Below are 56,497 nucleotides of genomic sequence, written 5' to 3' on the forward strand. Positions count from 1 at the left end.
GAGCAACCGGCTGTTAACCGGTAGGTCGTAGGTTCAAATCCTACTTGCGGAGCCATTTATTACTTCTTCACCACGTACAATGGAGAGCTGTCCGAGTGGCCGAAGGAGCACGATTGGAAATCGTGTAGGCGTCAAAAGCGTCTCAAGGGTTCGAATCCCTTGCTCTCCGCCATCATCACTTTCAATTCATAATGGCCCGTTGGTCAAGCGGTTAAGACACCGCCCTTTCACGGCGGTAACACGGGTTCGAATCCCGTACGGGTCACCATTTATAGCGTCGCGGGGTGGAGCAGTCTGGTAGCTCGTTGGGCTCATAACCCAAAGGTCGTCGGTTCAAATCCGGCCCCCGCAATTACATACGGTCCTGTGGTGTAGCGGTTAACATGCCTGCCTGTCACGCAGGAGATCGCGGGTTCGAATCCCGTCAGGACCGCCATTGTTAAGGCTTTGTAGCTCAGTTGGTAGAGCAAAGGACTGAAAATCCTTGTGTCGGCGGTTCGATTCCGTCCAAAGCCACCATCTTTAAAAATAACATGAATTTCCCATTTGTGGGGGGGTAGCGAAGTGGCTAAACGCGGCGGACTGTAAATCCGCTCCCTCGGGTTCGGCGGTTCGAATCCGCCCCCCCCCACCACCATAGGGGCATAGTTTAGCGGTAGAACTACGGTCTCCAAAACCGTCAGCGCGGGTTCGATTCCTGCTGCCCCTGTTTACCATGGCGATTGTGGCGAAGTGGTTAACGCACCGGATTGTGATTCCGGCATTCGTGGGTTCAATTCCCATCAGTCGCCCTCTTATTATTGGGCTGTAGCCAAGTGGTAAGGCACTGGATTTTGATTCCAGCACGCGAAGGTTCGATCCCTTCCAGCCCAGCTTTTCAAGCGGAAGTAGTTCAGTGGTAGAATACGACCTTGCCAAGGTCGGGGTCGCGGGTTCGAATCCCGTCTTCCGCTCCAATGAGTGGCGCCATAGCCAAGTGGTAAGGCAGAGGACTGCAACTCCTTTATCGTCAGTTCGATTCTGACTGGCGCCTCCAACTATTTCTCAATTAAATAGTTTTGCAAGAGATTGTGCCGGTGTGGCGGAACTGGTAGACGCGCACGACTCAAAATCGTGTTCCTTTGGAGTGTCGGTTCGATTCCGACCACCGGTATCTTGCGGGTGTAGTTTAATGGTAAAACCTCAGCCTTCCAAGCTGATGACGAGGGTTCGATTCCCTTCACCCGCTTTATACTTTTTACACAATCTGATGATTCACCTGATTATGCGGGTGTAGTTTAATGGTAAAACCTCAGCCTTCCAAGCTGATGACGAGGGTTCGATTCCCTTCACCCGCTTTATACTTTTTACACAATCTGATGATCCACCGGATCTTGCGGGTGTAGTTTAATGGTAAAACCTCAGCCTTCCAAGCTGATGACGAGGGTTCGATTCCCTTCACCCGCTTTATACTTTTTACACAATCTGATGATTCACCTGATTATGCGGGTGTAGTTTAATGGTAAAACCTCAGCCTTCCAAGCTGATGACGAGGGTTCGATTCCCTTCACCCGCTTACCAAAAAAGAGCAATGTGTCGTTTTCGCTGACACCTTGCTCTTTTTGTTTAGGAATGGAATCTTAATGAGGAAAGGAGTGGATCGTGATGGATGGTGTACAATTGAAATTGGCTTTACAAGAGTATGCAGCAGATATTGGAATCGATGAGTTGAAGGTGACGACGGCTGATCCGTTTCTTGTCTTGAAGCGTCGCTTGCAAGCGCAACAAGAAAAAGGATTCGCTTCTGGTTTTGAAGAGCCCAATCTCGATCTTCGAACAACACCATCTTTACTCGTAGAAGATGCTGCTTCAATCATTGCCATTGCGGTCGCCTATCCAAGTACACTCAAAAATGCTCCACGCGGCAAAGAAGGAGAGCGGCGCGGTATCTTTTGCCGATCGTCCTGGGGACTTGATTATCACCAGGCACTACGACAACGTTTGACGTTGCTTGAAGAAAAAATTCAAGAATTGAGTCCAGGTGCACGAACACGCTCGATGGTCGATACAGGAGAACTCGTCGACCGTGCAGTAGCAGAACGAGCAGGTATCGGGTTCAGTGGGAAAAACTGTTCCATCATCAGTGAGGAGCACGGATCGTATCTCTATCTCGGTGAGTTGATTACGGATCTCGTGTTGCCGCCCGATCAACCGGTCGAAGAATTATGTGGAACGTGCAATAAATGTATTGATGCTTGCCCGACCGATGCACTAGTTGAACCAGGTGTCATTGATGCAAAACGCTGTATTTCGTTTTTAACACAGACGAAAACGTTACTGCCAGAACCATTCCGAATGGCGCTTGGTAACCGACTGTACGGTTGTGATACGTGTCAGCAAGTGTGTCCGTATAACCGGAAGAAGAACGCCACACATCATGCTGAACTACAACCGGATCCAGAACAAGTCAAACCGCTCTTAGTTCCACTTTTATCGATGAGTAACCGTGAGTTCAAGAGTCGGTTTGGGACGTTATCTGGCGCATGGCGTGGTAAGAAGCCAATTCAGCGTAATGCGATTTGTGCGCTTGTCCATTATCGAGATAAGAGTGCGATGGATGCGCTACGATTGATGACAGAAAGCGATGCCCGTGAAGATATGCGTGCCCTTGCACTCTGGGCAGTTGGTCGAATTGGTGGAATTGAAGAAAAGTCATATATTGAATCACGTCTTGCAACAGACATTGCAGTAGATGTACAAACAGAAGGTCAGCGATTACTCGAAGAGTGGGGGGAAGCAGATGCCATTTCAGCAGCTCACTTATGAGTTCGGTACATTGCTTGTCGCTTGGGAGAGAGAACAGATCGTTTACCTCGACTTTGGACTAAATGTAGAGCGAGCTCGGACATATTTAGCGGAAGAGACAGATGAAGGTATGTTACCGAAAGATTGGCAAATAGCGTTTGATCGTTACGCAGAAGGTGATCGACAGGCTCTCGATCTGCTACCTTGTCAGTTACGTGTTACACCTTTCGCAGAGCAAGTGTTGCTCGCTTTACGACAAGTTCCGTTTGGTCAGACAATCAGTTATGGTGAACTTGCTCACATGATTGGAAAACCAAAAGCAGCACGCGCTGTTGGTGGTGCTTTGAATCGTAATCCGATTGCATTGATTTATCCGTGTCACCGAGTTATTGGGGCTACCGGTAAAATGACCGGGTTTGCAAGCGGAATTGCCCATAAAGAAGCGCTTTTAGCGCATGAGATAGGAGAGAATTGAACCATGGCTATTCATGTCGTTATGTATCAACCAGAGATTCCTCAAAATACAGGAAATATTTCACGAACATGTGCGGCGACACATTCCGTTCTTCATTTGATTCGACCACTCGGTTTTTCGACAGACGATAAACATTTAAAACGTGCAGGTCTTGATTACTGGGAATTCGTAGACGTCCGTTATCATGATTCTTTGGAAGAGTTGTGGGAGAAGCACCCGGAAGGTATTTTCTACTATATTACGAAATACGGAGAGCAGTATCCGAGTCAAATCGACTTATCGGACGTTGACCAAGACTACTTCTTCGTCTTTGGTCGGGAAACGAAAGGGTTACCGCTTGAAGTCATCGACGCGAATGCAGAACGTTGTATTCGTCTACCCCAATCGAATCTGGTTCGTTCATTGAACGTCTCAAACACAGCAGCAATCATTGTCTATGAAGCATTGCGTCAGCAAGGTTACGCAGGACTTCTCTGAGTCTAAGATAAGCAAAAGCTCCATCCTGATTCAGGACGGAGCTTTTATGAATTATTCGTTACCTTCAGGTTTTTTGTTGTAGCCTGCAGTGAAGATTGCTGTCAAAAACGCAAGACTTACGCCGACCATTAAGATAAATGCCATTTTTGTTTCCCCCTTCAGTCTCTTGAACCGATATAATCTATTATAGTATACCTGTAAGTGAAATTGTGTGCTACATATGAATTTTCTATGAATGGAGACTCCACATGCGTACGAATGTTTACCTATTAAGTTATGCCCCGCTAATTAGCATTTTGTTATTTAGTACGTCCCTTGCGATTGCAACGACCGAACTCGCATTGCACTGGCTCGATCAAGTCGGTGTGTACGATGAGTTACTTCAACTTCTGACAGCACGCGATACAAAACTTGTTGTTTGGATGGGCTTTCTAATCGTCTATTTTATGATCTTTAGTTCGCTTAAACTATTATCAGATACGATTAATCAGCTCGGTTTCGCCTTTTTCATCAAGGAACAAGAGGGAACGACACTCAGCATGTTACGCCCGGGAAGTATTCTCCTGCTCGTTGGAGGATGTGTCAGCTTCGCCTTTATGACGTCCTTTTTACACGTAGGTATCGTGTTGTTTGTATCCTTCTTTATCTATTTTATCTTTTACACGGTACAAATCAGTAAAATGACGACTGCAGCAGGAGCGATCGGGTTAATCATCTTTTCCTTTTTGGCCTGGGGTGTTCTGCTTGCCGGTCTATCCTGGGTCGGTCTGACCTTATTCAATTCCTTCGGGGAAGCAATTTTATTTCCAAGTTGAATCAAGGGCGTAAAATCGTCGCCCACGTCTTGACCTGTAACGTTGCATTGGCTTCGACAGGAAACGGGCGCGGGCGGTCAGCGCCTAACCAAATACCGCCGATGTGTTGATTCTTGATACCAACGAACCACATATCCTTATTATCATTCGTTGTTCCTGTTTTTCCTCCAATGTAGCTAGCAGAAGGATCGTATCCTTTGCGCCCCGTTCCATACGTCATGACATTTTTTAAACCGGCACGTAGTTCTCGGTTCGTTTGACTTGACCAAATCCGTTGTTCCTTTTCTTCTGGTCGTTCGACCTTACCATCCTTGAGCGTAATACTTTTAATCATCGATGCCGGTCGATAAATACCATCATTAACGAATACAGTATAAGCATTTGTCAGTTCATACGGGCTGATACCGTATTGTACCCCCCCCAGAGCACTCGTAAAAGCATCATCCTCCCGTGTCCATTGACTGAACTGGAACGGACGAATCGATTTCAAACCTTCTCGAAACGAGACAGCGAATGCCCGAATCGCTGGGGTGTTATAAGAATAGGCGATTGCATCAGCGATTGTCACTTGTCCAAGTATGCGATTCCCACTATTCGATGGACAGTAGCCATCGATACAAACCGGACTACCGTCTAACGTGCTCGACAAACGAGCTTTTGTTTTCTCGAGATATGGACCATAGACAAGTAACGGCTTAATGGCTGAGCCGGGCTGTCGGTAAGACTGAACAGCTCGATTAAACTGCCCCGTTAAATTGGATTTATAGCCGACAAGAGCCGTGACACCGTGCGTTTGTCCGTCAATGCCAACATAAGCGCCCTCAATCGCGTTTGGTAGATTACGAAGGGCCTCTTTAGCTCGCCGTTGCTCTGTTGAGTCGAGATACGTCGAGATGACTGCTCCTTGTTGATGCAGATATTCTAAAGCGTATTTGTTACTCCAACCGTGTTTTTGAGCCGTCATCCGAACAGCAGCTTGAACGGTTGCATCGATATAGTCTGGATAAGGAACGCTTGGTTTATAGGAGCGAGGCGACACCCGAGAAACAGTAAAATCCTTCGTCAGTACACGATCGCGCACTAACGCTTGAACGATTCGTTGCTGGCGCTTTTTTGTGTTTTCAGGAAAGCGCAGCGGGTCATAGAGAGAAGGATTGTTCGGGATTGCTGTTAGAAAACTGATTTCAGACCAACTCAAATCGCGTGCTGGTTTATTAAAATATGATTTTGCGGCAAGTTCAATTCCGTAGATATTATTGGCAAAATACGCTTGATTGACATACGCCGTCATCAGTTCTTTTTTGGAGTATTTTTGTTCCAAAGATACCGCGATGAGTAATTCTTTTATTTTCCTAGTATATGTTTTTTCGTTTGATAGATACGTCATTCTTGCTAATTGCTGGGTGATTGTACTACCACCTTGAGATTTGGAATCAGACTGATTTTTCGTAAATGCGCGTAAGATTCCTGTGATGTCATAACCGTCATGTTGATAGAAACGTTGATCTTCGATAGCAACAAACGCTTGCTCGACTTTTTTCGGTAATGTTCGAGGGGTTAAGTCATCCCGTCGCAGTCCGTCATAGAGCTCGACCCGTTTGTTTTCGTAGGTTACAGTGATCGGTTGGTAGGAGGTCAATGGATGTCGTGTCGTCTGTTCATCGGCCCAGAAAAAGAATGTGCGTGCTGTTTTTAACTCATCTTTAATTGAAAATAAGGAAAACAGAAGCAGCGTCGCAAGACCAAGTAAGACGAGATATCCTGTCGTAATTCGCATGAGAACTCCTTTCAAAAAGCCATTTCATTCCTATTATCGGTCTTTTATGGAGAAATCAATAGATTTTTTTTCGATTTTTGTATTTTAATAAACCTATTTTGCAGGAATGTTATATTAAAAAGAGAAAAGATTGGGTATATAGAAGTATCTGTGGATTTTAGAACGCGATTTGTCTGAAAAAAAGAGCATAAATGGAGGGGACGAAATGGCTAAGAAGAATGTCGTTGCGATGTTACTTGCAGGCGGAGAAGGGAAACGTCTGGGAGCTTTAACGAAACATACTGCAAAACCAGCTGTTGCATTTGGAGGAAAGTACCGGATCATTGATTTCCCACTTTCAAACTGTACGAATTCAGGAATCGATACAGTTGGTGTGTTGACACAATACGAACCGCTTGAATTAAACCGCTATCTCGGAATCGGGAGCGCATGGGATTTAGATCGGCGTAATGGTGGTTTGACGATTCTACCTCCTTACCAGGCGCAAAACGGAAAGAACTGGTATGAAGGGACAGCAAATGCTATTTATCGGAACATGAGCTATATCAACCAATTCGACCCTGAATATGTACTCGTCCTATCAGGCGATCATATTTATAAAATGGATTACGAGCAAATGATTGAAGAACACCGACTTGGTGGAGCAGACGTAACGATTTCTGTCCGTGAAGTACCATGGGAAGAAGCACCACGATTCGGGATTCTCAATACAGATGATGATCTTCGAATCAATGAGTTCGAAGAAAAACCAGAAAATCCGAAATCGAACCTTGCATCAATGGGAATCTATGTCTTCAACTGGGATGTATTGAAGCGCCATTTGATCCAAGATGCTGGTGATGCGGAATCGAGCTTTGACTTCGGTAAAAACATCATTCCGAACATGCTCTTTGAAAACCTCAACATCCGTGCGTATAAATTCAAAGGATACTGGAAAGACGTCGGAACGATTCAGTCTCTTTGGGAAGCAAACATGGATCTGCTAACAGCAGAACCAGAATTTGATTTATATGATCCATCTTGGAAAGTCTATTCGGTCAACCCGAATCAACAACCTCAATACATCGGGAATGCTGCGACAGTTGAGACATCGATCATCAATGAAGGATGCCATATTGAAGGCGAAATCAATCATTCGGTCCTCTTCTATGGAGTGGATGTAGCAGAAGGATCGCTCGTCAAAGATTCGGTCATTTTCCCGAACGTCAAAATCGGACGAGATGTCACGATTCACCGGGCAATCTTAGCGGATGGCGTCATCGTTGAAGATGGTGCGACGATTGGATCTCCAGACGGAGAAGTCTTCGTCATTGAAGCAGACAGTATCGTCAAGAAAAACGAAGTCATCAAAGAAGCGATTCAATAAGGGGGATATTCGAATGAAGGTCGATTTATTAGGTGTCATCAATCTGAGTGGCGAAGAAGGATTTTTCAAGGAATTGACGGAGCATCGTAACTTAGCGGCAGTTCCATTTGCCGGTCGTTATCGATTGATCGATTTTACATTAACGAACATGGTACAAAATGATATCGCCAACATCGGGATTTTTACGCTCGAGAAATATCGCGGCATGATGGATCACCTTGGATCAGGTAAAGAGTGGGATCTTGACCGTTCAAACGGTGGACTGTACATTTTCCCACCCGCACTATCACAAGATGCGAACGAGTTCCGTGGAGATTTATCAAACTTCCATCTCCACCGTGATTTCTTCCTTCGTAGTAAGGAAAATTACGTCGTCGTCTCTGGTTCGAACATTTTGTCTGCGGTAGATTATCGCGACGTGCTACGCGAACATAAAGAGTCGAATGCCGATATTACGGTTGTTTATACGAAGCGTGAACTGCCTTGTAAATACTGTCGTCCGATTCGTTTTAGCGAACAGAACCACGTGACAGCCATCGGGTCACGAGGGTTCCAACCGGCAGATGAGACATTCTACATGGAAACGGTCGTCCTGTCGAAAAATCTCTTCGTTCGTTTAGTCGATGAGGCAATCGCACGTGGGGAGTACGATTTACTTCAAAGTATCATTCGTTCGCAACTAAACCGTCTACATGTACACGGTTATGAGTACAGTGGTACATCACAAGTCATTCATTCGCTTCGTTCATACTATCGTGAGAGCATGCTATTACTTGAGCAATGGGGAGCAATCAACGATTTCCAGCACGTCTATACGAAAATCAAACATGAGCCACCGACACGCTATCTTCCGGGTTCTGACATCAAGAACTCACTTGTCGCAAACGGCTGTAAATTAGAAGGAACAACGACGGACAGCATCCTGTTCCGTGGTGTCAAAGTCGGAAAACACGCTCGCGTCAAAAACTCGATCATCATGCAAAAATCGGTCATTGAAGAGGGCGCAGTTGTTGAGTACGCGATTCTCGACAAAGAAGTTACCGTTAAGCGTGGTCAAGTCATACGCGGTACGGCAGAAGAACCAATCGTCATCAAAAAACAAACAATCGTTTAAAGGAGATGTCACTCATGAAGGTATGGTTTGCTGCCACGGAAGCGACACCCTTCATCAAGACAGGGGGGCTAGCTGACGTCGTCGGCTCGCTCCCTTTAGCGCTTGCTGAAGAAGGTGCAGACGTTTCAGTCGTTTTACCTAATTATGGTCAAATCAAGGAACAGTATAAATCAGAGATGGAGTTTTTATTCGACTTCATCGTACCAGTCGGTTGGCGCCAACAATTTGGTGCGGTCCTCCGTCTGAAACAAGATGGCGTGACTTTCTATTTTATCGACAATGAATATTACTTTAAGCGAGATGGCGTCATTTATGGACATTATGACGACGCAGAGCGGTTTGCTTATTTCTCGCGTGCCGTTCTTGAAATGATTCAACATTTGGATCGAAAAGAAGTACCAGACGTCATCCATTGTCATGACTGGCAAACAGGTGTGATTCCAGCTTTCTTACGCATCCATTATCAGCATCTTGAGCGTTACCAAGACATCAAAACGGTCTTTACAATCCATAATCTGCAGTATCAAGGGGTCTTCCCAGAGGAAGTGCTCGGTGACTTACTTGGTCTTGGACAAGAACATTTTACGGCAGATGGTATTGCCCATAATGGTCTCGTCAATTACATGAAAGCAGGTCTTGTACACTCTAATCAAATCACGACAGTTAGTCCATCCTATCGTGATGAGATCATGGATCCGTATTACGGGGAAACACTTGAACCTGTCTTGCAGCATCGTGCTGTTGACGTGCGTGGGATTTTAAATGGAATCGATTATCGTCAGTTCGATCCAGCGCATGATACACATCTCGTTGAAACGTACTCAATCGATACGGCGAAAGAAGGAAAAGCCAAGAATAAGGCTGCGTTACAAGAAGAACTTGGTCTTCCGATCAATCCGGATGTGCCACTGTTCGGCTTCGTCTCACGTCTTGTCGACCAAAAGGGAATCGATTTACTGGCACACATTCTACCTGATTTATTCGAACTTGATGCGCAGTTCATCATTCTAGGTTCAGGTGAAGCAGAGTATGAAGGATTATTCCATCATGCGACGTCGATTCGTCCAGACAAAATCGCTTCATATATCGGATTTGACGTTGGTCTTGCGCAACGAATTTACGCGGGTAGTGATGCCTTCTTGATGCCGTCACGCTTTGAACCGTGTGGACTTAGTCAGTTGATTTCGATGAAGTACGGCTGTTTACCGGTCGTCCGAGAAACGGGTGGACTCCGTGATACAGTCAAACCGTTCAATCAGTTTACGTTAGAAGGAAATGGATTCTCGTTCGCGAATTATAATGCACATGAGTTTTTAGAAGCGATTAAGCGCACGATCGAGGTTTATCATGATCAGCCCGTCTTTGAACATCTGATTGAGACAGCGATGAATGAAGACTTCAGTTGGTTGCGCTCAGCGGATGAATACTTGGCATTATATCGTTTGATTGCACCGTCCGCCACTTGATCGTGTCACTGGGAAAAGGGGTTACATCATGTTTAAAGATAAAGAGAAGTTCAAGGAGAGGTTTACGGAACGATTCGTTTCGATGCATGGTAAGGCTATAACAGAAGCAACAGAAAACGATATTTATCAGACACTTGCCTATATGGTACGCGAGACGGTTACGACTGACTGGTTGCGAACGAAGGAAACGTATACTCATAAAAAAAGTAAACAAGTCTATTACTTTTCACTCGAGTTTTTACTCGGACGTTTTCTGCACAACAACTTGTTAAGCCTCGATGTCTTAAAGGATGTGGAACGAGGACTTGAAGAACTTGGATATCAGCTCAGTGATCTGACAGAAGAAGAGCCAGAGCCTGGTCTTGGAAACGGAGGGCTCGGTCGTCTCGCGGCATGTTTCCTTGACTCGTTAGCCGCGCTTAGTCTGCCTGGACATGGGAATGGTATCCGCTACCAGTATGGTTTGTTCAAACAAAAAATCATTGATGGTTATCAAGTCGAGTTACCAGACAACTGGTTGAAGAACGGGAACATGTGGGAAATCAGACGTTCTGATAAAGCGGTCGACGTTCCTTTTGGTGGACATGTCTGGCTTGAAGAGGTTGGTGATGGGTATCGTGTCCATCATGAACCAGCTGAAATCGTTCGCGCTGTTCCGTATGATATGCCAATCGTCGGTTATCAAAATGGAGTCGTGAACAATCTACGGCTCTGGAGTGCGGAGTCTCCGCTTGATGATGATGAACTACTTAGCCAATACCGTGGGAATTATAAAGATTTACTGGCACATAAACAATCGATTCAGACGATTTCAGAGTTTCTGTATCCGGATGATACAACGTACGAAGGAAAAGAGTTGCGTCTGAAGCAACAATACTTCTTCGTCTCTGCCGGACTACGAAGTATCTTGACATCTTTTAAAAAGCGGAATCATTCATTAAAGCAGCTTGGGAACCATATTGCTATTCATATTAATGATACGCATCCAGTCGTTGCGATTCCGGAACTGATGCGGATCCTTATCGATGAAGAAGGACTTGGATGGGAAGAAGCATGGCGAATCACGAAGAGTGTCATGTCGTTTACGAATCACACGCTACTATCAGAAGCACTCGAACGCTGGCCGATTGATTTATTCCGTCGCTTATTGCCGCGCATCTACCTCATCATTGAGGAGATTAATCGACGCTTCTGTAAGGATGTGCTCGCGAATTATCCGCACATGGAAGCGCATATGCGGGATATTGCCATCATCGCGGATGACCGGATCAACATGGCGAACCTTGCTGTCGTCGGTACGCATTCGACGAATGGTGTCGCGCAAATCCACACTGAAATTCTGAAACAACGCGAGATGCGATTATTTTATGAGATGTTCCCACTTCGTTTTAATAATAAGACGAATGGGATTACACATCGTCGTTGGTTCCTCTCGTCGAATCCAGCACTGGCAAATCGCGTTACTGAAGCAATCGGGGATAGCTGGATTCAGCATCCATCTGATTTGCAAAAGCTGACGAAATGGGCAGAAGATTCAACATTACAAAAGGACATCGCTGAGATTAAACTCAAACGTAAAGAAGAATTAGCAGTGCTCATTGAAAAGGAAACAGGTATCGTCGTTGATCCAACTTCGATTTTTGATGTTCAAGTCAAGCGATTACATGCGTATAAACGCCAACTCTTGAATGCGTTACACATTCATTCGCTCTACTATCGCCTGAAAGAAGATCGTTCGTTCACGATGACACCACGAACGTTCATCTTTGGTGCAAAAGCAGCGCCAGGCTATCATTATGCAAAAGAAGTCATTCGTTATATCAATGCGTTGGCACGCTTGATTAACGATGATCCAGATGTCAGTCCGTACTTGAAAGTCGTCTTCCTAGAAAACTATCGTGTATCACTTGCTGAGAAAATCTTCCCGGCAAGTGATGTCAGTGAACAAATCTCGACGGCAAGTTATGAAGCTTCTGGAACTGGAAACATGAAATTCATGATGAATGGTGCTTTGACGATCGGAACACTCGACGGAGCGAATATTGAAATTCGAGACGAAGTCGGGGATGCGAATATTTTCATCTTCGGTTTAACGCCGCAGGAAGTCATGAATTATAAACAATACGGCGGTTACAGTGCGTATGATCAATACAGTGCGCAACCCGAGTTACGACGAATCATCGATAGCCTCGTTGATGGGACGTTGTTCGCTCCGGGTGAATTCCAAGCGATTTACGATTCATTATTGACGTATAATGATGAGTATCTGATCTTGAAAGACTTCTTGTCCTATCAACAGGCACAGGAACGAATCGATCGGATGTATCAGCAACCGGAAGAGTGGTATAAACGAGTCATTCTCAATATTGCTCGCTCAGGTGTGTTCTCAAGTGATCGAACGATTAAAGAGTATGCGAATGCGATTTGGAACATCAAGCCGATCCAGCTATAAACCAAAAAGACACCGACAGATGTTTCTGTCAGTGTCTTATGTTTACGAACGGGAGACGTCCTCACCACGACTCACCCAATCACTATAAGAGCCGGCGTAAAGCCGGACATCGGTTTTTCCGAGCGAATGAAGAGCGATGACATTGACACAGGCTGTCACACCGCTTCCGCAGTAGAGGATGGGTGCTGTGACTGGTAAGATATCGGCGTATAATTCTTTTAAATCTTCTGCATCCCGCAAGCGACCATTTGGTGATAGTGCTTGTTCAAAGTAACAGTTCACGGCACCAGGAATATGTCCAGCGACGTGGTCGAGAGGTTCAATCTCTCCCCGATAACGATCGGGCGCCCGGGAATCGACGAGCACGCTCTCTGTCAGCTGATCCTTCAGCTCTTCGAACGAGACAAGCATATCGTCTTGGAAACGGGGCGTGTACTGAGAGGATTCATAAGTAGGAACGTCATTCGTGACCGGAAGATCGAACGCTAGGTAAGAGGAGAACCCTCCCTCGAGGACGACAACACGTTCATGTCCGATCCATTTAAATAACCACCATGCACGAGCTGCATACGGAAAACCGTCGTCATACAAGACGACGAAGTCTTCCGGAGTTACGCCGTGCTGTTCGAGAGTGTGTTGCCACGCTTCTTTTGAAGGAAGCGGATGTCGACCGCCGACCTGATCGATTGGACCAGATAGGTCCGTCGTTAAATCCAAGTGCTGGGCACCTTCGACGTGTTGTTCTAAGAAAGCATTTCGGCCATATTCAGGTTGTTGTAAGTCATAGCGGCAGTCAAACCAGCGAATCTGATCCGTTCGGACGAGCTGTTGAAGGTCTGCCATTTGAATCGTAGGAAACATGCCTCATCACCTTACCCTTTCTAGTGTTAATCATATGAAAGGTATCGCATCATCGCAAGTCTTACCCTCATTAAAAAAGGAGTCGATTTACCATGTCATGGAAAGAAACCTATCAAAAATGGGATCAGTTCGCTGATTTAGATCGCACATTAAAAGAAGAACTCGTCACGCTAGCGACGGATGATAAAGCAGCCGAAGAAGCATTCTACAAAGAACTCGAATTCGGGACAGGTGGTATGCGCGGAGAAATCGGCGTCGGGACGAACCGGATGAACGTGTACACAGTACGTAAAGCATCACAAGGGTTTGCAGCCTTTATTAAGGCATCGGGAGAAGAAGCAGCGGGGAAGGGAATCGTCATCGCGCATGATTCACGCCACTTCTCACCGGAGTTTGCGCTTGAAGCAGCACGAACGCTTGCAAGCAATGGGATTAAAGCGTATCTGTTTGACGGTCTACGTCCGACACCAGAACTTTCGTTTGCAGTTCGTTCTTTAAAAGCAGCGGGAGGGATTGTCATCACGGCGAGTCACAACCCACCAGAGTACAATGGCTACAAGGTCTACGGCGATGACGGTGGACAACTCCCACCAAAAGAAGCGGATGAGCTCGTTTCGTACGTCAGTCAGATCGAAGATGAGTTATCGATTGAACTGGAGTCGGAAGAAGTCCTTCGTGCGAACGGACTAATCGTCCGCGTTGGAGAAGAACTCGACGAAGCGTACCAAGAAAAATTACAAACGATTCGTGTCTTACCTTCGATTCAATCGGAATTAGCAGATCCATTAAAAATCGTCTTCACACCACTTCACGGAACGGGTCTTGTTCCGGTAACGGAAGGCTTGAAACGTTACGGATTCGAACATGTGACAGTCGTTCAGGAGCAAGCGGAGCCGGACGGTGCGTTCCCGACCGTGACGTCACCGAACCCGGAAGAACATGCTGCCTTTAAACTCGCCATCGAATATGGTGACCGGGTAGATGCTGATATCTTGATTGCGACGGATCCAGATGCTGACCGTGTCGGCGTTGCGACACGTGATGCAGATGGCGAATGGACAGTCCTGACAGGGAATCAAACAGGCGCGCTATTACTCGACTACATCCTTTCACAAAAAGCGGCGCAAGGAACTCTGCCAGCGAACGGGTTCGTCGCGAAAACGATCGTCACTTCGGAACTAGGTGCGTTGATTGCACGTCACTATGATCTTCACGTTGAGAATACATTGACAGGCTTTAAGTTCATCGGTGAAAAAATCAAACAATACAATGCATCCGGTCAATACGAGTATCTCTTCGGATATGAAGAGAGCTATGGTTATCTCATCGGTGACTTCTGTCGTGACAAGGATGCGGTCCAAGCATGCTTGCTTGCTGCTGAGATGGCTGCGTATCACAAGAACGAAGGACGGACGCTCTATGAGGCATTACAAGCGATTTACGAGCAGTTCGGTTACTTCGAAGAGTCACTCCGGTCTTTGACGCTAAAAGGGAAGGACGGTGTGGCGCAAATCGGTCGTATCATGGATACGTTCCGTGAGAATCCACCTAAACAAGTGGCTGGAGAACAAGTTGTCTTATTCGAAGATTACGATGCGAGCATCGCGCATGATTTAAAGACACATCAACCGTCACCAATTAACCTACCAAAATCAAACGTTCTGAAGTTCACGCTCAGCGATGGATCATGGTTCTGCCTTCGTCCATCAGGTACAGAACCGAAGATCAAGTTCTACTTCAGTGTCACATCACCAGATGCTGCCGAGACAACACGAAAACGTCAGCAAATCGAAGATGAAGTCATGCAAGAAGTCGAACAAATTCAATAAGTCTTACACAGGATCACGTCATCGACGGGGTCCTGTTTTTTGTCTTGGATCATCCAAAAGTGAAATTCGTGCAACCGGTACCATTTTGAGGTACAGTAAACGAGATAGAGTTTATACAATAGGGGAGTGAAGGACACATGGAACGGATTCAGCTAACAGAAGATTTATCATTCTCACGAATCATTCATGGTTTATGGCGATTGAATGAATGGGAGATGACAACGGAAGAACGTCTCGAATTGATTGAAGCATGTCTCGCTTTAGGAATTACGACGTTTGATCACGCGGACATCTATGGTGACTATACGAATGAACGATTATTCGGAGAAGCGCTCGCTTTAAAACCGGAGCTTCGTGATCGGATGGAGATCGTTACGAAAACAGGCATCAAGATGAAGGGCAATCATTTCTCGGATCAGTCGTTATCGTTTTATGATACGACGAAAGACCATATCATCAAACAAGTGAACCGCTCACTGCAAGAACTTGGTGTCGAGTACGTCGATACATTATTGATTCATCGTCCCGATCCATTGATGGATCCAAACGAGATTGCAGAAGCATTCGTTGAATTGAAGGATGCGGGTAAGGTACGTACATTCGGTCTCTCAAACCATACACCTGCTCAACAAAGTCTGATTCAGTCACGCTTACCGTTCATGCTCGTGACGAACCAACTCGAGTTGTCAGTTTCAGAATTGAAACACTTCGAAGATGGATCGGTTGATCTGTGTCACGAAAATGAGATGCCGTTGATGGCATGGAGTCCACTTGCGGGCGGTCGTCTGTTCAAGGACGAGCAATATGCACCACTACGTGAGAAACTAGCTGAAATCGCAGAGAAGATTGGAGCAGAAGAAATCGATGAAGTGGCATATGCATGGTTGCTCAAACATCCAGCGCGTATCATGCCAATTGTTGGTTCTGGTAAGATCGAACGTATCGAATCTGCTGTGCGTTCGACGAAGCTGTCGTTGACGCGTGAGCAATGGTTTGAGATCTTGAAAGCATCACGAGGCCGTGACGTCGATTAAGATAGAACTGAAACGGACGGACCATAATGCTCTCCGTTAGCTAAAGAAAGAGGGAGGACCATTTGCCGAATCATTCGGAAACGGTCCTCCTTTATTCAATGTTGAGATGATTTAATGACGAATGTTCTTCTCATTTGAAAATTAGACAAAAAAAGCCCCATCTCAAGGGGGAGGAGAGATGGGGGATCTATGAGGTTAAGCTTCTAAACGAAGCATCTCCTGACGGTATTTATCTAGACGATCTTTACTTGCTGAAACGGCAGCTTGGTCATTGACTTGAATCGCATCGAAGAGCGTACTGAGCTCATAATCGATTTCGAGACGTAGCACTGGAATTCGCTGCTCTGCATCTTGTCTACGGAAAGCTTCAATTACTTGTTTCATCTCGGCCACGCTCCTTTTTAAGTTGTCAGATAATTCTGATTTTTATTAGTATACTTGATTATTCCCGGATTGCCTAGTGCTAAACCTAAAAAAATCTAAAAAAAACACTTGGTATCCATACGGTTCCAAGTGTGGGAAAGATTATTCTGGAATACTGAAGCGTGCTTCTAAGCGATGTTGAACACTTTGAATGAGTGTCGACATGATCCAGTAAATCGCAGCCGAGAACAAGAGCAATGGCATGACGAGATACGTTGTCGCTGAAATCTGGTCAGAGACGTACGTCAATTCCTCAACAGCAACGATTGTACCGAGTGAAGTTGACTTGATGATATCGATGACCGAGTTTGAGAGCGGTGGAATCGCTCGAGATAGTGCTTGCGGCAAGATGACATCCTTGAATGTCTTCCGACGCGGAATTCCAAGTGAATCAGCAGCTTCCCATTGTCCGCGATCGACAGATGAGATGGCAGCGCGGAACGATTCCGAGATATATGCGGAAAAGTGAAGCGATAAGCCGAAAGCAAGGGCTTGGAATCCAGTCAATTGAAGCGTGACGAGACCATTATAAAGAATCAAGATTTGCAACAAGAGTGGCGTTCCGCGGAAGAACGAGACGTATAAACGTGCAAAACCGCTGAAGACGGCAAGGCGGCTATCACGCATGACGGCAAGAATCAATCCAAGAATAAGCGCAAAGACGATGGCGAGACCACTTGCTAGAAGGGTCGTGCCAATCGCCTTTGCGTAGACGTCCGAGTTATCTCGGACGATCGTCAGTAATTCACTCACTTACTGATATCCTCGTTGAAGTACTTCTTACCGATTTTTGCAAGAGTGCCGTCTTCTTGCATCTCAGCGAGTGCTTTATTGAAGTCTTTCGTATACTTGCTGTTTTTCGCCATCATGAAACCTGATTCGTTCTTGTCGAATGTCTCACCGACTGCTTTAACTTTGTAGCCAGCTTTCTTCAGCTCAGTCAAGACGAAGAGACGATCGTTCATTGCTGCGTCAACACGACCTGCTTCAAGATCTTTTAAGACTTGATTCGCACCTTTGTAGTATTTTACTTTAGCGCCTGCTTCTTCAGCCGTTTTTGCGTAAAGTGAACCTTGTGTCGAACCGACTGTCTTACCTTTTAAGTCATCGAGTGTTTTAATATCGTTTGTTTTGTTGTTGACGATGATCGTTGACCCCGAAACTGTATACGCATCAGAGAAGGCATACTTTTCTTGACGCTCAGGTGTAATTCCCATTTGGTTCGCGATGACATCGATTCGTTTTGAATCAAGTGCTGGGATGAGTCCTTTGAAGTCCATCGCTTTGTAGTCGACTTTATAGCCAGCCCGTTTTGCGACTTCGTTCATGACGTCTACATCATAACCCATCAATTTTCCTTTTTCTTTATACGTGAAAGGTGGGTATGTTGCTTCCGTACCGACTGTAATGACTTTTGACTCTTTATCAGAACCTGCGTTGTCGTTCGAAGCGCCGCATGCTGCAAGCACCCCCGCTGTCGATAATGCTGCTACAGCTAATTTCAAACCGTGTTTCATAGCGCTCTCTCCTTTATAAATGAATGATTTCAATTCCTAGTTTTCGAATAGGATTAATTTTAAGCTACAAGCAGTATCATACAAAGTTACAGGAACGTCTGTCAATAAAAAAGACTGCCCTTAAAAGGACAGTCTGAAACATCGTAACTTATCAATGATGTGATTAACGGATCGTTGCTTCCGTTGCAGAGTCGAAGAAGTGTGCTTTTGTCATATCGAAGAAGAGATCAAGATCTGATCCCATCTCGACGTGTGAACGTGAGTCGACACGAGCCGTGAACGCTTGTTGCCCGACTTTTGAGTAGAGATAAGACTCTGCACCCATCAATTCAGACACTTCGATATGCGCTGGGAAGCGATGTGCTGTTTTTGTATCTTGATAAATTAATTCTGCATGGATGTCTTCTGGGCGGATTCCAAGGACGAGATCCTTGTTTGTGTAACCGCGATCGCGAAGAACTTTCATTTTTCCTTCTGGTACTTCGAATTTCTCTTCTGTTCCGGAAACATGGAAGAGACCGTCTTCCGCAAGCTTACCTGTCAAGAAGTTCATTGATGGTGAACCGATGAATCCAGCGACAAACATGTTATCTGGGTGATCATAGACTTCTTTTGGCGTACCGACTTGCTGAATGATACCCGCTTTCATGATGACGATTCGTGTCGCGAGCGTCATCGCTTCTGTCTGATCGTGGGTGACATAAATCGTCGTCGTCTCGAGACGTTTGTGTAACTGAATGATTTCCTTACGCATTTGGACACGTAATTTAGCATCTAAGTTCGAGAGTGGCTCATCCATTAAGAAGACTTTTGCATCACGAACGATGGCACGTCCGATGGCTACCCGTTGGCGCTGACCACCAGAAAGAGCTTTTGGTTTCCGCTCAAGATATTCTTCAAGACCAAGGATACGAGCTGCGTTATCAACGCGTTGCTTAATTTCATCTTTTGGGAACTTCCGAAGCTTTAATCCGAATGCCATGTTATCGAAGACGTTCATGTGTGGATACAACGCATAGTTTTGGAAGACCATCGCGATATCGCGATCTTTTGGTGCTACATCGTTCATACGTTTACCATCGATGATGAAGTCTCCACCTGAGATTTCTTCGAGACCAGCGATCATCCGGAGCGTCGTTGATTTACCGCAACCTGATGGTCCGACGAAGACGATGAATTCTTTATCTTTAATGTGAAGGTTGAAGTCATCAACCGCTTTTGCATCACCTGAGTAAATTTTATCGATATGTTCAAGACGAATTTCAGCCATGTGTAGTTCCCCCTAATGTAAATGATGAAATAATAACGCTTACAAGAAATAGTATAAAAGAAGTCAGGTGGTCTGCCTATGGACAACCTGACTAAATGCAAACGTTTTCAATTAGGCATCATGCTACAAGAAGCAAGGTATAGAGAAAAGTAGCCCCTTCAAATGAACGGACGTCGATTTCGGTCTGTTCCGTCAATCGATCGAGTCGGTACTGAAGACTATTACGATGTAGGAATAGATGTTTTGCGGTTAGGGAGACATTCAAATTGGCGCGACAAAAGGCGAGGATCGTCTCACGAGACTCTGGCTCGAGTGAAAGGATGAACCGGTCGATAAGTGTTGCGCGGTAACGATCATCAAGACTTGCAAGACGAGTCATAGCAGGCAAAAAGCGCTCGACTTGCATCGAAGGAACGGATACAAGTGCTGCTTGCTCTAATTGAAACTGAATGGCGATATCACCTGCAGTACGTTGTTGACCAAGCAAGACCTTACCGTCGAGCACAAAATCAGATTGTAATGCTAAAAATAAATCGGATAGTTCTGACTCGATGGCGAACTCTTCACGTTCGACGACCGTAAAACGGTGTGTACTAAAAGGAATCAGGATACTCGTCTGCGAAAAGAAAGAGGAGAGTAGTTGTTGAATTTCTTCACTTGTTCGTTCATCGGTTGGATTGAATAAAAAATGGACAAGCCGAAAGGGCTGTTCTTCCGGCGCATGAGCAGATTGAAGACGCTCTCGCCATGTATCAGTATCTGACCGAGATGTCGTGATAATGCGTTCAGCAAATACATCAAGCAGTTGTTGTTCACGGTCAGAGATAGCGGTCGTCTTGATTCCAAAACAAAGTCCATCTGCCAGGCGATATACGCTATACTGTTCCTGGCAATATAGATTCGGATCGGTCGTAAGCTGGTCATTGAATAAAGTCATTAGTTGTCGTAACACACGGCATCACTCCTAAATCGTACATAACTATCTCGACTTTACCATAAGTCGAAAATCGGAAGGAATGATAACTTATGTCAGATACATTTTTACTCGTGTTAAAGCTCGTTGGAATTGTCGTCATTGGTGCTCTTATTGGAGCAATCACGAACCACTTGGCGATTCGGATGTTGTTTCGACCGCTTGAACCGAAATATATCGGAAAATTTCGCATGCCGTTTACACCTGGTCTGATTCCGAAACGACGGGATGAACTGGCAGCAAACCTTGGACGGACAGTTGTCAAGCATCTGTTGACGCCAGAAGGGATCGGGAAGCGACTCGCATCGCCAGCTGTTCGAGGTGCCGTTACACGTCTCGTCGAACAAGAAGTTTTGAAATGGACACGTTCCGAAGAGACGACGGAAGCATGGATCAGTCGTTTCATTAATGAACCGAAACAACGGATTCAAGGGAAAATCAGTTACCATTTGGAGCAGGAGTTTTCAAACTTAATGGGGAAGTGGCGCGAGCAGTCCATACGCGAACTGATTGGAGAAGCTGGAGAACAAAAAATCGAAGAGGTCATGCCGCAACTCGTCACATCCGTATTGGAACAGGCAGAAGAATATTTTGACGGACCAGAAGGACGTTTGCAACTTGAGGAAACTGTTGCGCGTTTCATCCAACAGCGACTCGGTGGTGGGATGTTCGGGATGTTGCTCGCGAACGTTAACGTCGTCGATATGATTCAGCCAGAGCTGAAACGGGTACTTCAATCAGAGTCGACGTCTCAGTTCATCTTGGCATTATTACGTCAGGAATGGCAGAAGGGACTGGATCGTCCACTTTCGTCTTATCTGACGGAAGAGACAGAGTCGCGAATTCGACAGACTGTCAAGGAACAGGTTATGGCACGTTTACCGATTGAATCGATGCTTGCTACACCGTTACGTGTCTGGTTAAGTCCACTTGAGTCACAACTGCTCGAGCAACATGTCCCTGTCGTCATCGATCATCTATTCGAACGGACAACGAATCAAATCGGACAGATCCTTCAGACGCTCGATCTCGAAACAATCGTTCGAGAAGAAGTCGATTTGCTAGACACCGCCTATTTAGAGGAAATCGTCTTATCGATTTCTAAGCGAGAATTCCGGGCTATCACTTGGCTTGGAGGGTTGTTAGGTGGTTTAATTGGATTGATACAGGCGGGGCTTTATCTCGTCTAAACAAATTGGAGGTTTTACTCATGGCAGAAACAAACTTATACGATCACGCGTACACACTGGAGCGCGCTTTACGCGAAACTTCTGAGTATACGACATTAAAAGATTTGTATACACAAGTCAACGCAGATCCAGAATCAAACGAGTTATTCGCTTCATTCCGCAACATCCAACTCGAATTACAACAAAAACAGATGCAAGGTGAAGAAATTACACCAGACGATATGGCATCGGCACAAACAAAAATGCTTGAAGTACAAAACAATCCATTGATCAGCCAGTTAATGCAAGAGGAGCAACGGATGCACACGATGCTGACGGAAGTCACACAAATCATCATGAAGCCGTTAGAAGAACTCTACGCACCAATGATGGAGCAACAAGACGACGTTCAATAAGTAAGCAAAAGGAAGACGTGCCGATATGGCGCGTCTTCCTTTTTTCATATATCGCTCAAGATGAAGTGGGAACAATCCGTGGCAGGTAAGCCCGCTCGAAGTGAATCAAACGACCGGAAAGTGTGACACGAGCTGCGTGATGAGCATACTCACTCGCACTTAGGCGACGGATACCTTCTTCCCGTGCCTGTCCATCCGACTCTGCTTCGAAGACGTCATCGAGCAATGTTTCCCCACGATCTGAAAATACTGTAATCGTATACTGCATACCTGTTCCTCCCTTATTCGCTCGTTCTTGCCTTCAGTATAATGAATAACCATTCATTTTACAAGCGTAAGTCCAAGTCCTGCCATGTCAGCTGTCTCGCAGCTGGAGGAGTAGAGAGGTGACTGACGGTCATACCAATCAAGCGAATCGGACCGTCAAAGGCGATACCGTTGAATAGTTTGGTTGTTTCTTCGAGCAAGCGTTCTTCGTCTGCTGTTTCTTCTGAAAAGGTATGCCGTTTCGAGCGAGATTGAAACGTGTCAGTCTTCCACTTGATTGTGATCGTCCGACATACGAGTTCTTTTTTCTGTAGGCTCGCAATGACAGATTTTGATTCTCGAATCAACGTCTCAAATATCGTATCGATATCTTCTGTGTCTTCTTCGAAAGTCGTCTCAGAACCAATCGATTTTCGTTCTCGTTCCGGACGGACAGGGCGTTCATCAATCCCATGTGCCATCGCATGCAGTTCGGTTCCACGATCGCGTCCGAGCAATGCTCTTAATTGTTCGACCGGCATCTGTTGGACATCAGATACAGTCTCAATTCCTTGTTTCCGTAACGCTTGTTCCGTTACTTTTCCGATGCCGTGTAAATCTCCGATTTTCAAAGGGGATAAGAAACTGAGGACGTCCTCTGGTGGAACGACCGTCATGCCGTCCGGTTTCTTATAACCGGAAGCAACCTTTGCGACGAGCTTTGAGTTGGAGACACCAGCAGAAGCAGTTAAACCTGTCCGTTCTTTAATTTGTTGTAAGACATATTGTGCGATATAGGTCGCACTTTTTTGATCAAAATAATTCTCCGTGACGTCAAGGTATGCCTCATCAAGCGAGAGCGGTTCGACGAGTGGTGTCACTTCTCGAAAAAGTTCCATGATTTGCGCACTGACGGCACGATAGACGTCAAAGCGGGGACGAATGAAGACGGCACGGGGGCAAAGCTGGAACGCACGTCTTGATGGCATTGCGCTATGGATACCGTATTTACGTGCTTCATAGGAACAGGTCGCTACGACACCACGAGCATGCGGCGGTCCACCAACGACGACGGGAACACCTTTTAATCGAGGACGATCGCGTTGCTCGACGGAAGCGTAAAAGGCGTCCATATCAATATGAATGATTTTTCGTTCCATCGTTCACGCGTCTCCTTTCAGTAGTTATGATACAATTAGTATAACGAACTTATGTTCTGATATCTATTTTTTAGGTTGACTGTTTTTTGGCATACGAACAAGAGCGCCTAACCATCCACGCCAGCGCATCCAGTAGAAGATGCCACCGGTCGAGAGAAAGATTAGAGCGAGAGATATGGCATAACCATATTTCCATTCTAGTTCTGGCATGATTTTAAAGTTCATCCCCCAAATCGCACCGAGAGCCATCGTTGGTGTCGCGACGGCAGTAAAAATTGTCAGTGCCTTCATGATCTCGTTTCCGCGGAAGTTCGAGACGGTCGTCGATAAGTCGAGAAGGACCTCAATGTCTTTTTGATAGTGTTCAATGAGCATCAATAGGCGACGAACGCGTTTCGTAGCTAGCTTTAATGAGAGATCCTTTAGATACGATTCTTCTTCAAGAAACGATTCCTCTCCGGCCATGACGAGTTCTTGAAATGGAACAATCAAATCGGACCAGTTCTCGATCGTATCGCGTAGCGCGAAGATACTATCTAGCGAATCTTCATTGATGCTGCCACGCAGTTCGTCTTGTCTTGAAAACAATTCCGTCTCAAATAAATCAATACCGGCAAAATAGGTATTCAGCTGTAAGGCAAGAATCGTATAAAAGGCAGCGAACGGATGCGCGGGTGAGTAGGGGGCGACAAGTGTTACGATCGATTCAGATAGTCCGATCGTAATCAACTTTTCTTTTGTCACGTAAAAACAAATCGATCGACGATCGCTTTTATCGACAGGATTTTGCCATGTGACGACAGCTCCGTAAAGGACTCCTTTTTCCGAACGAGTGAAGTTCATATCTTTTGATCGTAGCTGTGTGACCCAATCCATTTCAGATTGGTCGACGACAGTTGTCGGAAATGTTTGTTCATAGTCAGCTAAATCAAGATAGCGGGACCAATTAAATTGAGGTTCCAGTTCCATGTTCATGACTCCCATATAGTAGAATGAAATAGTATATACCTTAAGTGTAGTTAATCGAGTATAAAAAAGACACCTATTTTACAGATAAAGGACGTGTTTCAAGTATGAAAGGAATCGGTAAGTTAGCGATTGGAGAAACGCTCGATCAGCGAGCGATGATCAAGCAAGCGGTCAAAGGAATCGCGGCAAATGGGAAGCCGTATTTGACGATTATCTTGACGGATAAGACAGGTGAAATTGAGACGAAGATGTGGGATACGAGTGATCTTGAGAAATATGCACCAAAGTCGATCGTCCATGCCGCTGGAGAAGTCATGGACTATCGAGGGCGGACGCAATTGAAACTCAAGCAAATCACGGTCCTTGAGGAGACGAATGTAGAGGACTATGTCCAATCCGCACCGATTCCACGAGAACAGATCGAGACGGAAGTACTCGCGTTCGTAGAATCGATTCAAAATAGTGATATGAAAAAGCTCGTCAAGCATTTGATTACATCACGATTCGACGCCTACTTCACGCATCCGGCAGCAGTCAAGAATCATCATGCGTTTTATTCAGGACTGTCTTACCACGTCCTTTCCATGTTGCGTCTAGCAGACCAAATTGCTCAACTCTACCCGACGCTAAACCGTGATGTGCTAATCAGTGGCATCATTCTACATGATTATGCGAAAATCAAGGAGTTATCCGATCCGGTTGCACCGGAATACACGTTACCAGGAAAGCTGGTCGGTCATATTACGATGATGGTAGCGGAACTCGAAAAAGTCGGAGCAGAATTACAAATCGACGCAGAAGTACTGACGGTCTTGCAACATCTCGTCTTAAGTCATCACGGACGACCAGAATGGGGTTCTGCCGTTGCACCACAAATGCGTGAAGCGGAAGTCTTATTCTTGATCGATAACCTCGATGCACGGATGACGATGATGGATCGCCTCCTTGAATATGTTGAACCAGGACAGTTCTCGGAACGATCATTTGCCTTGGATAATCGTGCTTTTTACCGTCCGAAGCTATAAGGGGGAAGAAAGATGAAGACGAAGTTGTTTGATACGGTTCAACTCGGAACACTGACATTCCGCAATCGGGTCATCATGGCACCGATGTGCATGTACAGTGCAAAAGAAGATGGACTCGTTACGGATTGGCATGTCACACACTATGCAACCCGTGCAATGGGTGGTGTCGGTGGCGTCATTTTGGAAGCAAGTGCCGTCACGCCAGACGGTCGGATTTCAGCTGGTGACCTCGGTATCTGGTCAGATGCACATATCGAAGGCTTACAACGAATCGCAGAGCAAGTCAAAGCGGCGGGTGCAAAAGCAGGAATTCAGCTGGCGCATGCGGGACGTAAAAGCACAACGGCAGAACCGCCAGTTGCACCGAGTGACTTACCGTTTGATGATACGTATACACATCCGCGAGCATTAACTCTTGGAGAAATTGCAACAATCAAACAGCAGTTCATCGATGCAGCTTTACGTGCGGAACGAGCAGGATATGATTTCATTGAAATTCATGGTGCTCACGGATACTTGTTGAACACATTCCTCTCTCCTTTATCGAACGTGCGTGAGGACCAGTACGGTGGATCGACGGAAAATCGGATGCGCTTGTTGTTAGAGATCATTGATGGTATTCAGGAAGTCACGAAGCTGTCAATTTGGGTCCGGATTTCAGCAGCTGACCATGCGGCAGGTGGAATGACGGCAACAGACTATATTCCACTTGCGAAGGAACTAGCAGCACGCAACATCGACCTACTCGATTGTAGTTCAGGTGCTGTCGTAGCAAATGCGGTGCCGCAAGTGTATCCGGGTTATCAAGTGAGCTACGCAGAAGAGTTGAAACGAGAAACGGGTATTGCAACGGGAGCGGTTGGATTGATTACGACGGCAGCCCATGCAGAAGAAATCGTTCGAAACGGTCGCGCAGATATCGTTCTGCTCGCACGTGAGTTACTTCGCCAGCCTTACTGGGTCTATCATGCAGCGGCTGAGTTAGGAGATACGGTCGCCTTGCCGAAACAATACGAACGGGCACCAATCCGGACTGTTCGCTAAACATTACGTCTTGAAAACGAAAAAAAGGAAGCCGAGAAGGCTTCCTTTTTTAATTACTGCTGTTGCTGTTGCATCATTTGTTGTTGCATCTGTTGCTGTTCTTGTTTGTCTAGATCGAAAGCATCTTTGAAGTCTTTGTTTTCGATTTTGACATCGTATTCTTTCATGAGTGAACGGTAGATATCGTTCGGGTTGACTTGTGCTGCTTTTTCTTCAGCAAGTGCTTTTTTGATGCGTGCTTTTTCTTTATCAAGCGTAAAGTCTTTCTTTTCTTTACGATCGACTACTTTGATGATGTGGTAACCGAACTGTGTTTTGATTGGATCGGAGATTTTACCTTCAACGCCATCCTTGAACGCATAATCTTCGAATTCTTTGACCATTTTACCTTTTGTGAAGTACCCAAGGTCTCCACCTTTTGCACCGCTACCTGTATCTGTTGATTTCTCTTTTGCTAGTTTCGCGAAGTCCGCGCCGTCATCCAATTGCTTTTTGATGTCTTTTGCTTCTGACTCTTTTGCAACGAGGATATGGCTTGCTTTGACTTCGACTTTTTCTTGATCGAAGCGTTCTTGGATTTCTTTATCTGTTACTTTTGATTTCGCAGATTTTGCTTCTGTTAAGAGCATTTGTGTGCGAAGAACTTTTTCGAATTCTTTTTCGTTCTTGATTCCGGCAGATTTCAACGTTGTACTGAACTGCTCTTTATCTGGGAACTGGTCTTTTGTTTTCTTGACTTCTGCTTCGACTTCTTTATCCGTGACTTCCTTGCCGTATTTCTTCTCAAGCAATTTGTTCATCGTTTGCTGGAAGGCGATTTGAGCACCAGCTTTTTCGTATGCTTCATCTTGGACGTCAGCCTTGTTGACTTCGCCACCTTTGTAATTGATGACGGCTTCGTCATTCGATCCACATGCTGCTAACGTAAATACACTTGCGACTGCTGCTGCGCCTAACAATTTCTTTTTCATACATACACCCCTAATTTACCATTTATTTCAACCGTTTTATCATATCATATTCTCGTCTGGTTGACAGCTGTATCTTGTCATGCCAAGAGATACTTGCTCTTTTCCATGCTATCACATCCAAGTAGTCGGTTGAGGATAATTTTTATGGGAAATTGTGAGGGAAATAACGCTCTTGAGACATAGTAGTAATGTCCTTGTCATGAGGAAAAAAGACCTAAAAAAAGCATTCTAGCTAAAGGCTAAAACGCTTTTGACGATGTTATGCTTTTTTGATCGAGTCCATGACTGGATCTTGCGGACGACGATCTGCTTCTTCCGTGATCATTTTCGATGTTTCGGCGAATATATCCATGAAGCTATCGCCGTATAAGCGACGTACAATCGCGGAGATGTCCGTTAATTCTGGGAATTTCCCGTACAGTTCCTGAAGAGGAAGTGAGGCACGGAAGACGCCGTTTTCTTCAGGACGGAATGCTTGAATCGTCTCAAGTAAGAGTGATTCACCTTCCGGCGTTAACTGGACGTAGGTATTTCGTTTATCAGTTTCCTTTTTCGAGAACGTCAACAGTCCGCGGTCTTCTAACTTCTTCGAGAAATTAAATGCCGTCGAGACGTGCATGACACCATACTTCGCAATCTCAGAAATCGATGCGCCACCTAGTGCGTGCGAAATCCATAAGATATGGTGTTCGTTAATGTTCAGATCAAAAGGCTTGATCCAGTTTTGCCAATCTTTTTCTACCGTTTTCCATAGTGCTTTGCTTAACTGGACAATCTTGTGGCTATACAACAATGCTTCTTGTCCAGGATATAACTTTTCGTGTTCCATATCTGACTCATCCTTTCGAAAGGTGACAATGGCTCAAACGCGCAAAATGCAAACTATACAAAAACAAATCGAAGCAACGGATCTTACTTTTGTGGAGAAAGTTGGTCTGCTTCCTGTTTCGCTTCATCAGCGAGAGACTGGATTTTCGTGAGCGATGCTTGGACTTCCGTTTGGTATTCCGAGACGCTCTGCATGACTTCTTCTTTGAAGTGCATACCAGACGCTTTTGCTGTCTCTACTAAGTTCTTGCCCTCTAGGGTCAAATCCTGCACATTCGTTACGATTGTAGAATAAGAATTTCGACGTTGATGACCGTTCGAAGAGTCGCTTTTCGTACCTTGGCGAAGCGCCTTCAGACCGTAAAAAGTCACAAGTGTTAGCGTAGCACCAAAAGCGACCCAATTACGGGGGGGACGCTTCGACATACTGAACCTCCTTTTTAATATTAAAATATTTGTTTCATATTATTTTACCGAAAATTGAATGGAAGAAACCTATTTCGGCAATATTTTTCTAATAATAGAAGAAAAAGAACAAACTTAGATACGTGAGGCGATCGAATTTGCGAGTTCAGCTAATTCTTCCGTCGTGTATTCCTCGTTATGAACTTCCCACTTTGCACCAAAGCCGTCTTGTTTATCGTGACGCGGGATAAGATGGAGATGGAAGTGGGATACCGATTGACCCGCTACTTTTCCTGTGTTCGACAAAAGATTCATCCCGGCTGCACCAGTTTCTTGTTGTAGCGCACGGCTGATTTGCGGAATCGTCGCAAATATATCTTGTGCCTGTTCAGGAGAGAGGTCGTACATGTTATCTGCATGTTGTTTAGGGATGACGAGCGTATGTCCTTTTGTCACTTGTGACAAGTCGAGAAATGCGAGAACTTGTTCGTTCTCGAAAACGATATGACCTGGGACTTCTTTTCGAGCGATTTTACAGAAGATGCATGACTCTTTTTGCATGGGACGTTCACTCCTTTGGGTAAGATAGTATTAGTATACGGAAAGTTTCCGACTTCCGCACGATTGACAGTCAATTTGAAGTCGATACACTTAGACACATACAGCTAATGAAGAAAAGGAGCGAACTGCATGGCATCACGAGTAGCCTCGACAGCACAAAAAAAACGAAAACAGCGACTGCTCATCGGTAGCATCATCATGGTCGGTCTTTTCTTATTATTTGCCTTTTGGTTCGGGCGTAATATGCAAGAGGCATCGAAGCTTGAACGAACCGACGAGCGACTTGCCAGTTTACTGAAGGAAAAGGATCAGCGTGGATTCCAGAAGCTAGTCACGATGAATGGTAAGTCGTTGCCGCTGAGTGAAGCGACGCGACTCATTAATTGGTTGACGGCTGATTCAGAGCGAACGGATCGGGTCGTCGCACAAGTCAAACAGGATCAAGACGCAGGGAAACAGGTAAAAATACACGTGTTTACGTTAAAAGAAGAGGAAGGATGGCTTTGGTATGACCGGTACTCTCTTGATGTGAACCTTCAACGATTGACTGTTTCGAGTGATGTGCCTAAGACAGAAGTTTCACTCGATGGAGAAGAGATCGGAACGATTGATCAGAAATCACTTGAAATCAAGCGTTCTCCGGGAGAATACGATGTTCAGGTGAGTGCGGAGCAGTCAGGACAAACGGTTCAGGAGTCGAAGACCGTACAACTCGGAGATGAACCGAACGCGACAGTTGATTTTAAATTAGCCGATCAGTTCAACACGACGGTGTCGAACGAATATGCGGTCGATATCAAAACGTTACTAGAGACAGAAGTGAAAGCGCGGACCGGGAAAAGTATCGATACGATGACCGGATACCTTGGACGTTCGCGTGATTCGTTTGAGAATACGTTCGGAACGCCTGATTCGACGGTCGCCAATCGAGCACGATACGATGGGTATGAAGTGACCTATCAGTCAGGTCAAGTCGATGAGTTATTAATTCGCTTGAATAAGACGCCAGAAGAACTTGAAGCCATCGCTGGAAAACCAGAAGGAAAGAAGCGAGAACAAGTCGGTACGATTTGGGAGTATCCATCTAGTTTTCTTGAAGGTGTGTTCGAATGGTTGAATTTACGAGCAGAAAAGCGAGTTGTCGAGCGAGAAGATGGCATGTGGTTACAATTGAAAGACTAAAAAAATCCCCCGAACATCTGTCCGGGGGATTTTTTGTTTATCGTTTATTCACCGCACGGAGAATGAACGATACGATGAGGATAAGAATAATAGCACCAAGTAAAGCAGGTACGATTGCGAATCCAGCGACCATTGGACCCCAATCTCCGAATAATGCTTGACCGATCAATGCACCGACAAAACCGGCGATGATGTTACCGATAATACCACCTGGAACATCTTTACCTAAAATCAAGCTTGCTAACCAACCAATAATACCACCAACGATTAATGCCCATAAGAATCCCATTTAAAACACTCCTTTTCGATTAGAATATATGATTACTTACGTACTGCCCGGAGAATAACTGAAACGATGAAGATCAAGATGACTGCTCCGAGAATAGCCGGAATGACAGCAAATCCGCCAAGTTTCGGTCCCATTGAACCAAAGATAGCTTGACCGATCATCGAACCGATGAAACCAGCAATGATGTTACCGATGATGCCACCCGGTACGTCTTTCCCAATAATAAGACTTGCGATCCAACCGATGAGACCACCAACGATTAATGCCCATAAGAATCCCATTTTTAAACATCTCCTCTACATATTAGTTTTACCTGTTTTCAGGCAGTTATAAACACGTGCGAAAATGAAAAAATCTGAAATCGTTCGTTCGATAAAAGGACTAGATGATTAGACCACTTGATAAAGAATGAATGAACGATTCATTGATTTCACTTTCAATTTGCATGTAAATCGTTTTCATATATTGATGTAACGATTACACTTAGAGTAATTGCCGAAAAAACAAGTATTAAAACATTATATTTAAAAAAACTAGGCGTTAAGCTAGAAAAATTAACAGAATCTACTTTACGATGAGGCTAAAGGGAGTGGCAAATATGTTATTAGATATCAAAGGTTTGTCAGGAGGATACGGATCAAAAACCGTTCTGCATGACATCAATATCGAAGTCGATCAGGGCGAACTCGTCGGTTTGATTGGTTTAAATGGTGCGGGGAAATCAACGACGATCAAGCACATTCTTGGTCTTTTACCAGTCAAGACGGGATCAGTTCGAATCAATGGAATGGATTTAGCAACGAACGAAACCGACTATCGTCGTCAAGTCGCATACATTCCAGAACAGCCGATGTTATATGAACAACTGACGTTACGGGAGCACCTTCGACTGATGGCGCAAGGATATGACGTCGAAGAAGCAATCGCGACAGAACGTGCGCAACATTACGCTGAAAGGCTTCGGATGACGAAGCAACTAGAATGGTTTCCCAGTGTCTTCTCAAAAGGAATGAAACAAAAAGCGATGATCTTGTGTGCACTCGTCACAGGCAGTGAGCTGTTGATCGTCGATGAACCGTTCGTTGGACTCGATCCGCTCGCAATTCGCGAATTACTACAAATTTTTAGTGAACTCAAGCAGGATGGTAAAGGGATTTTAATGTCGACGCATATTCTTGAGACAGCAGAACGGCATTGTAATCGATTTGTACTCTTACATGAGGGACACATTGCAGCGGAAGGGACGACAGCCGCTTTACGCGCACGATATGGATTACAAGATGGAACGTTAGATGATCTGTACGTTGCCGCGATCGAGGAGGCGGAACGATGAACAGCCAATCCTTATGGAAGGAACGGTATCAGGCGGCGATGACGGAAACGGTGAAATACACAAGATACATGGCGAATGGTGGACTATTGTTTACCGTGTACTTCGTTATTTTGTACGGTTTAGTTGTTTATGGTCGTTTCCTTGATCAACTCGATCCAACGTTTCCTGGTCGGTTCGTCATGGCCGCTTTATTTTTAATATTACCGCTTTACCGGACGAGTCGGACGTTTCTCGTCGAGGCGGATCAAGTTTTTCTATTACCGGTGTTAGCACGGTTATCAGGGTTTATGCAACAAGTACGAGCGTATAATGCAGTCTTTGGTATCATCCGTGCGGTGATTCCGTTTTTAGCGGTTGTCGTCCTCTATGTTCGGACGGAACAGACGACACCACTTGAACTTGTTTTGCTTGGAGCATCGCTTGCATTGTTCGGAGCGGCAGCGAATTTATCAAAGCTTGAAGGGATTGCACATCGGACGGTGATGTTATACGCGTTCGGAGCAGCACTTCTCGTCATCATCGACATGGCGTGGATGGCGATCGTCGTCGCACTTCTCCTAATGGTCGTACTCCATTTGAAGCGTCAGGACCACCTTCCGCTTCGCGAATGGATTGCGCTTGAGCAGGAATCGCGCGATCGATTTTATCGGTTAGCGAATTGGTTCGTCGATGTTCCACACCTGTCAGCAACGTATAAACGACGTCGTCTTCTAAGCAACATGGTCGAGCGAATTCCGTACCGGGCGCAAACGACATTTGATTACTTGTACGTCAAACAATTTATTCGGAGTGGAGACGGAATCGGATTAATTGTTCGTTTGACGTTAATTGGAGCTGTCTTCATGTGGTTGGCAAGCGGTAACGTTTGGTTCGTCGCGTTAGCGATTCCAGCGTTTAGCGGACTAACGAGTTTTCAGTTGGCACCATTTACGAAAGCAGTGGATCAGCACCTATTGACCCGTCTATTGCCGTATGGAAATTCCGTAAACGCTAAACGGAAAATCATTCGCTTCGCATCCATCAGTCAATGCATCGTACTGACACTGATTGGTTTCTTTTTAAGCGGGTCCATTTATGTCGTTGGTGGAGCAGCCTTGGCACTTATGATCGGCGAGTATTATGCACGAAAATGATAGACAATTAGAAAGAGCCTACACGATGAACTCTCATCGTGTAGGCTCTTGTTCATTACCCATTATTAATTGACGCGTTCGTTTGATAGCTCTTCTTCTTCGACCATCCGTAATTCTTTGCTGACCGGAGCTGGAAGATCGTAAGAAGCTTGACCATGTTCAGCAACGTCGAGTCCACGAAGTTCATCTTCCCGAGTAATCCGAAGGCCAATCGTAAGATCGAGTACCTTTAAGAAAGCGTAACTCAAGACGCTGACGATGACGATAGCGAAGACGACACCGAGTGCTTGAACACCGAGTTGCGTAAAACCGCCACCGTAGAAGAGACCTGCTTGTCCGATGCCTGTGATTTCAACAAGACGTGGTGAAGCGAAGAATCCAGTTGCGAGTGTTCCCCAGATACCAGCGACACCATGGACGGAGAAGGCACAAAGCGGATCATCAACGCGACTTGCGAGAAGTATGCTTGTGCCATACGTGATCACACCAGCAAGGAATCCGATGACGACGGCTGCCCATGGTTCAACGAAGGCGCAGGCTGCTGTAATCGCAACAAGTGCAGCTAGGACACCATTGATGATTGATGGGATATCTGCGACACGGCGGTGCCAGAATGAGATGGCGAGTGCGCCGAGTGCACCTGCTGCAGTCGCAAGTAATGTTGTTAAGGCGACATAACTAAAGAATCCGTCGGCAATCGTTAATGTCGAACCGGCGTTGAATCCGAACCAACATAACCAAAGAATAAAAGCACCGACGACAGAGTAGATGACATTGTGTCCGAGTAAAGGCGTTTTTTCAGCACCAATTCGTTTCTTGAGCAATAGAGCAGCAACGAGTGCGGCAATTCCGCCTTGTAAGTGAACGACCGTTGATCCAGCGAAGTCTTGCATTCCGAGCGAACCGAGGAATCCACCTGCCCAAACGGAACGTGCAATGATCGGATAGATGATAGCAACGAAAAACGTTCCAAACAACAGGTAGACGGATAATTTAGCGCGCTCTGCGAATCCACCCCAAGCAATCGCAAGGGAGACAGCGACGAATGAGAGTTGGAAGAGGAATTTCACATCGATCGTGATGTTCGACCAATCAAGGCTACTGAATCCTCCATGTAAGAAGAACCCTTCCGTTCCGATAATGGAATTACCATCGCCAAAGGTCAATCCAAATCCAATTGCCCAAAAGGCGAGGGCGGCGACTGAGAAGCTGATGATCTGTTTGACGGCGACATGCCCTGCGTTCTTGGCCCGTAACATCCCTGTTTCTAGAAGTAAGAATCCGATTTGCATCGTAAAGACGAGCAGTGCTGCGAATAAGACATAAAACGTATCGACTGAGATAGCGAGTTGTTCCAGTTTCATTGTCGTTCCTCCTTTATCCATTTAAAGTATGTGTTTACTTTAGACGGAAACACTTTGGAAGAAACGTGTTGTGTCAGAAAATCTGACATGGTATTTTTGTGGAAAGGAGTGACGAAGATGAACTACCGTGAAAAAAAGGTGATGTCGATTGGAATCGTCTGTGAATTGACCGGATTATCGGAACGTCAGATTCGTTACTATGAAGAACGAAAACTAATCTTTCCAGAACGGACAAATGGAAAGACGCGAAAATATTCATTTACGGATGTCGAGCGACTCGTTGAAGTCGCGGAAAAAATCGAGGATGGTTGGCGGACACATGAAATACGTGAAAAAGAACGGAAGGTAACGGAACAGCAACGTTCTGATTTGATTCGTGGTCAATTAAATGCTGCATTCGGTCTTTACAAGAAACAGTGAACATTTCATGAACTGGTAACAGAACTGTCATTTTGTAAACGATTTATTGGCACAGACTTCTTAATTTCAGATATAATGTTTCTGTGTTCACAAACTTATCGTACGTTTTTTTGGGGCGTTAGAACGAGTATAAAGGGGTAGTTATGATGAAGAAATTCAATGATACGTTTTTGCGGGCGATCCGTGGCGAGCAGATTGATCACGTTCCCGTCTGGTACATGCGACAAGCAGGTCGTTATCAAGCGGAATATCGTGAAATCAAGAAGACACGGACGCTTTTCGAGATCACACATGACTCGGAGCTAGGCGCATATGTGACAGAACTACCTGTAAAACAATTAGGGGTCGATGCAGCGATTCTGTATAAAGATATCATGACACCACTTCCATCGATGGGCGTTGATGTCGAAATCAAGAGTGGCATTGGTCCAGTCATCGCGAACCCGATTCGCACAATGGAGGATGTCGAAGCACTGCAGCCGTTCAACCGCGAAGATATTCCGTATATCTATGAGACGATTCGTTTGTTGCGCGAACGACTCGAAGTACCGTTGATTGGTTTTTCTGGAGCACCATTTACACTTGCGAGCTATATGATTGAAGGTGGACCTTCAAAGGGATACCATAAAACGAAAGCATTGATGTATGGACAACCTGAGGTATGGCATGCCTTAATGGAGAAACTAGGTGACATGGTCATCGATTACATCAAATCACAAGTAGATGCAGGGATCCAAGCGTTCCAAATCTTTGATTCATGGGTCGGAACGACAAGCCGGAAAGATTATGTCCGTTATATCAAGCCGACGATGGAACGTATTTTCACGGAATTAAAAGACACGGGTGTACCGATGATCATGTTTGGTGTAGGGGCGAGTCATTTGGCAGAAGAATGGCACAGCTTACCGTTAGACGTCGTCGGACTTGATTGGCGTTTGTCGATCGATGAAGCACGTGAGCGTGGTTTAACGAAACCTGTCCAAGGAAACCTCGATCCATCTTACCTATTAGCACCATGGGATATCCTTGAAGCAAAAGCGAAAGAGATTCTCGATATGGGTATGAAGCAACCAGGCTTCATCTTTAACCTCGGTCACGGTATTTTTCCAGAAGTCGATCCAGAAGTATTGAAACGTTTGACTGCATTTATCCATGATTATTCGAAAGAAAAAATGGAGGTAGGAAAATGAAGACGTTAGGATTACTTGTCATGGCGTATGGTACGCCGTATAAACCAGAAGATATCGAGCGTTATTACACGCACATCCGACGTGGACGCAAACCGTCTCCCGAAGCATTGGCAGAGTTGACGGAACGTTACGAAGCAATCGGGGGTGTCTCACCACTCGCGCAAGTCACGATTGATCAAGCAGAAGAGTTGCACCGTCAATTGTCTGAGAAATACGCGGGCGAGATTGAGTTTAAACTCTACCTTGGTCTAAAACATATTGAACCGTTCGTTGAGGATGCTGTCGAGCAAATGGCAAAAGACGGCATCACAGAAGCGGTCACGGTCGTTTTAGCACCACATTACTCTACGTTCAGTATCCGTTCGTACAATGGTCGTGCGAAGGAAGTCGCGGATCAACATGGTATTCGCCTCGCATCTGTTGAATCTTGGTATAAAGAAGAAGCGTTCCTCGATTGGTGGGGAAAAGAAATCCGCAAGACGTTCGACGCTTTACCAGTACCTGAAGAAAAAGCCGTGCTCGTTGTTTCAGCACACAGTCTGCCTGAGAAAATCATTGCAAACGGTGATCCATACCCAGACCAATTGAAAGAAACTGCAGAATTGATCGCCCAACGTGCTGGTGTATCGCATATGATCACAGGTTGGCAATCAGCTGGACAAACGCCAGAACCATGGCTCGGACCTGATGTTCAGGATCTGACACGGGACGTCTATGAAGAAAAAGGGTACGAAGCGTTCGTCTACGTACCAGTTGGTTTTGTTGCCGATCATTTAGAAGTATTGTTCGATAATGATTACGAATGTAAAGTCGTCTGCGACGAACTCGGAATTCATTATGCTCGACCTGTCATGCCAAATGCGGATCCAGCTTTCATGAAAGCTGTCACGGAAGCCGTTGCGAAACAGGTGGGTAGTTATGTCCAGTAAACGTCTCGTCATCGTAGGCGGCGGTATTTCAGGACTTGCGGCTGCCTACTATGCAGAGAAACAGTTTCCGGATATGAACATCACGTTACTCGAGGCAGAAGGTCGTCTCGGTGGGAAGGTAGCGACATTCCGAGATGAAGGACTAACGATCGAACGTGGTCCAGATTCGTATGTTGCACGAAAACACGTGCTGACCGATCTCATCGAAGAGATTGGATTAGGCAATCAGCTCGTTCGGAACAATACGTCGCAAGCCTATATCTTAGATGCGCGTGGTCTTCATCCAATTCCGAAAGGTGCCGTGATGGGAATCCCGACGGATTTAGAGTTGTTCGTACAAACCTCTCTATTGACGGAAGAGGAAAAAGCAGAAGTGACGGAGCGATTGCTCCATCCTGCTGCTGATTTAACGATTCCGGAACGAGATATTCCACTAGGGGAATACTTGCGTCCACGCCTAGGGGATGCACTCGTCGAGAAGTTGATCGAACCGCTTCTTTCAGGTATTTATGCGGGGGATATCGACCGGATGAGCACGTTTGCGACATATCCACAATTTGTCGCGAATGAGCAAAAGGCAGGAAGCTTGTTTGAGGGGATGCGCCTCATGCGTCCGCTTGATCAGCAACAAGGTCCGACGCTCAAAGCGACAGGTCAATTCTTGTCGCTCGCAACAGGACTCGAATCGCTCGTCGAACGATTGGAAGAAGTGCTCGAACGGACAGAGATTCGTCTCGAAACACCGCTTCGATCAATCGAACGTGAGAACGACGGACGGTATCGTCTCGAAACAGACCATGGTCCGGAGTTCGCTGATGATATTTTATTGACGATCCCACATCGCCAAGTCGTTTCCTTGTTACCAGAAGTAACACTTCCCGGACTCGCGAACCTTTCGACACACTCGACAGCGACCGTCACATTGATTTTTGACAAGGAAACAGCGTTACCAATTGATGGGACAGGGTTCATCGTCAATCGTCGAGCACCGTATTCGATTACAGCGTGCACGGCGATTGATCAAAAATGGAATCATGCAGCACCGAATCATACGGTACTTCGTGCCTTCATTGGACGTCCTGGGAAAGACGCCCTCGTTCGAGAATCAGACGAAGTGATCGAGCGCGTCGTCTTAGAAGATCTAGAAAAAATTTGTGGTCGTGCACTTCAACCGGAACGCATCGTTATCAGTCGTTTATTAGATGGATTACCTGCCTATACGGTCGGACATGCGGAACGGATTCAAGAAGTGCGAGACACTGTCGCTTCTCATTATCCACATATTTATTTAGCAGGACTTGCCTATGATGGTGTTGGACTGCCAGATTGTGTCGCAGGTGTCAAAACGACACTTGAACAAATGGCGTTACAACAACCGGAACCGTGCCAAGAGTCATGATCGATGGAAACCTTTTTGAAGCCTTTCGTGCTTTAAAAAGGTTTTTTTTGTCTTCAGAAGAATGACGAGGAAGGAAACGGGAATAAGAGACAGAGGAATCAAAAAATTGAAGGATACCGTTGAAACGGGAGGTAATTGTATGGTGGAAGTATGGAGTACGTTCACGATCATCATCGTTTACGGATTGCTTATCATGAATATCTTAGCTGTTTTAACGGTTATTTTTCTGGAACGGCGCGATATTGGAGCGACGTGGGCATGGGTATTTATCTTGTATTTCGTTCCACTCGTCGGATTTTTCGTCTATCTCTTTTTCGGAAGACTATTGAAAAAAACGAATTTTTATCGGATCACGGAAGAAGAACAATTGGAACATGATAGACGGATTACTTTGCAGAAAAAAGAATTAACGACGATGGGAAGACATCCGATGATTCAAAAACACCGAGACATGATTCGAATGAATTTGATGTCGAACGGTTCGCTACTCAGTCTTTCGAATCAATTGCAGATCCTTTCAGATGGGGAACAGAAGTTCAATCGGATGATTCAAGATATTCAACAGGCTGAGCATGAAGTGAATATTCAGTACTACATCATTCAAAAGGACCGCCTCGGATTAGCGTTGATTGATACATTAACTGACTGTGCCCGCCGCGGGATCAAAGTTCGACTGTTGTACGATGCTGTCGGTTCACGTAGCCTCAAACGAACAGATTTTAAGGAGTTATTAGCACACGGTGGGGAAGTGTTTGCCTTTTTTCCGTCGACGATCGGGTTCGTCAATTTTCGATTAAATAATCGCAATCATCGTAAATCCTGTATCATCGATGGTCGCATTGGTTATATCGGTGGATTTAACGTTGGTACAGAATATCTCGGAATCGATGAAAAGTTCGGCTACTGGCGAGATACGCATTTTCGTTTAGAAGGTGACGTCGTTCACGATCAACTGGATCGCTTTATTCTCGACTGGAACCAAGCAAGTGATATCTACACGGAAAAATCGCTGTTTTACTACGGAACACATACGATTCATGATATTTTACCGATGCAAATCGTCACGTCTGGACCGGATTCTCGCTCAGAATATTTAAAGCTTGCCTTGATCAAGATGATCAACGAAGCGAAACGAACGATTTATATCCAATCGCCTTATTTCATTCCAGACACGAGTTATTTAGATGCGTGTAAGGCAGCCTTATTATCAGGAGTGGAAGTGCGCATCATGATCCCGAACAAACCGGATCATCCTTTCGTTTACTGGGCAACGACTGCTGCTGTAGGAGAGCTGCTGTCTTACGGAGCTAACGTCTATACGTATGAGTCTGGATTTTTGCATGCGAAAACAATCGTCGTCGATGGCGAAATTGCTTCAGTTGGAACAACGAATATTGATGCGCGAAGTTTTCGTTTGAATTTTGAGATGAATACGATTGTCTATGATCAAGGTATCGCAACTGAATTGGAACGACTTTTCCTAGCTGATTGTGACGTCTCGAAACTCATGACGGTCGAGTCCTATGCGGCACGTTCAAGAATGATCAAATTCAAAGAAAGTATTTCACGTTTACTGTCACCAATCTTGTAAATGGTGTTTAGGACCAGCCAAAATGTGAAAAATGGTATAGTGGTATGGAAAGAGAAAAAGAGGAGAGTGAAGACGATGACAAATCCAATCAAACTACTCGTATCAGACATGGATGGTACCGTTCTTTCGGGTAAACAACGAATTGAACCGGAGACGATTCAAGCAATTGAAGCAGCACGCGAGCAAGGTGTAGAATTTGCAATTGCAACAGGACGTAACTACTTAAACGCGAAGGAATTAACGGATGCAGCAGGTATTCACTGTCCGATCATCGCCTCAAACGGAGCGCGCGTCATGACGGTCGATGGAGAAGAATTGAGTGCGACGACGTTAACGACGGAGCAAGCGCAACAAATTTACGGCATCATCAGCCAATATGAAGTTTTCTTCGAGATGTTCTGTGATCAAGGACTCGTGACAGCACAGGGGGCAACGATCGATGCAGCCTACGATTCGCTGAAAGAGCTAAGTGAAGAAAGTGATCGGGCAAAACAAGTCCTTGATTTCTTCCACGATCGTTATTATGTCCATGAAGATGTCAAGATGATTGATGGATTCCGATCGTACATTCGCAATCAAGCGGGTCAAGTGTTCAAGTTCATTTCGTTTTCATTTGATCAAGAATTAATGAAAACGATTTGGCAAGAAATCGAACAGAAGGTCGACGGTGTATATGTTACATCATCAGGACATGATAACATCGAAGTCATGGCAGTTGGTGCTGATAAAGGTACAGCGGTCAAAATTCTTGCCGATCATCTCGGTGTACCGATTGAACAAGTTGCTGTCATCGGCGATAACTTGAACGATCTTCCGATGTTCAAAGTTGCTGGCAAGGCGATTGCGATGGGGAATGGTCACGATGAAGCAAAAGCAATCGCCCATCACGTGACGAAAACAAACGATGAGCACGGCGTCGGATATGCGATTCAGCAGTTGGCGTCCCGTGCTTGGTAAGGGGGACGTTTCATGTTTAAGGCCTTCAAGGAGTTCGCATTTCGCGGGAATGTGATTGATTTAGCGGTCGGGGTCATTCTTGGTGCAGCCTTTAGCGGTATCATCAAGTCGCTCGTCGACAGTGTCTTCATGCCGTTGATCGGAATCATCATTGGTGGCATTGATGTCAAAGGATTATCAGTCATGGTCGGAAATGCGGAGTTACAATATGGTCAATTTCTTCAAGCGAGTATTGAATTCTTATTGATTGCCTTTGCTCTGTTCATCTTTGTTAAAGGCATTACTTCGTTCCGGAAAAAGGAAGAAGTCGTTGAAGAAGAAGCAGTCCCGACGACAGAAGAAAAATTATTAACAGAAATTCGGGATGCCCTGATTCGTCAAAATGGGTCATCAACGAAAAACTGACGTATACAAAAAGCCTGTTTCACATCTACATGTGAAACAGGCTTTTTTAGCTCATAAAATTTCGAGTAAGGCATTCTCGGAACAGACTTGTAGTGATAGCTGTTTCTTCATTCCTTGATCGAACGAAATTTCTAATACGTCATCGACCAGATGCAAAACCGTCCCTGGACCAAACGCCGTATGAGAGACACGCATGTTCTCGGTAATCGGTAACGGAGGAACACTAGCTCTTGTTGCAACAGCAGGGCGCTGACGTTCTGTCTTCCGTTTGGCATCATCCGGCGTAACGAGACGGTGAACATCTTCGACGAATGGGGAAACATCGTACGACTTCGATTTAAATCGATACGAAAGGAGATGTAGCTCGTGACGGGCTCGTGTCATCCCAACATAAAACAATCGTGCTGCTTCTTCCATATCATCGAGTTGTCCGTTCTTATAGGCCTTAATCGTATCAGCGGATGGAAGAATACCCGCGACTAAATCAATCATGAAGACACGATCAAATTCGAGTCCCTTCGCACTGTGAAAGGTTGAAAGGGTGACTGCATTTTGATTTTTATTTTGTTTGGCATCACGCATTAATTGTTCAAGATGCGATATCCGTTCGCGGAAGGCGAGTAACGTCGGTACATCGCTCGCGATATTATCAATCGTATTCAATGTCTCGAGCAAGTGATCGAGGCTAAAACCAAGACTCTCACTCATTTTTCGCAAATTCTTTTCATAGCCTAGCTCATGACGAATCAAGGATAGCGCAGCGGACGGTCGAACAGTCTGAATCGAAGCGAAGGTGCGCTTCATTTGCTGAAGTTGTTTCTTTTGATAGAACTTCATATCAATTTTATTGATGAGTAGATCAAACAAAGACTCACCTGTATCGAACTGCTGTAGTTGAGCGAGCTGAGCTTTTGAGATGTACCCGGCAAACTTTGTATGAATGGTTGCTAAAACCTCGATATCTGTCGGATCTTGTGCGAATGTCATGAAGTTTAAAATATCCTTCAAAATCCAATGACTGAAGAATTTATGGTCGACATCCTTAATGTAGAACGGAATGTTTGCTTGATCCAAGGCGTTCATCACATTAATCGATGAGGCATTGTTGCGATATAAGATGGCTACTTCACGATAATTCGTCTCTGTTCGTAATTGGTTCAATAGATAGCGAGTTTGATCCTCGTAAGTAGGTAGTGTTTCTAAGATGATCGGACGAACAGAATCATTCTCTGTAAACATCTGTTTTGGATAGCGTGCTTTATTACGCTGAATGAATTGATTAGCAACCGAGACGATGTCTTGAGACGAACGATAATTTTGTTCCATGTATAGGACTGTCGCATTTGGATACGTATCCTTGAAGTGCAAAATTTTAGAAGCGTCTGCGCCACGCCAGCTGTATAACGTCTGATCATCATCGGCGACAACACAAAGACGATTGTGTGGTAAGGCTAGCTTTTCAACCAATTGATGTTGGACAAGTGACGTATCTTGACTCTCATCCGTTAAGATATAGTCGAAACGACGTTGGTAATGTTGCAATAAACGACGGTCTTGTTCAAGAATCGTATTCGCATACGTCAACATATCATCAAAGTCGAGTAAGGGATGTAATGGATCACGCGATTTGAATTGTTCATATGCGACATAGATGTCAGGAAAATGTTTGATCGTCGTCGGAACTGCCTTGATTTCCTTTAAAGAAAGAAGACGGTTTTTGACGAAGGAAATCATTCGTAATAACTCATCCATCTGATCATCAGTGACGACACTTCGATTGATTTCTTGGAAAATCCTTCGGAGTAACATCCGTTTATGTGGAGCATTTGGATGTTGTTGATCCATCGGACCTTCGATGATCGTATAGGAGAGACGTTGTTGGGACGTATGATCCCGGACGACTTGAAAAGCAAAACTATGGATCGTCGAAAAAGCCGCAGTTGTTCCGATTAGTTCATGGAACAAATGATAGAATCGGTCCGCCATCTCACGGGCTGCTGCTTTACTGAACGTCAGACCTAGAATACGATGCGGTTCGATGCGTTTTTGTAAAATCAAATAAGCAATCTTAAAATTAAGAGTCGTTGTTTTTCCAGAGCCGGGTGAGGCGAGCAACAGCAAAGGACCATGGTCATGTTCGATTGCCTGTCGTTGAACAGGATTCAGCTGAATACCGGTCAATCGCTCCATCTGTTCGAAAAAATCTTCATGCATGATACAGTTCACCTCGAGCATTTTATTTCGTGTTTATTAAATCGAACTTTCCTTAGTGTAGCATTTTTAATAGCAAGAATGGATTACGGAAAGAGGAACTGTGGAATAAAGAGACAAAAGCCTTTTGGACGCTAGATCTTTTAAAAAACTAGGCAAATGAGCATAAAAACATTAAAATGGGAATAGATGTAAGAGATTACTCTCTTGTCCTGTACAAAGAGGGAAGGCGGAATGAGAATGTCTGTAGTGAAATTACACATGTATACGAATGAACATTATGAACAATGTGATGCGTTCATTCTTCCGGAAGAGCAAGTCCAATTCACTTCTTTTCCAACGGATGTCGTCACAGACGCAGTTGCCCACCCAGATAAATTTCCAGTTGTCATTAAAAAAGATGAGCTCGTCGTCGGATTTTTTATTCTCCACCTCAATCCACCTAAAACGCATCGAACCGACGAACAAAGTGTCTTGTTACGTGCCTTCTCCATTGATGCGCGTCATCAGCACCAAGGGTACGCAAAAGAAGCGATGATGCAGTTACCGGAGTTTGTTCATCATCATTTCCCAGAAGTCACAGCGATTACACTTGCGGTCAATAAAAAGAACATTGCAGCAAAATCACTCTATTTCAAGACGGGATACGTTGATACGCTACAGTCTGTCATGGGACCAATCGGAGAGCAGCACATCCTCGCGTTCGATTTAGAAAAAGAATTGCGATTAAAGCAGTGAAGCAAAAAAGCATTTTCCTGATTCTGTTCAGGAAAATGCTTTTGTTCATTTATGATAAATCATAGAGTGAGAGGTGGGCAGTGGCTTCACCTGAGAATTCAATCCCTCGGCTCGATCCTTTCGGGAAAATACGTCCGCTTGCAACGGCTTCTCCATCATTCAGGAAAAGTTCGAATGAAGATCGATCGATGAACAAGCGTAACGTATGCAAGTCCTTCGTAAGAACAGTCGACCGCGAAGTGCCGAATGATTCGGCAGGCACTTCCACACCTGAACGGCTTCGATCAATCGAAAATTGACGAGACGCAGCATCATAGTGGAATACCGTCTCTTCTGTTGCCTCTTGGCGAACAGAGAAGCGGAACGAATCAGACGTCAGTTTCAGATCTGAAAGGACGAGTTCGAAAATCTCAGCTTCACCAATCGTCACATTCTGTTCGAAAAGAATTGTTTCGTCAAACAGCGTCTCTTTTCGGAGTTGTGTCAGTTCGCGAACGGGCCGTTGACGAAGTTGTCCGTATTCAATCGATAGTTCACGAGGTAATGTCAAAGCATGAGCCCAGTTATAGATATCAGAAGGATAATTGATATCTGGTAAGCCCATCCAACCAACGAGAATCCGTCGACCGTCTGCTGCCTCTGTTGTTTGTGGCGCATAGAAGTCAAATCCGAAGTCGAGTTCTTGGAATGATTCATGTGTGAATTCTAAGTTTGGTAATGCTAATGGTTCACCGATGAAATAACCGGACTGAAAAATATTTTGATAGTTCGCACCGTCGGGCTCGATCCCTTGTGGACTAAATAGAAGAATACCTTTTCCATCGAGTTCGAAATAGTCAGGGCATTCCCACATATAACCGAATGTCTGATAATTCGTCTGTAGCTCACCGAGGAACGTCCAGTGCTCTGCATTTTGAGATTGATAAATGACAGTACATCCTGTTAAATCACTCCGCTGTGCACCAATGATGCAGTACCACATACCGGATGCGTTTTGAAATACTTTCGGATCACGAAAATGTTCAGTGTACCCTTCAGGAACAGTTGGAATAGCAGGGGGTAAATGTTTTTCGATTCGACCATCCGAGCGAAGATGTCCGACGATTTGACTCGTATGACGATTCCAATCGGCATCCCGCTTGTTACCGGTGTACATGATGTGGACTTGGTCATCTTTAATGAATCCACTACCAGAATAAGCACCATGCGAATCAGGATCGTCATTTGGAATCAAGGCGGCTCCTTCATCAAACCAATGTACTAGATCTTTTGATGTCATGTGATACCAGTACTTCAGCCCATGGACGGGTCCGAGTGGAAACCATTGATAGAATAAATGATAGAGACCGTTGTGATAGACGAAACCGTTCGGGTCATTCAAGAGTCCAGTTGGTGGTTGAATATGATAGGAAAATCGCCAAGGAGACGTTCGAACTTCTTCCTTCATCGCTTGGTAAACGCTCGGATCGACATCCGAGAGGGGACGATATCGTGCTTCACGTGTCCATTGATTCATGCTGACAGCTCCTTGTTGAAAATTTATACGCTTCTCGTTCACCTTACGGAGGAGAGCAACGCTTGTCAATCCTCCGTCCGGAATGGTCAATGAACCGACATACATCCTCTGCCGTTTTGCTTCGAACGATAGAGTGCTAAATCAGCCCGATGCATGACCTGTTCGAGGGATTCTCCTGTCACTTGTTCAGCGAGTCCGATACTCATTCCGATGTTTACGGTCTGTTCTTCTAAATGATACGGCATCGAGACATGAGCAATCCACTGCTCACCTAAGTATTGTGCTTCTACTAACGATTGTGTCGTTAAGACGATGATGAACTCATCACCACCAAGACGAGCCACGAAGCCACCAGGCGGAAGCAACTGTTCTAGCCGTTGACTGACTTCAATCAGGAGAAGATCACCAAGGGCGTGACCATATGTATCGTTAACTGATTTAAAACCATCTAAATCCAGACAGAGGTAGATAGAATGCGTATCCGTAGGCAATTGCTCGATGTATTGCGCAAGACCATTTCGGTTCGCAAGACCAGTTAGGCTATCGCGTTGCGACAATCGTTCGAACGTTAATTTCTCTTGTTCTGTATGCAGTAACCGGTGAATCAGTTGTTGTAAGGCGTCCGTTAGGGTCTCAATTTCTCTAATTCCGCGATGGTTCGGAAGTGATTTTGAGGGATCATCCTGCATTTGTTGTGCCGCGTGGGTGATTTTTAGTAGCGGTCGTGTTAATAGTCTTGCTAACATCCAGCCGAGTACCGCTGTAATGAGAGAAGCAATCAATCCAGCGATGAAAATCGTTTGACGTAAGGCATCAGCATCAGCGAATGCAACTGAAGTCGGTTGACGCACGAGAACCGTCCAACCGAGTCCATCATACTCTTTATAGCCACTGCTTGTACTTTGACCTGATACGAATTCTTTTCCTTTCCAGGAGGCGGTCATAGAAGCGTTCTCAGAAAGTGTGACATTACCGGGCAATGTCTGACCGCTCCATCCGTTCGGTCCAAGCAAAATCGTTTTTCGGTCTTGACTAATGATGAAGACATCTACTTGTTGAAGAGAGGACGTAGCACTCTGAAAACTTTGTTCGATTGCTTTTGCCCATTCGAAGCTGAGATGAGTCGCGAGGACACCGGAAAATCGTCCTTTATCATATAATGGCGTACTGATATCAACGAATTGTAGCGGTTCACCACTTGGGTTTGGTAATAATTTCGCTAATAGGACGGCTTCATGGACATCACCAATGAATGGCTGTGATAAGGCTTTTTGAAAGACAGGTCGTTCTTTAATTGACGTTCCTTCAAGAATCTGATTCGTTGAGGCAATGACCTTACCCTCGACATCTAAGCGACCGATCCAAGAAAAGTCAGGGATCTGCCGTTGTAATTCTTCGAGTGTTTGGCGCGTTTCTGTTGTTTGATTTTCTTTTTGAATGGTTGACAAGGAGCCGAGCAATTTCACTTCCGCATAGCGTGACCACATGTAATGATCGAGCTTATCGGATAGCTGGTGAGCGGTCGTTGACAGATTCATCCCAACTTCTGATCGAAGCCGGCTTGTCGCATGTTGACTAATAAAGAAGGTCAACAAGAGTGTCATGCTGAAAAATAATAGGGAAATCAATCCTGCTAACAGGATGTCAAAGCGAATTGAGGGTCTGGACATTGTGTCATACTCCATTCATACGTTTTCATTTGTTCGCGTTCGAATCAGATACATAAACGTCTACTTGTTGCTCGCGGTTTGAGATGCTCGTTCGCACGTAGCGGAAACCGTGTTTTTCCCAAAAACGCTGGGCTTTAAAATTATCAGGTAAGACCGCGAGATGAATGTGAGGTTCCTGGCTTAGGAATTGATCACAAAAAGCGGATAGTAAACGACTACTAGTTCCCGTACCGTGCTGAGAAGCATCAAGTAAGAATAATCCAATCCAAGGCGTACCGTCTTGCGGATGTTTCGGTAGATAATCAACCAGTAAGACAGGTTCTTCTTCAAAATACCCGATCAGTGATACCGTATCGGGATTTAGGAACTCTTCTTGTAAAATTGAATCAGAGAGCGGAAGTACACGTTCTTCCATTAATGCATATTCAGGTACGCTTTTATATAGGGATTGAATGATCGAGAAGTGATCGCGTGTCACTTCTTCAAAAAAAATCATCTGAAGGCTCCTTTTCTTTTTGATATAAAGTTTCTAACATTAAAGCTTTATATTTGGAATCAGATTACAGATTTGTAAGGAATGGAACTTTTCTTGTTAAAATCACGTACACTACTAGCATAGACAAAATATGAATAAGGAGGAAGAGTAGATGTTAAAAATTGAAAATATCTCAAAGCGTCTTGGGAAAGAGCAAATTCTAAAAGACGTCAGTTTTGAGGTATCCCCAGGTGAAGTATTCGGTTTCCTCGGACCAAACGGGGCAGGAAAGACAACAACGATTCGTATCATCACGGGTCTACTCGAGCAGGATGCGGGGAAAGTTACGGTTAATGGATTCGATGTTGTTGAAGAGCGTTCGAAAGCGTTGACGCAAATCGGAGCAATCGTCGAAAATCCAGCCTTTTATCCTTATTTGACAGGAAAACAAAACCTGATTCATGCGAAAAATTTAATTCCAGGACTCGATCAAGTGGATTATGACGCACTAGCCCGTCTCGTTGGACTAGAAGGAAAGCTTTCGAAGAAAGTCGGAGAGTATTCACTCGGGATGAAGCAACGGCTTGGTATTGCTCGTGCTTTGTTACATAATCCACGGGTCTTGATTCTAGATGAGCCAACGAACGGTCTAGATCCGTCAGGGATTGCAGAGCTCCGTGAATATTTACGACAAATGGCGCGTGAACAGGATATCGCGATTTTAATTTCCAGTCATATGTTAAGCGAGATGGAACAAATCAGTGATCGTTACGCCATCATTGATCAAGGCGTCATTAAGTCGGTCGAATCGGTTCGAAATGAAACGGGAGCGAAAATCGCTCTTCGTGTTAATGCGGAAGCGACAATGGACGTTCTCGAAGTGCTTCGCGTCGCAAACTACCCGTCAGAAGTGCTGGATGAGCAAATCATCATCACGGCACCAGAAAGCGAATGTCCAGCGATTGCGCGACTCGTCGTACCGATTGCTGATTTACATGAACTGACGGTCAAACGCTTGACGCTCGAAGAACAATTCTTACAAGTAACGAAAAAAGAGGGGGATTCACATGCTTTCGCTCATACAAAATGAATGGATGAAATGGTGGGTGACTAAAAAAGCGAAGATCGTTTTAGCGCTATATGTCGTTATCGCAGTTGGTATTATCATCGTTGCAAAAACGAATGATTTTGAGTTCACACGTTATGACTATTATTCACTGACATTCCTTTTGCTGACATCGCTACTAGGAATCATAACAATCGTCTTTACAGCAGAAGCCATTGGGAATGAAGTGCGTTATGATACGATGAAGCATTTATTGATGAGCCCGTATTCACGAATGACGATTTATTTTTCGAAGCTGATTTTCTCGGTTTTGATCATGTTACTTCAATTCGTGTTCATCGCTGCAATCGTCTATGCAGGCTCATTTGCGTTTTCAGAGGCAGGAGATCCGATTCTGTTCCGAGACACAATCGTTGGAGTCGTTAGTCCGATCTTTACGATATTCATGACGCTATTCTTCTCATTGTTATTCCGTTCTGTTGGAATGATCATCGGTTTCACTGTACTGGCACAGTTCTTTACGAGCATTGCTGGTAACTTACTGATCAACTTCAAGCCAGCAATCGCTAAGTGGATCGTATTCATGCACTTAGACTGGTCGATGTATTTCAAGGATTCTATGACTTATGGTATCAGTGAAGCAATGGGGACATCTTTGACATTCTCTATTTTATTCGTATTGGCACATATCATTGTCCTGTTAGGTGCATCGATTCTTGTCTTCCAAAGAAAATCATACACGTAAATGAAAGAGCTTCTGCTGATCGATGAATTCATCAATCAGCAGAAGCTCTTTTGCAGTATTAAGAACTGGTTCGTTTTGGCGGACGTGCCGTAATCGGGAAGATTCGTTGGAACCATTCGATCAGTGGACCGTTCAACAATAAGAAAATAAAAGTTCCGACACCGATTCCAATCAGTTCACGTTCGATCAGTGAAAAGAGACTAGCGATTACGAAAGGAATCCCAAGACTAATCGTTGCTCCGAGCGATGTACTTTTAAATCGACTAATGAGTGACTTCATCAAGTAATCCGGTGGCATTAATACAAATCCGATTTGGAGATAGAGTGCGAGTCCAAGTGAAATTAATGGCATACCAATCAACATGTACAAAGCACGCATCCAAAGTCCTTGGGGTGTGTAGATCAATTGATGGATCGATAAGAAGAAATCAATCGCGGCACCAAAGAGGACGACGAGTGCAAAACTGAGGACGATCGTCCACCAACTGAAGCGGCTCCCAAGAGAAAGTGCCGCAATCAAGGCGAGCACATGTAAGACAATAATCGCTAGTCCGACGGTTAACGGTGAAATGGCGGCGACGGCTTCGCTTGCGGAAGTCCAAGGTGCACTTCCGATCGAGGCGGTCACCATGAAGCTGTTACCTAAGGCATTGATTAGAATTGAGAATAAATAAATGATGATCCGTTTTTGCTGACTCATTGACGTGCACAGACGGTAGGACTGCGCGTTCACCTCCTGATAATAAATCGTTTCGTTAAGCTATACCCTAATCGTAGCGCTCTTTTCACTTATTTTCATGAAAAGAGCATTGCCTAATCCTTAGGTTTCACGACATACTTAGGACACATTACGAATCAGGGGGAGAACGTATGACATATTTTGGACAGAAGATCCTGCCTTCCGTTAGAAAATTAGAAGACTTCGAAAAGATGCTTAAGAGTCCGTATGAATATGGGGTCTTACTCGAAATGCATGTCTCGCGTCTGAAAGCAGTTTATGAAATGGCACATCGTTACGACAAGAAAATGTTTTTGCATATGGATCTTGTTCAAGGGTTAAAAAATGATGAGTATGCAACCGAGTATGTCTGCCAGGAGTTGAAGCCGTATGGCGTCATATCAACGAAGGCGAGCGTCATCTTAAAAGCACGTCAAAAAAAGGTCAAGACGATGCAACGCATGTTTTTACTTGACTCCAGTTCGCTTGAAAAAAGTTATCAACTCATGGAACGAACACAACCTGATTACATCGAAGTGCTTCCAGGACTAATGCCAAAGTACATTCAAGAAGTGAAAGAAAAGACGGGACGCCTCGTATTTGCGGGTGGGCTCATCGATACGGTCGAAGAAGTCGAACAAGCGATTGAAGCCGGTGCTTCAAGTATTACGACCTCAAATAAGGATTTATGGCGTCATTTTGAACCACGTTCTTAATCGGAATGTGATGAAAATCATTCGGAATGTTTGACAGCGTTTTCACTGATTGTTATAGTGATATCAAGTTGATACAAAGTGACGGAGAAAAGGGAGATTCACGTGTGAGTTCTGCTTGAAGCAACTTCAAGTATGAGCTGACGTGGATCTTCTTTTTATGTTGCTTTTTTCACATAATTAAAAGGAGGAACACATATGTCACCCATATTAGCGGAATTTTTAGGCACAGCCTTACTTGTCGCACTTGGAAATGGTGTTGGTGCAGGCGTTAGTTTAACGAAATCGTTTGCGAAGGACGCAGGCTGGATTGTCATTACATTTGCCTGGGGCTTTGCCGTAGCGATTGCAGCATATGCCGTTGGTCAGTTTAGTGGCGCTCATCTTAACCCTGCAGTGACGCTTGGCTTAGCCTTTGACGGTTCATTTGCATGGGCAGATGTACCGGGCTATATCGTCGCTCAAATTGCGGGTGGGATACTTGGTGCGAGTCTTGTTTTCGTCCATTACTTACCACACTGGGCAGAGACGAAAGATCCAGGAACAAAGCTTGGTGTTTTTGCGACGTCACCAGCGATTCCACATACATTCGCCAATCTAATGAGTGAAATGATTGCGACGTTCTTACTTGTCATTGGGTTGTTATCGATCGGAGCGAATAAGTTCTCAGATGGTCTAAATCCTTTGATTGTCGGTTTTTTGATCGTCAGTCTCGGTATGTCGTTTGGAGGAACGACAGGATATGCGATGAATCCAGCGCGGGACCTTGGTCCACGTATCGCCCACTTCATCTTACCGATTCATGGTAAAGGATCCTCAAACTGGGCTTACTCTTGGATTCCGGTTCTCGGACCAGTTCTTGGTGGAAGTCTTGGTGGATTGTTTTATCGTTCGGTCTTCACAGGAAAAGACACACCAGCTTTTTGGATTGTAGGACTTGTGACAATCATCATATTAGGCTTATGCTATAGATTCGGTGTTCGTCCGAACAAAACAACGTCAGTGGAGTCAAAGTCAGCTTAACTTATTTAGATACAAAAGGATGGGGAAGAGATGGAGAACTACATTTTGTCATTGGATCAAGGTACGACGAGTACACGTGCGATCCTGTTTAACCGTGCCGGTGAGATCGTACATTCAGCGCAACAGGAATTCACACAGTATTTTCCGAAACCAGGTTGGGTCGAACACAACGCAAACGAGATTTGGGGAAGTGTCCTTGCGGTCGTGGCGACTTGTCTGACGGAAGCGAACGTAAAACCGTCACAGATTGCCGGTATCGGGATCACGAATCAACGTGAAACGGCCGTTGTCTGGGAAAAGGAAACAGGGAAACCGATTCACAACGCAGTCGTGTGGCAATCGAGACAAACGGCTGAAATTTGTGAAGCCCTTCGAGCAGCCGGTCATGCCGAGCTCTTCCGTGAGAAGACAGGTCTATTGATTGACGCTTATTTCTCTGGTACGAAAGTCAAATGGATTTTGGATCATGTCGAAGGAGCACGGGAACGTGCTGAACGTGGTGAACTCTTGTTCGGTACAATCGATACGTGGCTCATCTGGAAATTATCCGGCGGAAAAGCACATGTGACCGACTATTCGAATGCAAGTCGTACGTTAATGTATAACATCCACGAATTAAAATGGGATGATGAATTACTTGAAATCTTAGATGTCCCTAAAGCAATGCTTCCAGAGGTTCGTCCTTCTTCAGAAGTCTATGCTGAAACAGCAGGATATCATTTCTTTGGTGAGGCGGTTCCGATTGCAGGAGCAGCAGGCGATCAGCAAGCCGCATTATTTGGTCAAGCGTGTTTCGACAAAGGAATGGCGAAGAACACGTACGGTACAGGTTGCTTCATGTTGATGAATACAGGTGAAGAGGCCGTGAAATCAGACCATGGATTGCTCACGACAATTGCGTGGGGTGTCGACGGAAAAGTCGAATATGCTTTAGAAGGAAGTATTTTTGTCGCAGGTTCTGCGATTCAATGGTTACGTGACGGATTACGTCTCATTGATGATGCTAAAGAATCAGAAGGATATGCGACACGTGTCACGTCATCAGACGGCGTTTACGTCGTACCTGCTTTCGTGGGTCTTGGAACACCATACTGGGATTCTGACGTCCGTGGAGCGGTCTTTGGTTTAACACGTGGGACGGAAAAAGAACACTTCATCCGTGCAACACTTGAATCACTTGCTTACCAAACGCGTGATGTCCTATCGGCAATGGAGCAAGATTCAGGAATCGAGATGAAGACACTTCGTGTTGACGGTGGAGCGGTGAAGAATAACTTCTTGATGCAGTTCCAAGGTGACATCATTCAAGCACCGGTTGAACGTCCGGAAATCAATGAAACAACAGCGTTAGGTGCAGCATACCTCGCAGGTCTTGCTGTCGGATTCTTTGAGAACCGTGAACAGATTGCTACCCAATGGAAAAAAGAACGTCGTTTTGAGCCAAGCATGGCAAAAGAAGAGACGGATGCACTCTACGGTGGATGGAAAAAAGCTGTTCAAGCTACGATGTTGTTCAAATGATGTGATCTATGTTATAGTAAGGTCAAGTTAATAAATCGGTCGGAGAATATGGAGAGACCACAGCAGCAGTTGACATAGTCAGCGTGTTTGTTGTGGTCTCTTTTTTTTCGAACCTAAACAGGAGGAACTATTCATGGCTAACCAACCATTTTCAAGCAAAAACCGCGCAGATGTCTACAATCGATTAACACGTGAAGAACTCGATCTACTCGTCGTAGGTGGCGGGATCACAGGTGCGGGGATCGCACTCGATGCAGCGTCACGCGGTATGAAGATTGGCCTCGTCGAAATGCAGGATTTCGCGTCCGGTACGTCTAGTCGTTCAACGAAATTAGTCCATGGTGGTCTACGTTATTTAAAACAATTCGAAATTCAAATGGTCGCTGAAGTCGGTAAAGAACGCGCGATCGTTTACGAAAACGGACCACACGTCACGACACCAGAGTGGATGTTACTTCCGATGCATAAAGGCGGTACGTTCGGACCGTTCAGTACGTCAATTGGTCTTCGTGTTTATGACTTCTTAGCAGGTGTTAAACGTTCCGAGTGGCGTTCGATGTTATCTGCGAAAGAAACATTAGCAAAAGAACCACTCGTTAAACAACAAGGTCTTAAAGGTGGCGGTTACTACGTCGAGTACCGTACAGATGACGCTCGTCTTACGATTGAAGTCATGAAAGAAGCGGTCGAGCACGGCGCACGCGTCGTCAACTATACAAAAGCAGAAGAACTCATTTACGATGCTGGAAAAGTCGTTGGGATGCGTGTAACAGATCTTTTAACTGGTGACGTACATGAAATCCGTGCGAAAAAAGTCGTCAATGCGACAGGTCCATGGGTCGATGAATTACGTGAAAAAGATGGATCAAAAGTCGGAAAACAACTTCGCCTGACAAAAGGTGTCCACGTTGTTATCGACCAATCGAAATTCCCACTCAAACAAGCAGTCTACTTTGATACACCGGACGGTCGGATGATCTTTGCGATTCCACGTGATGGAAAAGCATACGTCGGTACAACAGATACGTTCTTCGATAAAGATACAGCACATCCGAAGTTCACAGTCGAAGACCAAGACTACGTCTTAGATGCGATTCACTATATGTTCCCAGACGTCAAAGTAACAGCGGAAGACGTGGAATCAAGCTGGGCTGGTGTACGTCCGTTGATCTATGAACAAGGAAAAGATCCTTCTGAAATTTCGCGTAAAGACGAAGTATGGCAATCTGAGTCAGGTCTCATCACGATTGCTGGTGGGAAATTGACAGGATACCGTAAAATGGGCGAACATGTCGTTGATCTCGTCGCAAAACTCTTGAAAAAAGAAGACAACGTCGCATATGCACGTTGCTCGACGAAAAACATGCCAATGTCTGGTGGACACGTCGGTGGAGCAAAAGGATTTGCTGAATTCCTAAAAGCTCAAACGGCTTCAAATGGTTTATCGACAGAAGAAGTTCAATTCTTAGCGAAACGCTACGGTTCGAACCTACCGAAAGTGCTTGAATATGCAGCAGCATACGATGCAGCTACGACAGCTCTTCCACGTTCGGTTTACGTTCAACTTCATTATGGTATCGAACATGAAATGGTCGCTCGTCCGATTGACTTCTTCATTCGTCGTACAGGTGCCGTCTTCTTTGACATCGCATGGGCTCGTGCTCATAAAGACGCGGTCATCGAAGAGATGAAATCTGTTCTAAACTGGACAGCAGATCAAACGGCTGCTTACACGAAAGAACTCGATATCGAAATCGAAGATGCAGCACATGCAATCGTTACAGAATAAACGATAAGTAGTTAAAGAGCCAAGATCAAAACGATCTTGGCTCTTTTTGTATGGATTAAGAGTGACTTGGGCGGAAAGATTGCAACTCTGCTTAGAGGCGACTATGCTTAATGTATGATACTGCACAAAAAGGAGAGAACACTGATGAAAGTAGAAGTATGGTCTGATTACGCGTGTCCGTTTTGTTATATTGGGAAGCGTCGCTTAGAACAAGCGATTGTGAACGAAAAGCTAGATGTCGAGGTCGAATTCAAGAGTTTTGAACTTGATCCAAATGCGCCGGCAGTGCCGACGCAAGGATTGTATGAAATTCTTGCTTCTAAATATGGAACGACTCTCGAGCAAGCACGAAATATGTCGCAAGGTGTCGTTGATACGGCACGCGAAGAAGGATTACATTACGAGATGGATCAAGTCATCCCAGCCAATACATTCGAGGCTCATCGTCTGACTCAATTCGCTAAGAAACATGGTAAGATGAATGAAGTATCAGAAGCCTTGTTCACAGCTTATTTCATGAATGGAGAAGACTTGAATGACCCAACCATTCTGACACGAATCGCAGTAGAAGCAGGACTTGCTGAAGCAGACGTCAAAGCATTTCTCGCGTCACAAGAACTAGCGACAGATGTTCGGGAAGAAGAAGCAATGGCGCAACAACTGGGCGTCCGCGGTGTTCCATTCTTCGTCTTT

At 45.1% G+C, this 56,497-nt stretch carries 54 protein-coding genes and 16 tRNA genes (1 of these 70 cut by a window edge); 48 read left to right on the plus strand and 22 right to left on the minus strand.

Translation table 11 applies throughout. From position 1 onward, the window contains the following. Positions 1-81: 81 nt before the first annotated feature. The 20 genes from ADM98_RS05510 to ADM98_RS05605 all read left to right on the plus strand — a co-directional run bounded on the left by ADM98_RS05510 (position 82) and on the right by ADM98_RS05605 (position 4,551). A tRNA-Ser gene (locus ADM98_RS05510) sits at positions 82-172 on the plus strand. Positions 173-193: 21 nt separating this feature from the next. After that, a tRNA-Glu gene (locus tag ADM98_RS05515) sits at positions 194-268 on the plus strand. 10 nt (positions 269-278) lie between these two features. After that, positions 279-352 (plus strand) — tRNA-Met (locus tag ADM98_RS05520). An 8-nt stretch (positions 353-360) separates the two neighbouring features. After that, positions 361-436 (plus strand) — tRNA-Asp (locus ADM98_RS05525). A gap of 7 nt (positions 437-443) precedes the next feature. Beyond that, positions 444-519 (plus strand) — tRNA-Phe (locus tag ADM98_RS05530). Positions 520-550: 31 nt separating this feature from the next. Next, positions 551-634: transfer RNA gene (locus ADM98_RS05535), tRNA-Tyr, on the plus strand. Positions 635-638: 4 nt separating this feature from the next. Further along, positions 639-709: transfer RNA gene (locus ADM98_RS05540), tRNA-Trp, on the plus strand. Between the two features lie 9 nt (positions 710-718). Beyond that, positions 719-791 (plus strand) — tRNA-His (locus ADM98_RS05545). A 10-nt stretch (positions 792-801) separates the two neighbouring features. Then, positions 802-873, plus strand: a tRNA-Gln gene (locus ADM98_RS05550). An 8-nt stretch (positions 874-881) separates the two neighbouring features. Further along, a tRNA-Gly gene (locus ADM98_RS05555) sits at positions 882-956 on the plus strand. Positions 957-962: 6 nt separating this feature from the next. Further along, positions 963-1,036, plus strand: a tRNA-Cys gene (locus ADM98_RS05560). Between the two features lie 36 nt (positions 1,037-1,072). Next, positions 1,073-1,153 (plus strand) — tRNA-Leu (locus ADM98_RS05565). 4 nt (positions 1,154-1,157) lie between these two features. Next, positions 1,158-1,228 (plus strand) — tRNA-Gly (locus ADM98_RS05570). A gap of 38 nt (positions 1,229-1,266) precedes the next feature. Then, a tRNA-Gly gene (locus ADM98_RS05575) sits at positions 1,267-1,337 on the plus strand. Positions 1,338-1,375: 38 nt separating this feature from the next. Beyond that, positions 1,376-1,446 (plus strand) — tRNA-Gly (locus ADM98_RS05580). Between the two features lie 38 nt (positions 1,447-1,484). Beyond that, positions 1,485-1,555, plus strand: a tRNA-Gly gene (locus ADM98_RS05585). A gap of 89 nt (positions 1,556-1,644) precedes the next feature. Next, the gene (queG, locus tag ADM98_RS05590) at positions 1,645-2,805 is read left to right on the plus strand and encodes a tRNA epoxyqueuosine(34) reductase QueG (protein WP_053452616.1); all 1,161 of its coding nucleotides are present in this window, start codon (positions 1,645-1,647) and stop codon (positions 2,803-2,805) included. Then, positions 2,780-3,259, plus strand: coding sequence for a methylated-DNA--[protein]-cysteine S-methyltransferase (locus ADM98_RS17675; RefSeq protein ID WP_053452617.1), 480 nt, complete (start codon positions 2,780-2,782; stop codon positions 3,257-3,259). The genes queG and ADM98_RS17675 overlap by 26 nt, the downstream gene beginning before the upstream one ends. A 3-nt stretch (positions 3,260-3,262) precedes the next feature. Continuing rightward, a complete protein-coding gene (gene trmL, locus ADM98_RS05600) occupies positions 3,263-3,736 on the plus strand; it encodes a tRNA (uridine(34)/cytosine(34)/5-carboxymethylaminomethyluridine(34)-2'-O)-methyltransferase TrmL (RefSeq protein ID WP_053452618.1) in 474 nt (157 codons plus the stop codon). Between the two features lie 248 nt (positions 3,737-3,984). After that, positions 3,985-4,551: a DUF5366 family protein gene (locus tag ADM98_RS05605; protein WP_053452619.1), complete on the plus strand. Its 567-nt coding sequence runs from the start codon at positions 3,985-3,987 to the stop codon at positions 4,549-4,551. A gap of 1 nt (position 4,552) precedes the next feature. Here the strand turns inward: ADM98_RS05605 and ADM98_RS05610 are convergent, their stop codons facing one another. After that, positions 4,553-6,328, minus strand: coding sequence for a transglycosylase domain-containing protein (locus tag ADM98_RS05610; RefSeq protein WP_053452620.1), 1,776 nt, complete (start codon positions 6,326-6,328; stop codon positions 4,553-4,555). Between the two features lie 205 nt (positions 6,329-6,533). Between ADM98_RS05610 and ADM98_RS05615 the strand changes: the two genes are divergently transcribed. The 4 genes from ADM98_RS05615 to ADM98_RS05630 are packed head-to-tail and all read left to right on the plus strand — an operon-like array spanning position 6,534 to position 12,726. Beyond that, positions 6,534-7,694 carry a glucose-1-phosphate adenylyltransferase gene (locus ADM98_RS05615; protein WP_053452621.1) on the plus strand — a complete coding sequence of 387 codons (1,161 nt, stop codon included), beginning with the start codon at positions 6,534-6,536 and terminating at the stop codon, positions 7,692-7,694. 13 nt (positions 7,695-7,707) lie between these two features. Further along, on the plus strand, positions 7,708-8,808 hold the full coding sequence (glgD, locus tag ADM98_RS05620) for a glucose-1-phosphate adenylyltransferase subunit GlgD (protein WP_053452622.1): 1,101 nt from the start codon (positions 7,708-7,710) through the stop codon (positions 8,806-8,808). A 14-nt stretch (positions 8,809-8,822) separates the two neighbouring features. After that, the gene (gene glgA / locus ADM98_RS05625; protein ID WP_053452623.1) at positions 8,823-10,274 is read left to right on the plus strand and encodes a glycogen synthase GlgA; all 1,452 of its coding nucleotides are present in this window, start codon (positions 8,823-8,825) and stop codon (positions 10,272-10,274) included. Between the two features lie 28 nt (positions 10,275-10,302). Beyond that, positions 10,303-12,726 carry a glycogen/starch/alpha-glucan phosphorylase gene (locus ADM98_RS05630; RefSeq protein ID WP_053452624.1) on the plus strand — a complete coding sequence of 808 codons (2,424 nt, stop codon included), beginning with the start codon at positions 10,303-10,305 and terminating at the stop codon, positions 12,724-12,726. A 42-nt stretch (positions 12,727-12,768) separates the two neighbouring features. Here the strand turns inward: ADM98_RS05630 and ADM98_RS05635 are convergent, their stop codons facing one another. Then, positions 12,769-13,587: a sulfurtransferase gene (locus tag ADM98_RS05635; RefSeq protein WP_053452625.1), complete on the minus strand. Its 819-nt coding sequence runs from the start codon at positions 13,585-13,587 to the stop codon at positions 12,769-12,771. Between the two features lie 92 nt (positions 13,588-13,679). On the opposite strand from ADM98_RS05635, the gene ADM98_RS05640 reads away from it, so the two are divergent. Then, complete coding sequence (locus tag ADM98_RS05640) at positions 13,680-15,416, plus strand: phospho-sugar mutase (protein WP_053452626.1); 1,737 nt, start codon at positions 13,680-13,682, stop codon at positions 15,414-15,416. Positions 15,417-15,553: 137 nt separating this feature from the next. Continuing rightward, positions 15,554-16,450, plus strand: coding sequence for an aldo/keto reductase (locus tag ADM98_RS05645; protein ID WP_053452627.1), 897 nt, complete (start codon positions 15,554-15,556; stop codon positions 16,448-16,450). 195 nt (positions 16,451-16,645) lie between these two features. Here the strand turns inward: ADM98_RS05645 and ADM98_RS05650 are convergent, their stop codons facing one another. From ADM98_RS05650 to ADM98_RS05670, 5 genes are all read right to left on the minus strand, one after another. Further along, positions 16,646-16,834 (minus strand): hypothetical protein, encoded by a 189-nt coding sequence (locus ADM98_RS05650; protein WP_053452628.1) that lies wholly within the window; start codon positions 16,832-16,834, stop codon positions 16,646-16,648. Between the two features lie 141 nt (positions 16,835-16,975). Then, the gene (locus tag ADM98_RS05655; protein ID WP_053452629.1) at positions 16,976-17,626 is read right to left on the minus strand and encodes an amino acid ABC transporter permease; all 651 of its coding nucleotides are present in this window, start codon (positions 17,624-17,626) and stop codon (positions 16,976-16,978) included. Further along, entirely contained in the window at positions 17,623-18,390 is a 768-nt protein-coding gene (locus tag ADM98_RS05660) for a transporter substrate-binding domain-containing protein (RefSeq protein WP_053452630.1), read from the minus strand. The genes ADM98_RS05655 and ADM98_RS05660 overlap by 4 nt, the downstream gene beginning before the upstream one ends. A 163-nt stretch (positions 18,391-18,553) precedes the next feature. Beyond that, complete coding sequence (locus ADM98_RS05665) at positions 18,554-19,660, minus strand: ABC transporter ATP-binding protein (RefSeq protein WP_053452631.1); 1,107 nt, start codon at positions 19,658-19,660, stop codon at positions 18,554-18,556. Between the two features lie 118 nt (positions 19,661-19,778). Beyond that, positions 19,779-20,612, minus strand: coding sequence for a PucR family transcriptional regulator (locus ADM98_RS05670; protein ID WP_053452632.1), 834 nt, complete (start codon positions 20,610-20,612; stop codon positions 19,779-19,781). Positions 20,613-20,686: 74 nt separating this feature from the next. Here ADM98_RS05670 and ADM98_RS05675 point away from each other — a divergent pair, with 74 nt between their 5' ends. Both ADM98_RS05675 and ADM98_RS05680 read left to right on the plus strand, forming a co-directional pair. Next, a complete protein-coding gene (locus ADM98_RS05675; RefSeq protein WP_053452633.1) occupies positions 20,687-21,823 on the plus strand; it encodes a DUF445 family protein in 1,137 nt (378 codons plus the stop codon). A gap of 20 nt (positions 21,824-21,843) precedes the next feature. Next, positions 21,844-22,218 (plus strand): YlbF family regulator, encoded by a 375-nt coding sequence (locus ADM98_RS05680; RefSeq protein WP_023467337.1) that lies wholly within the window; start codon positions 21,844-21,846, stop codon positions 22,216-22,218. A 55-nt stretch (positions 22,219-22,273) separates the two neighbouring features. Here the strand turns inward: ADM98_RS05680 and ADM98_RS05685 are convergent, their stop codons facing one another. The 3 genes from ADM98_RS05685 to ADM98_RS05695 all read right to left on the minus strand — a co-directional run bounded on the left by ADM98_RS05685 (position 22,274) and on the right by ADM98_RS05695 (position 24,593). Then, a complete protein-coding gene (locus ADM98_RS05685) occupies positions 22,274-22,486 on the minus strand; it encodes a YhzD family protein (protein ID WP_053452634.1) in 213 nt (70 codons plus the stop codon). Between the two features lie 58 nt (positions 22,487-22,544). After that, positions 22,545-23,624, minus strand: a complete 1,080-nt coding sequence (dinB, locus tag ADM98_RS05690; RefSeq protein WP_053452635.1) for a DNA polymerase IV — start codon at positions 23,622-23,624, stop codon at positions 22,545-22,547. A gap of 63 nt (positions 23,625-23,687) precedes the next feature. Beyond that, positions 23,688-24,593, minus strand: coding sequence for a magnesium transporter CorA family protein (locus ADM98_RS05695; protein ID WP_053452636.1), 906 nt, complete (start codon positions 24,591-24,593; stop codon positions 23,688-23,690). Positions 24,594-24,697: 104 nt separating this feature from the next. Here ADM98_RS05695 and ADM98_RS05700 point away from each other — a divergent pair, with 104 nt between their 5' ends. Beyond that, a complete protein-coding gene (locus tag ADM98_RS05700; protein WP_053452637.1) occupies positions 24,698-25,618 on the plus strand; it encodes an HD domain-containing protein in 921 nt (306 codons plus the stop codon). Positions 25,619-25,630: 12 nt separating this feature from the next. Continuing rightward, positions 25,631-26,662 carry an NADPH dehydrogenase NamA gene (namA, locus tag ADM98_RS05705; protein WP_053452638.1) on the plus strand — a complete coding sequence of 344 codons (1,032 nt, stop codon included), beginning with the start codon at positions 25,631-25,633 and terminating at the stop codon, positions 26,660-26,662. 53 nt (positions 26,663-26,715) lie between these two features. Here the strand turns inward: namA and ADM98_RS05710 are convergent, their stop codons facing one another. The 4 genes from ADM98_RS05710 to ADM98_RS05725 form a co-directional block, all read right to left on the minus strand. Continuing rightward, positions 26,716-27,633 carry a peptidylprolyl isomerase gene (locus ADM98_RS05710; RefSeq protein WP_053452639.1) on the minus strand — a complete coding sequence of 306 codons (918 nt, stop codon included), beginning with the start codon at positions 27,631-27,633 and terminating at the stop codon, positions 26,716-26,718. 259 nt (positions 27,634-27,892) lie between these two features. Beyond that, on the minus strand, positions 27,893-28,462 hold the full coding sequence (locus ADM98_RS05715) for an HTH-type transcriptional regulator Hpr (RefSeq protein WP_023467344.1): 570 nt from the start codon (positions 28,460-28,462) through the stop codon (positions 27,893-27,895). A gap of 83 nt (positions 28,463-28,545) precedes the next feature. Further along, on the minus strand, positions 28,546-28,887 hold the full coding sequence (locus tag ADM98_RS05720; RefSeq protein ID WP_053452640.1) for a hypothetical protein: 342 nt from the start codon (positions 28,885-28,887) through the stop codon (positions 28,546-28,548). 114 nt (positions 28,888-29,001) lie between these two features. Further along, entirely contained in the window at positions 29,002-29,427 is a 426-nt protein-coding gene (locus ADM98_RS05725) for an HIT family protein (protein ID WP_053452641.1), read from the minus strand. A gap of 129 nt (positions 29,428-29,556) precedes the next feature. Here ADM98_RS05725 and ADM98_RS05730 point away from each other — a divergent pair, with 129 nt between their 5' ends. Beyond that, positions 29,557-30,609, plus strand: a complete 1,053-nt coding sequence (locus ADM98_RS05730) for a TcaA second domain-containing protein (protein ID WP_053452642.1) — start codon at positions 29,557-29,559, stop codon at positions 30,607-30,609. 37 nt (positions 30,610-30,646) lie between these two features. On the opposite strand, the gene ADM98_RS05735 is transcribed toward ADM98_RS05730, so the two are convergent. Next, positions 30,647-30,898 (minus strand): GlsB/YeaQ/YmgE family stress response membrane protein, encoded by a 252-nt coding sequence (locus tag ADM98_RS05735; RefSeq protein ID WP_029340936.1) that lies wholly within the window; start codon positions 30,896-30,898, stop codon positions 30,647-30,649. A 32-nt stretch (positions 30,899-30,930) separates the two neighbouring features. Continuing rightward, positions 30,931-31,179, minus strand: a complete 249-nt coding sequence (locus ADM98_RS05740) for a GlsB/YeaQ/YmgE family stress response membrane protein (protein ID WP_053452643.1) — start codon at positions 31,177-31,179, stop codon at positions 30,931-30,933. A gap of 317 nt (positions 31,180-31,496) precedes the next feature. Between ADM98_RS05740 and ADM98_RS05745 the strand changes: the two genes are divergently transcribed. Both ADM98_RS05745 and ADM98_RS05750 read left to right on the plus strand, forming a co-directional pair. After that, entirely contained in the window at positions 31,497-32,231 is a 735-nt protein-coding gene (locus ADM98_RS05745; RefSeq protein ID WP_053452644.1) for an ABC transporter ATP-binding protein, read from the plus strand. Next, positions 32,228-33,364, plus strand: coding sequence for an ABC transporter permease (locus ADM98_RS05750; RefSeq protein ID WP_053452645.1), 1,137 nt, complete (start codon positions 32,228-32,230; stop codon positions 33,362-33,364). The genes ADM98_RS05745 and ADM98_RS05750 overlap by 4 nt, the downstream gene beginning before the upstream one ends. 65 nt (positions 33,365-33,429) lie before the next feature. Here the strand turns inward: ADM98_RS05750 and ADM98_RS05755 are convergent, their stop codons facing one another. After that, positions 33,430-34,728: an ammonium transporter gene (locus ADM98_RS05755; RefSeq protein ID WP_053452646.1), complete on the minus strand. Its 1,299-nt coding sequence runs from the start codon at positions 34,726-34,728 to the stop codon at positions 33,430-33,432. Between the two features lie 117 nt (positions 34,729-34,845). Here ADM98_RS05755 and ADM98_RS05760 point away from each other — a divergent pair, with 117 nt between their 5' ends. From ADM98_RS05760 to mscL, 7 genes are all read left to right on the plus strand, one after another. Beyond that, positions 34,846-35,148: a MerR family transcriptional regulator gene (locus ADM98_RS05760; protein WP_023467353.1), complete on the plus strand. Its 303-nt coding sequence runs from the start codon at positions 34,846-34,848 to the stop codon at positions 35,146-35,148. Positions 35,149-35,291: 143 nt separating this feature from the next. Continuing rightward, a complete protein-coding gene (gene hemE, locus ADM98_RS05765; RefSeq protein ID WP_053452647.1) occupies positions 35,292-36,338 on the plus strand; it encodes a uroporphyrinogen decarboxylase in 1,047 nt (348 codons plus the stop codon). After that, the gene (gene hemH, locus ADM98_RS05770) at positions 36,335-37,267 is read left to right on the plus strand and encodes a ferrochelatase (RefSeq protein WP_053452648.1); all 933 of its coding nucleotides are present in this window, start codon (positions 36,335-36,337) and stop codon (positions 37,265-37,267) included. Before hemE ends, hemH begins: the two co-directional genes overlap by 4 nt. Next, positions 37,257-38,666, plus strand: coding sequence for a protoporphyrinogen oxidase (gene hemG / locus ADM98_RS05775; protein ID WP_053452649.1), 1,410 nt, complete (start codon positions 37,257-37,259; stop codon positions 38,664-38,666). Before hemH ends, hemG begins: the two co-directional genes overlap by 11 nt. A gap of 139 nt (positions 38,667-38,805) precedes the next feature. Further along, positions 38,806-40,257 carry a cardiolipin synthase gene (gene cls / locus ADM98_RS05780; protein WP_053452650.1) on the plus strand — a complete coding sequence of 484 codons (1,452 nt, stop codon included), beginning with the start codon at positions 38,806-38,808 and terminating at the stop codon, positions 40,255-40,257. Positions 40,258-40,332: 75 nt separating this feature from the next. Next, positions 40,333-41,214 carry a Cof-type HAD-IIB family hydrolase gene (locus tag ADM98_RS05785; protein ID WP_053452651.1) on the plus strand — a complete coding sequence of 294 codons (882 nt, stop codon included), beginning with the start codon at positions 40,333-40,335 and terminating at the stop codon, positions 41,212-41,214. Positions 41,215-41,226: 12 nt separating this feature from the next. Then, positions 41,227-41,619, plus strand: coding sequence for a large-conductance mechanosensitive channel protein MscL (mscL, locus tag ADM98_RS05790; RefSeq protein ID WP_053452652.1), 393 nt, complete (start codon positions 41,227-41,229; stop codon positions 41,617-41,619). Positions 41,620-41,670: 51 nt separating this feature from the next. Here mscL and ADM98_RS05795 read toward each other — a convergent pair whose 3' ends face one another. Next, positions 41,671-43,833 carry an ATP-dependent helicase gene (locus tag ADM98_RS05795; protein ID WP_053452653.1) on the minus strand — a complete coding sequence of 721 codons (2,163 nt, stop codon included), beginning with the start codon at positions 43,831-43,833 and terminating at the stop codon, positions 41,671-41,673. A 237-nt stretch (positions 43,834-44,070) separates the two neighbouring features. On the opposite strand from ADM98_RS05795, the gene ADM98_RS05800 reads away from it, so the two are divergent. Further along, positions 44,071-44,568 carry a GNAT family N-acetyltransferase gene (locus tag ADM98_RS05800; RefSeq protein ID WP_053454486.1) on the plus strand — a complete coding sequence of 166 codons (498 nt, stop codon included), beginning with the start codon at positions 44,071-44,073 and terminating at the stop codon, positions 44,566-44,568. 49 nt (positions 44,569-44,617) lie between these two features. Here the strand turns inward: ADM98_RS05800 and ADM98_RS05805 are convergent, their stop codons facing one another. The 3 genes from ADM98_RS05805 to ADM98_RS05815 all read right to left on the minus strand — a co-directional run bounded on the left by ADM98_RS05805 (position 44,618) and on the right by ADM98_RS05815 (position 48,250). Continuing rightward, positions 44,618-46,084, minus strand: a complete 1,467-nt coding sequence (locus ADM98_RS05805) for a glycoside hydrolase family 32 protein (protein ID WP_053452654.1) — start codon at positions 46,082-46,084, stop codon at positions 44,618-44,620. Between the two features lie 86 nt (positions 46,085-46,170). Further along, a complete protein-coding gene (locus ADM98_RS05810; protein WP_053452655.1) occupies positions 46,171-47,754 on the minus strand; it encodes a diguanylate cyclase domain-containing protein in 1,584 nt (527 codons plus the stop codon). Between the two features lie 25 nt (positions 47,755-47,779). Then, positions 47,780-48,250, minus strand: a complete 471-nt coding sequence (locus ADM98_RS05815) for a GNAT family N-acetyltransferase (protein ID WP_053452656.1) — start codon at positions 48,248-48,250, stop codon at positions 47,780-47,782. 151 nt (positions 48,251-48,401) lie between these two features. On the opposite strand from ADM98_RS05815, the gene ADM98_RS05820 reads away from it, so the two are divergent. Continuing rightward, positions 48,402-49,319, plus strand: a complete 918-nt coding sequence (locus tag ADM98_RS05820) for an ABC transporter ATP-binding protein (protein WP_053452657.1) — start codon at positions 48,402-48,404, stop codon at positions 49,317-49,319. Then, positions 49,297-50,040, plus strand: coding sequence for an ABC transporter permease (locus ADM98_RS05825; RefSeq protein ID WP_053452658.1), 744 nt, complete (start codon positions 49,297-49,299; stop codon positions 50,038-50,040). The genes ADM98_RS05820 and ADM98_RS05825 overlap by 23 nt, the downstream gene beginning before the upstream one ends. Before the next feature lie 58 nt (positions 50,041-50,098). Here ADM98_RS05825 and ADM98_RS05830 read toward each other — a convergent pair whose 3' ends face one another. Beyond that, a complete protein-coding gene (locus tag ADM98_RS05830; RefSeq protein WP_053452659.1) occupies positions 50,099-50,740 on the minus strand; it encodes a YczE/YyaS/YitT family protein in 642 nt (213 codons plus the stop codon). Positions 50,741-50,910: 170 nt separating this feature from the next. Between ADM98_RS05830 and ADM98_RS05835 the strand changes: the two genes are divergently transcribed. The 5 genes from ADM98_RS05835 to ADM98_RS05855 form a co-directional block, all read left to right on the plus strand. Then, positions 50,911-51,474: a glycerol-3-phosphate responsive antiterminator gene (locus ADM98_RS05835; protein ID WP_023467370.1), complete on the plus strand. Its 564-nt coding sequence runs from the start codon at positions 50,911-50,913 to the stop codon at positions 51,472-51,474. A 195-nt stretch (positions 51,475-51,669) separates the two neighbouring features. Continuing rightward, positions 51,670-52,494, plus strand: coding sequence for an MIP/aquaporin family protein (locus ADM98_RS05840; protein WP_053452660.1), 825 nt, complete (start codon positions 51,670-51,672; stop codon positions 52,492-52,494). Positions 52,495-52,524: 30 nt separating this feature from the next. After that, entirely contained in the window at positions 52,525-54,015 is a 1,491-nt protein-coding gene (gene glpK / locus ADM98_RS05845; RefSeq protein WP_053452661.1) for a glycerol kinase GlpK, read from the plus strand. Between the two features lie 133 nt (positions 54,016-54,148). After that, the gene (locus tag ADM98_RS05850; protein WP_053452662.1) at positions 54,149-55,804 is read left to right on the plus strand and encodes a glycerol-3-phosphate dehydrogenase/oxidase; all 1,656 of its coding nucleotides are present in this window, start codon (positions 54,149-54,151) and stop codon (positions 55,802-55,804) included. 144 nt (positions 55,805-55,948) lie between these two features. Further along, positions 55,949-56,497: the 5' portion of a DsbA family oxidoreductase gene (locus ADM98_RS05855; protein ID WP_053452663.1), read on the plus strand. It continues 132 nt past the right edge of the window; only the first 549 of its 681 coding nucleotides appear in the window; its start codon is at positions 55,949-55,951; the stop codon falls past the right edge of the window.

This window comes from Exiguobacterium sp. BMC-KP, from assembly GCF_001275385.1.
Taxonomy (GTDB): Bacteria; Bacillota; Bacilli; order Exiguobacteriales; family Exiguobacteriaceae; genus Exiguobacterium_A.

What these genes read in the sequence shown, in the direction of transcription:
- queG (WP_053452616.1), top strand. Translation starts at nt 1,645, where the DNA reads ATGGATGGTGTACAATTGAAATTGGCTTTACAAGAGTATGCAGCAGAT.
- ADM98_RS17675 (WP_053452617.1), top strand. Translation starts at nt 2,780, where the DNA reads ATGCCATTTCAGCAGCTCACTTATGAGTTCGGTACATTGCTTGTCGCT.
- trmL (WP_053452618.1), top strand. Translation starts at nt 3,263, where the DNA reads ATGGCTATTCATGTCGTTATGTATCAACCAGAGATTCCTCAAAATACA.
- ADM98_RS05605 (WP_053452619.1), top strand. Translation starts at nt 3,985, where the DNA reads ATGCGTACGAATGTTTACCTATTAAGTTATGCCCCGCTAATTAGCATT.
- ADM98_RS05610 (WP_053452620.1), bottom strand. Translation starts at nt 6,328, where the DNA reads ATGCGAATTACGACAGGATATCTCGTCTTACTTGGTCTTGCGACGCTG.
- ADM98_RS05615 (WP_053452621.1), top strand. Translation starts at nt 6,534, where the DNA reads ATGGCTAAGAAGAATGTCGTTGCGATGTTACTTGCAGGCGGAGAAGGG.
- glgD (WP_053452622.1), top strand. Translation starts at nt 7,708, where the DNA reads ATGAAGGTCGATTTATTAGGTGTCATCAATCTGAGTGGCGAAGAAGGA.
- glgA (WP_053452623.1), top strand. Translation starts at nt 8,823, where the DNA reads ATGAAGGTATGGTTTGCTGCCACGGAAGCGACACCCTTCATCAAGACA.
- ADM98_RS05630 (WP_053452624.1), top strand. Translation starts at nt 10,303, where the DNA reads ATGTTTAAAGATAAAGAGAAGTTCAAGGAGAGGTTTACGGAACGATTC.
- ADM98_RS05635 (WP_053452625.1), bottom strand. Translation starts at nt 13,587, where the DNA reads ATGTTTCCTACGATTCAAATGGCAGACCTTCAACAGCTCGTCCGAACG.
- ADM98_RS05640 (WP_053452626.1), top strand. Translation starts at nt 13,680, where the DNA reads ATGTCATGGAAAGAAACCTATCAAAAATGGGATCAGTTCGCTGATTTA.
- ADM98_RS05645 (WP_053452627.1), top strand. Translation starts at nt 15,554, where the DNA reads ATGGAACGGATTCAGCTAACAGAAGATTTATCATTCTCACGAATCATT.
- ADM98_RS05650 (WP_053452628.1), bottom strand. Translation starts at nt 16,834, where the DNA reads ATGAAACAAGTAATTGAAGCTTTCCGTAGACAAGATGCAGAGCAGCGA.
- ADM98_RS05660 (WP_053452630.1), bottom strand. Translation starts at nt 18,390, where the DNA reads ATGAAACACGGTTTGAAATTAGCTGTAGCAGCATTATCGACAGCGGGG.
- ADM98_RS05665 (WP_053452631.1), bottom strand. Translation starts at nt 19,660, where the DNA reads ATGGCTGAAATTCGTCTTGAACATATCGATAAAATTTACTCAGGTGAT.
- ADM98_RS05675 (WP_053452633.1), top strand. Translation starts at nt 20,687, where the DNA reads ATGTCAGATACATTTTTACTCGTGTTAAAGCTCGTTGGAATTGTCGTC.
- ADM98_RS05680 (WP_023467337.1), top strand. Translation starts at nt 21,844, where the DNA reads ATGGCAGAAACAAACTTATACGATCACGCGTACACACTGGAGCGCGCT.
- ADM98_RS05685 (WP_053452634.1), bottom strand. Translation starts at nt 22,486, where the DNA reads ATGCAGTATACGATTACAGTATTTTCAGATCGTGGGGAAACATTGCTC.
- dinB (WP_053452635.1), bottom strand. Translation starts at nt 23,624, where the DNA reads ATGGAACGAAAAATCATTCATATTGATATGGACGCCTTTTACGCTTCC.
- ADM98_RS05695 (WP_053452636.1), bottom strand. Translation starts at nt 24,593, where the DNA reads ATGGAACTGGAACCTCAATTTAATTGGTCCCGCTATCTTGATTTAGCT.
- ADM98_RS05700 (WP_053452637.1), top strand. Translation starts at nt 24,698, where the DNA reads ATGAAAGGAATCGGTAAGTTAGCGATTGGAGAAACGCTCGATCAGCGA.
- namA (WP_053452638.1), top strand. Translation starts at nt 25,631, where the DNA reads ATGAAGACGAAGTTGTTTGATACGGTTCAACTCGGAACACTGACATTC.
- ADM98_RS05710 (WP_053452639.1), bottom strand. Translation starts at nt 27,633, where the DNA reads ATGAAAAAGAAATTGTTAGGCGCAGCAGCAGTCGCAAGTGTATTTACG.
- ADM98_RS05715 (WP_023467344.1), bottom strand. Translation starts at nt 28,462, where the DNA reads ATGGAACACGAAAAGTTATATCCTGGACAAGAAGCATTGTTGTATAGC.
- ADM98_RS05720 (WP_053452640.1), bottom strand. Translation starts at nt 28,887, where the DNA reads ATGTCGAAGCGTCCCCCCCGTAATTGGGTCGCTTTTGGTGCTACGCTA.
- ADM98_RS05725 (WP_053452641.1), bottom strand. Translation starts at nt 29,427, where the DNA reads ATGCAAAAAGAGTCATGCATCTTCTGTAAAATCGCTCGAAAAGAAGTC.
- ADM98_RS05730 (WP_053452642.1), top strand. Translation starts at nt 29,557, where the DNA reads ATGGCATCACGAGTAGCCTCGACAGCACAAAAAAAACGAAAACAGCGA.
- ADM98_RS05735 (WP_029340936.1), bottom strand. Translation starts at nt 30,898, where the DNA reads ATGGGATTCTTATGGGCATTAATCGTTGGTGGTATTATTGGTTGGTTA.
- ADM98_RS05740 (WP_053452643.1), bottom strand. Translation starts at nt 31,179, where the DNA reads ATGGGATTCTTATGGGCATTAATCGTTGGTGGTCTCATCGGTTGGATC.
- ADM98_RS05745 (WP_053452644.1), top strand. Translation starts at nt 31,497, where the DNA reads ATGTTATTAGATATCAAAGGTTTGTCAGGAGGATACGGATCAAAAACC.
- ADM98_RS05750 (WP_053452645.1), top strand. Translation starts at nt 32,228, where the DNA reads ATGAACAGCCAATCCTTATGGAAGGAACGGTATCAGGCGGCGATGACG.
- ADM98_RS05755 (WP_053452646.1), bottom strand. Translation starts at nt 34,728, where the DNA reads ATGAAACTGGAACAACTCGCTATCTCAGTCGATACGTTTTATGTCTTA.
- ADM98_RS05760 (WP_023467353.1), top strand. Translation starts at nt 34,846, where the DNA reads ATGAACTACCGTGAAAAAAAGGTGATGTCGATTGGAATCGTCTGTGAA.
- hemE (WP_053452647.1), top strand. Translation starts at nt 35,292, where the DNA reads ATGATGAAGAAATTCAATGATACGTTTTTGCGGGCGATCCGTGGCGAG.
- hemH (WP_053452648.1), top strand. Translation starts at nt 36,335, where the DNA reads ATGAAGACGTTAGGATTACTTGTCATGGCGTATGGTACGCCGTATAAA.
- hemG (WP_053452649.1), top strand. Translation starts at nt 37,257, where the DNA reads ATGTCCAGTAAACGTCTCGTCATCGTAGGCGGCGGTATTTCAGGACTT.
- cls (WP_053452650.1), top strand. Translation starts at nt 38,806, where the DNA reads ATGGTGGAAGTATGGAGTACGTTCACGATCATCATCGTTTACGGATTG.
- ADM98_RS05785 (WP_053452651.1), top strand. Translation starts at nt 40,333, where the DNA reads ATGACAAATCCAATCAAACTACTCGTATCAGACATGGATGGTACCGTT.
- mscL (WP_053452652.1), top strand. Translation starts at nt 41,227, where the DNA reads ATGTTTAAGGCCTTCAAGGAGTTCGCATTTCGCGGGAATGTGATTGAT.
- ADM98_RS05795 (WP_053452653.1), bottom strand. Translation starts at nt 43,833, where the DNA reads ATGCATGAAGATTTTTTCGAACAGATGGAGCGATTGACCGGTATTCAG.
- ADM98_RS05800 (WP_053454486.1), top strand. Translation starts at nt 44,071, where the DNA reads ATGTCTGTAGTGAAATTACACATGTATACGAATGAACATTATGAACAA.
- ADM98_RS05805 (WP_053452654.1), bottom strand. Translation starts at nt 46,084, where the DNA reads ATGAATCAATGGACACGTGAAGCACGATATCGTCCCCTCTCGGATGTC.
- ADM98_RS05810 (WP_053452655.1), bottom strand. Translation starts at nt 47,754, where the DNA reads ATGTCCAGACCCTCAATTCGCTTTGACATCCTGTTAGCAGGATTGATT.
- ADM98_RS05815 (WP_053452656.1), bottom strand. Translation starts at nt 48,250, where the DNA reads ATGATTTTTTTTGAAGAAGTGACACGCGATCACTTCTCGATCATTCAA.
- ADM98_RS05820 (WP_053452657.1), top strand. Translation starts at nt 48,402, where the DNA reads ATGTTAAAAATTGAAAATATCTCAAAGCGTCTTGGGAAAGAGCAAATT.
- ADM98_RS05825 (WP_053452658.1), top strand. Translation starts at nt 49,297, where the DNA reads ATGCTTTCGCTCATACAAAATGAATGGATGAAATGGTGGGTGACTAAA.
- ADM98_RS05830 (WP_053452659.1), bottom strand. Translation starts at nt 50,740, where the DNA reads ATGAGTCAGCAAAAACGGATCATCATTTATTTATTCTCAATTCTAATC.
- ADM98_RS05835 (WP_023467370.1), top strand. Translation starts at nt 50,911, where the DNA reads ATGACATATTTTGGACAGAAGATCCTGCCTTCCGTTAGAAAATTAGAA.
- ADM98_RS05840 (WP_053452660.1), top strand. Translation starts at nt 51,670, where the DNA reads ATGTCACCCATATTAGCGGAATTTTTAGGCACAGCCTTACTTGTCGCA.
- glpK (WP_053452661.1), top strand. Translation starts at nt 52,525, where the DNA reads ATGGAGAACTACATTTTGTCATTGGATCAAGGTACGACGAGTACACGT.
- ADM98_RS05850 (WP_053452662.1), top strand. Translation starts at nt 54,149, where the DNA reads ATGGCTAACCAACCATTTTCAAGCAAAAACCGCGCAGATGTCTACAAT.